Genomic DNA, 57,033 nt, shown 5'->3' on the forward strand with positions numbered 1-57,033 from the left:
CGAGGTCGGGACGATCAAGCCGCTCGAAGGGCTGCGGACGTACGTCAGCGTGGACGGCGGCATGTCGGACAACATCCGTACCGCGCTCTACGACGCCGAGTACTCGGTCGCGCTGGTCTCGCGTACCAGCGAGGCGGCTCCGATGCTGGTCAGGGTGGTCGGCAAGCACTGCGAGTCCGGTGACATCGTCGTCCGGGACGCCTTCCTGCCCGCCGACCTCGCGGCCGGTGACCTGATCGCGGTGCCCGCCACCGGGGCGTACTGCCGGTCGATGGCGAGCAACTACAACCACGCGCTGCGCCCGCCGGTGGTCGCGGTGGACGCCGACGGCGCCCGGGTGATCGTGCGGCGCGAGACGGAGGAGGATCTCCTGCGGCTCGATATCGGATGACGAAATCCTTGTCTCAGATTCTGGAACGCCCGTAGATTCACGCGGGAAGTCCCGGAGACTGGTACAGACCGAGGTGGCGATCGAGGTACCGGCCGAGGTGTCCACCACGGTGTCGACCGAGGTGCCGATCACGTACCGCGATCCACGTACCGCGATCAACGTTCCACGTACCAACCGAATCCCTGCGGGTACTCGCGAAGAGTCGGGAAACCGCCCGCCAGGAACGAAGAATGCAGAGCGGAGTCGGATGATGCGTACGCGCCCGCTGAAGGTGGCGTTGCTGGGCTGTGGTGTGGTGGGCTCCGAGGTGGCGCGCATCATGACGACGGACGCCGCCGACCTCGCCGCGCGGATCGGCGCGCCGGTCGAGCTGGCGGGCATTGCCGTCCGCCGCTCCGGGCGGGCCAGGCCCGGCGTGCCCGAGCACCTGCTCACCACGGACGCCCAGGCGCTGGTCGGCCGGGGTGACATCGACGTGGTGATCGAGGTGGTCGGCGGGATCGAGCCGTCCAAACAGCTCATCCTCTCGGCGTTCAAGCAGGGTGCCTCGGTGGTCAGCGCCAACAAGGCGCTGCTCGCCAGGGACGGCGCCGAGCTGCACCAGGCGGCCGTCGACGCCGGGGTGGACCTGTACTACGAGGCGGCCGTCGCGGGTGCCATCCCGCTGATCCGCCCGCTGCGCGAGTCGCTCGCCGGTGACAAGGTCAACCGGGTGCTCGGCATCGTCAACGGCACCACCAACTTCATCCTCGACAAGATGGACACCACCGGCGCCGGGTACTCCGAGGCGCTGGAGGAGGCCACCGCGCTCGGCTACGCCGAGGCCGACCCGACGGCCGACGTCGAGGGCTTCGACGCCGCCGCGAAGGCCGCGATCCTGGCCGGCATCGCCTTCCACACCAAGGTCACCGCCGCCGACGTCTACCGCGAGGGCCTCACCGAGGTCACGGCCGCCGACATCGCCTCCGCGAAGGCGATGGGCTGCGTGGTCAAGCTGCTGGCGATCTGCGAGCGCGCGGCCGACGGCGAGTCCGTGACCGCCCGCGTGCACCCCGCGATGCTGCCGCTGAGCCACCCGCTGGCCTCCGTCCGGGAGGCGTACAACGCGGTGTTCGTGGAGGCGGAGGCGGCCGGCCGGCTGATGTTCTACGGCCCGGGCGCCGGTGGCGCGCCGACCGCCTCCGCCGTGCTGGGCGACCTGGTCGCGGTCTGCCGCAACAAGGTGAACGGCACCACCGGACCGCGCGACTCGGTCTACACCCAGCTGCCCGCGAAGCCGATGGACCAGGTCATCACCCGGTACCACGTCAGCCTGGACGTCGACGACCGCGCGGGCGTGCTCGCCCAGGTGGCGTCCGTCTTCGCCGAGCACGGCGTCTCCATCGACACCGTGCGCCAGCAGGGCCGCGACGGCGACGCCTCGCTCGTCGTGGTCACCCACCGCGCCACCGACGCCGCGCTGTCGGCGACGGTGGAGAAGATCCGCGCGCTGGACAGCGTGCGTGACGTGGCCAGCATCATGCGGGTTGAAGGGGAGTAGGAGCACCATGAACGCCGTCATCGACAGAGCGCACACCCACCAGTGGCGCGGCCTCATCGAGGAGTACCGCGACCGGCTGCCGGTCAGCGACTCCACCCCCGTGGTCACCCTGCTGGAGGGTGGCACGCCCCTCGTCCCCGCGCAGGTGCTCTCCGAGCGCACCGGCTGCGAGGTCTACCTCAAGGTCGAGGGCGCCAACCCGACCGGGTCCTTCAAGGACCGGGGCATGACGATGGCGATCTCGAAGGCCAAGGAGGACGGCGCGCAGGCCGTCATCTGCGCCTCGACGGGCAACACCTCGGCCTCGGCCGCCGCGTACGCGGTGCGGGCCGGCATGGTCTGTGCCGTCCTCGTCCCGCAGGGCAAGATCGCGCTCGGCAAGATGGGCCAGGCCCTGGTGCACGGCGCGAAGATCCTTCAGGTGGACGGGAACTTCGACGACTGCCTCACTCTTGCGCGTGAACTGTCCGAGAAGTACCCGGTGGCGCTGGTCAACTCGGTGAACCCGGTCCGGATCGAGGGCCAGAAGACGGCCGCCTTCGAGATCGTGGACATGCTGGGCGATGCCCCGGACATCCACGTCCTGCCGGTCGGCAACGCGGGCAACATCACCGCGTACTGGAAGGGCTACCGCGAGTACGCCGCCGACGGCCTGGCCACCCACAAGCCGCGCATGTGGGGCTTCCAGGCGTCCGGTTCGGCGCCGATCGTGGACGGGCACCCGGTGCTCAAGCCGCAGACCATCGCGACCGCGATCCGGATCGGCAACCCGGCCTCCTGGGACTTCGCGATCGCCGCGCGGGACGAGTCGGGCGGCCTCATCGACAAGGTGACGGACCGTCAGATCCTGTCCGCCTACCGCCTGTTGGCCGCCCAGGAGGGCGTCTTCGTGGAGCCCGCCTCGGCCGCGAGCGTGGCGGGTCTGCTGCAGGCCGCCGAGCGGGGCCTGGTGGACCCGGGGCAGCGGATCGTCTGCACCGTGACCGGAAACGGTCTGAAGGACCCGGACTGGGCGGTGGCCGGCGCCCCGCAGCCGCACGTCGTCCCGATCGACGCCGAGGCGGCCGCGCAGCGGCTCGGACTGCTCGACTGACGTTCCGCCGAAGCCCCGCCGAGGCTCCGGCGAAGTTCCGGCGAAGTCCGCGAGTGACGGTACGGGTCCGCGAGTGGCTGCGCGGTGACCGTACGGGACTGACAGTACGTCAACAGTTGGGCCGACTCTTTCGGGGGTCGGCCCACTGCGGGTTTCGGATGACACCTTTGTGTCATTTACCCGGCACTGAACAGCGCTGATTTCACACACTTTCCGGCCAGAAAGGGCAACACGGCCGATCGAAAGGGGGCGAGGTGTACCGCTGTGGAACCTCTCTTCGATAGTCTGGCCCCGACGGGCCGCGCCGTGACCGATGAGCGCCCGCCTCGCCGGGGCTTGTCGTGAAGACCCCGCCCACGCACCATCGCAGGCCCTCGTACCGGGCCGCCCCGAGCAATCAACCCCCAGGAGAGTCCCCCCACATGGCTGGTCCTGCGTTCCGTGCCGCCGCCGTCCGGGTCCGGGTCCCCGCGACCAGCGCCAACCTCGGCCCTGGCTTCGACGCCTTCGGACTCGCCCTGGGTCTCTACGACGACGTGGTGGTCCGGGTCGCCGAGTCCGGCCTCTCGGTCGACATCGCAGGTCAGGGCGCGGACACGCTGCCCAGGGATGAGCGCCACCTGCTGGTCCGCTCGATGCGGGCCGCCTTCGACCGGCTCGGCGGCCAGCCGCGCGGTCTCGAAATCGTCTGCGCCAACCGGATACCGCACGGCCGTGGCCTGGGTTCCTCCTCCGCCGCGATCTGCGCGGGCCTCGTCGCGGCCCGTGCCGTCACCATCGGCGGCCCCGCCGCCCTCGACGACGAGGCGCTGCTGGCCCTCGCCTCCGAGCTGGAGGGCCACCCGGACAACGTCGCCGCCTGTCTGCGCGGCGGGTTCACCATCGCCTGGACGGACGAGGACGCCGCCCGGGCGGTCACACTGGAGCCGTCCGAGCAGGTCGTTCCGGTTGTTTTCATCCCGGCCACCGAGGTGCTCACCGAGGCCGCCCGGGGTCTGCTGCCCAAGACCGTGCCGCTCGCCGACGCCGCCGTCAACGCCGGGCGCTCGGCCCTGCTGGTCGAGGCCCTCACCCGGCGGCCCGAGCTGCTGCTCGCCGCCACCGAGGACCGCCTGCACCAGGACTACCGCGCCTCCGCGATGCCCGACAGCGCCGCGCTGGTGGGGGCGCTGCGCGCGGAGGGCATCCCGGCGGTCATCTCCGGCGCCGGGCCGACCGTGCTGGCGTTCTCCGATGCCGAAAACGCCGACAAGTTGCTTCAGTTCGCGGGGGCGTCGTTCGACGCGCACCGGCTGCAGCTGGACCGGACCGGAGCAACCGTTCTCCCGCTCAACGCATGACGCATGACGCATAGCGCACACCGTGGTGAGCAGGGGGAATGCGGCCCGCGATTTGGGCCGGGCCGGAACGATTGACAGGAACAGGGCTGGGGAATGTGTCAGGGGGTCGGTAGTGTTAACCTCATTGCTGCACCAGATGCCCTCCGGGGCCCGGTGCGACGCGTCCCGATCCCGACCTCCCGCCCGTACGGCAAGCCCGCCCGGAGCGAGATGTGGAAGTACGGGACGACGATTCTCCGGGAGCCCTCCACAGCGCGTACGCAGCCTGCCTGCGCGATTGCGGCCGCATCCCGAAGCCGTGACGGCACCTGACTCCCTCCCGCCGCCTCCAGCCTGAGGCACAGCCGGGCGGAGCGCGGGGTACCGCCACGCGACGGGGGCCCGGGTATCGCAGGCAGCAGGGTTGGCACGAGACCGGCCCACCGCGCCGTTTCGCACCACAGTGCACCGCACATCGCAGCTTCCCCCCGACTGGCTCCGCCATTCGAGGGGTCCACAGCCTCGGACCGACGCAGACGAGCGTTGGTCAGGACAGCACAACCGGTCGCCGAGCCAGACAGGCCGACGTCCGCTCCAGGGAAGGACCCTTAGTGAGCGACACCACCGATCTGATGGGCGCGCGCCCGGACGCTGAAGCGTCGGACGCAGCCGCCGCCCCCGCGGCCCCGGCCAAGCGCCGTCGCGCCGCTGCCGCGGGCCTCGACGGCCTGGTCCTGGCCGAGCTTCAGAAGCTCGCCTCGACCCTCGGCATCAGCGGTACCGGACGGCTGCGCAAGAGCCAGCTGATCGATGCCATCAAGGACAAGAGCGGCGGAGACCCGCTGCTCGCCGGCGCCGCGGCCTCGGCCGCGCCCGCCAAGCGCGCCGCCAAGGCCGCCGCCGCTGCTCCGGCACCGGCAGCCGAGGCCGCGCCCGCCGCCGCCCCGGCCGCCGCCGCGACGGAGAAGCCGGCCCGCCGTTCGCGCGCCGCCGCCGTGGCCGCCGAGCCGGCCGCGCAGATCGACATCCCGGTGCAGGCCGCCGCCGAGGCCGCTCCGGCCCAGGCCGGGCGGGCCCGCCGCCGCGCCACCTCGGCGGGTGGCACCCCCACCGCCGACGCCGTGGCCGAGCAGAACACCGCCGTGCTCGCGGAGGCCAAGTCCGAGACGCAGACCCGGACCGCCGACTCCCGCAGCACGGAGACGCGCGGCACCGAGACGCGTGGCACCGAGACCCGCGCCTTCGAGGGTGACGCCCGGACCGAGACCCGCCGTGACCGCCGGGACCGCCGCGACCGTCGTGAGGGCCCGGAGGCCGGCGACGGTCAGCCGGCCCAGGACGGTGACTCCCGCGAGTCGCGCCGGGACCGCCGCAACCGCCGCGACCGGACGGACCGTCCGGAGCGTACGGAGCGCAGCGAGCGGCAGGGTGGCCAGCAGGGTCAGCAGACCCAGCCGGTCGCGCAGGAGAGTCGCCAGGACAGCAGGCAGGACAACAGCCAGCAGAACCGCCAGCCGGTCTCCCAGCAGCAGCAGGGTGGCGGCGGCTACGACGACGACGAGTTCGGCGACGGTCGTCGCGGCCGTCGTGGCCGTTACCGTGACCGCCGGGGCCGTGGCACCCGCGGTGACCGCTTCGAGGGCAACGTGCCCGAGGTGCAGGTCAACGACGACGACGTGCTGATCCCCGTCGCGGGCATCCTGGACATCCTCGACAACTACGCGTTCGTCCGGACCTCCGGCTACCTGCCCGGTTCGAACGACGTCTACGTCTCGCTCGCCCAGGTCCGCAAGAACGGCCTGCGCAAGGGTGACGCCATCACCGGTGCCGTCCGCCAGCCCAAGGACGGCGAGCGCCGCGAGAAGTTCAACGCCATGGTGCGGCTGGACTCCGTCAACGGCATGGACCCGGAGAGCGGCCGTAACCGCCCCGAGTTCGGCAAGCTCACCCCGCTCTACCCGCAGGAGCGCCTGCGGCTGGAGACCGACCCGGGCATCCTGACCACCCGCATCATCGACCTCGTGTCGCCGATCGGTAAGGGCCAGCGTGGTCTGATCGTCGCCCCGCCGAAGACCGGCAAGACGATGATCATGCAGGCGATCGCCAACGCGATCACCCACAACAACCCCGAGTGCCACCTGATGGTCGTCCTGGTCGACGAGCGTCCGGAAGAGGTCACCGACATGCAGCGGTCGGTGAAGGGCGAGGTCATCTCCTCGACCTTCGACCGCCCGGCCGAGGACCACACCGTGGTCGCCGAGCTGGCCATCGAGCGTGCCAAGCGCCTGGTGGAGCTGGGCCACGACGTGGTGATCCTGCTCGACTCGATCACCCGCCTGGGCCGTGCCTACAACCTGGCGGCGCCGGCCTCCGGCCGCATCCTGTCCGGTGGTGTCGACTCGACCGCGCTCTACCCGCCGAAGAAGTTCTTCGGTGCCGCGCGCAACATCGAGAACGGCGGCTCGCTGACCATCCTCGCCACCGCGCTGGTGGAGACCGGCTCCCGGGCCGACGAGGTCGTCTTCGAGGAGTTCAAGGGCACCGGCAACATGGAGCTCAAGCTCGACCGCAAGCTCTCGGACAAGCGCATCTTCCCGGCCGTCGACGTCGACGCGTCCTCCACCCGTAAGGAGGAGATCCTGCTGGGCAAGGAGGAGTTGGCCGTCGCCTGGAAGCTCCGCCGGGTGCTGCACGCGCTCGACTCGCAGCAGGCGCTCGAGCTGCTGCTGGACAAGATGAAGCAGACCAAGAGCAACGCCGAGTTCCTGATGCAGATCGCCAAGACCACGCCGGGCTCCGGCGACTGACGAAGCATCCAGTGACGAAGCCCCGGACTGCACTGCGGTCCGGGGCTTCTCGCTGTTCCGACGCCGTTCCTCATGGCGGTTCCTCATGGCGTTTCAAGGTGGTCATAAGAATCGGACTTATGCGTTTCTGCTTCGCTATCCTCAATAAGACGGTCATTCCGACCAAAACCGGCAGACGTGACATAAGTCGCAGGGTGTGAGGGCGAGACGACATGGCCGATCACAAGAAGGTCCGGAGCCGGCGGGGCCGGCTGGTACGCGCTGTCGTGTTCACCCTCGCCGGGCTGCTGGTGGTGGGCGCGGGGGCGGCCGGGTACGCGTACTGGAGGCTCAACCGCAACATCAAGAGCGTCGACATCAACGCGCAGCTCGGTTCGAGCCGTCCGCCGGCCTCCACCGACGGGTCGTTCAACGTCCTGGTGCTGGGGTCCGACTCGCGCAGCGGTGCCAATGGCAACCTCGCGGGCGGCGCCACCGACGGCACCGCGCGCTCGGACACCGCGATGGTGGTGCACGTCAACCAGGCGCACACGCACGCGGACGTGGTGAGCATCCCGCGCGACACCCTGGTCCCGCGCCCCGACTGCGTCGGCACCGACGGCAAGCCCGTGGCGGGGGCGAAGAGCGCGATGTTCAACGCCGCGTTCGAGGTCGGCGGCCCGGCCTGCGCGGTGAAGACCGCCGAGGCGCTCACCGGGCTGCGGATGGACCACTTCGTGGAGATCGACTTCTCGGGCTTCGCCGGGTTCATCGACGCGATCGGCGGGGTCACCGTGACCACCACCGTGAACATCGACGACCAGGACAGCGGTCTTCACCTGCAGGCCGGCACCCACCACCTGAACGGCACCGACGCGCTCGCCTTCGTCCGGACCAGGCACGGGGTCGGCGACGGCAGCGACCTCGGCCGGATCGAGCTGCAGAAGCAGATGGTGAAGTCGATCATGTCCCAGGTCGGTGGCAGCGGGCTGACCTCCGATCCGACCAGACTCTTCTCGGTCGCCGACAAGCTCACCAAGAGCATCACCACCGACTCGCAGCTGGGCTCGGTCTCCGCACTGATGGGCCTCTCGGGCACTCTCAAGGGCATCGGCCCGGACGAGCTGACGATGGTCACGCTCCCGGTGGGGACGGCCCCTACGGACCCGAACCGGGTGGTCCAGCTCCAGCCCCAGGCGGCCCAGCTCTGGACGGCGCTGAAGGGGGACAAGCCGGTGCCGCAGGCGATCGTCAGCTCCCAGCCCGACAACCCGGCGGATTCGAAGGCAACTGGGTAACCACTGGGGGCGCGGGGCCCTGCTTGCTGAACTGCGTGCGCGAAAACCGGAAGGCGACTTCCTGTGCCCTCCTGCCTCGCTCAGTGCCTCGAAGGTCGGCCCCGGAATATCCGGCGAACCCACCCGGTTTGGGAAGATGCGGCCAGTCCTGGCAGACTGGTACGTCGGTCCCGGTTCACGTGCGCCTTCCTGGCGCCGACCCGGTACCCTCCCGATCACTAGGAGCATCCCTTGAAGCCCAACGTTCACCCCGAGTACGTGGTCACCCAGGTGACCTGCACCTGCGGCGCCGAGTTCACCACCCGCTCGACCGAGACCAGTGGCGTCATGCGCGCCGAGGTCTGCTCGCAGTGCCACCCCTTCTACACCGGCAAGCAGAAGATCCTCGACACCGGTGGCCGCGTCGCCCGCTTCGAGCAGCGCTTCGGCAAGAACCTCAGCGCGAAGCAGGCCTAGCGCTCGTACGGCGCCGGTCTCTGGCGTTCCCGTTTCACGACGGGGGCGTCCGGGCCGGCGCCGTTCGCGTCTCCCCGCAGCACGCTCCTCGCAGCACACTCGCCGCAGCACGCTCCTCGCAGTGCGGTCCGCACCCCTCACAACTCACTTCGTACGGAAGTAGGCCCATCCCATGTTCGAGGCAGTCGAAGAGCTCCTCACCGAGCACGCCGACCTCGAGACGAGGCTGGCCGACCCGTCGGTCCACGCGGACCAGAACAACGCGCGCAAGCTCGCCAAGCGCTACGCCGAGCTGAGCCCGATCACCTCCACGTTCCGCGCCTGGAAGCAGGCCGTCGAGGACATCGAGGCCGCCCGTGAGTTCGCCGCCGAGGACCCTGACTTCATCGCCGAGGTGAAGGCGGGCGAGGCCCGCCGCGACGAGCTGACGGAGGAGCTGCGCCTGCTGCTCGTCCCGCGTGACCCCAACGACGACAAGGACGTCATCCTGGAGGTCAAGGCGGGTGAGGGCGGCGAGGAGTCCGCGCTGTTCGCCGGTGACCTGCTGCGGATGTACCTGCGCTTCGCCGAGCGGGTGGGCTGGAAGACCGAGATCATCGACGCCAACGAGTCGGATCTCGGCGGCTACAAGGACGTCTCGGTCGCCGTGAAGACCAAGGGCACCCCCGAGCCCGGCCAGGGCGTCTGGGCCCGCCTGAAGTACGAGGGCGGCGTGCACCGCGTGCAGCGCGTGCCGGCCACCGAGTCGCAGGGCCGGATCCACACTTCGGCGGCCGGCGTGCTGGTCACCCCCGAGGCGGAGGACGTCGAGGTCGAGATCATCGCGAACGAGCTGCGGATCGACGTCTACCGCTCCTCGGGCCCCGGCGGGCAGTCCGTCAACACGACCGACTCGGCGGTCCGGATCACCCACCTGCCGACCGGTATCGTGGCGTCCTGCCAGAACGAGAAGAGCCAGCTCCAGAACAAGGAGCAGGCGATGCGCATTCTGCGTTCGCGGTTGCTGGCCGCCGCGCAGGAGGCTGCCGATCTGGAAGCCTCGGACGCGCGTCGCAGCCAGGTCCGTACCGTGGACCGCTCGGAGCGGATCCGGACGTACAACTACCCGGAGAACCGCATCTCGGACCACCGCACGGGCTTCAAGTCGTACAACCTGGACCAGGTGTTGGACGGCGAGCTCAACGCGCTGATCCAGTCTTGTGTGGATACCGATGCGGCGGCCAAGCTGGCCGCTGCTCAGGAGAACTGACCCGAGCGACAAGGGGACTTCTCGATGAACCTGCTGCTCGCCGAGGTGGCCCAGGCCACCCAGCGGTTGGCCGCGGCCGGCGTGCCGTCGCCGCGCTTCGACGCGGAGGAGCTCGCCGCACACATCCACAACGTCAAGCGCAGCCAGCTGCACACCGTGAAGGACGCCGACTTCGACGCCCGGTACTGGGAGGCGATCTCGCGCCGTGAGGCGCGCGAGCCGCTCCAGCACATCACCGGGCGGGCGTTCTTCCGGTACCTGGAGCTGGAGGTCGGCCCGGGCGTGTTCGTGCCCCGGCCGGAGACCGAGTCGGTCGTCGAATGGGCGATAGACGCCGTCCGGGACATGGACGTCGCCGAGCCGCTGGTGGTCGACCTCTGTACCGGTTCCGGCGCGATCGCGCTGGCACTGGCCCAGGAGCTGCCGCGCAGCGAGGTGCACGCGTTCGAGCTGGACGAGGGCGCGATGAAGTACACCCGTCGCAACATCGCCAACAGCGGCGACCGGGCCCGGGTCACCCTGCACGCCGGGGACGCCACCCGCGCGTTCGAGGACGACCGCTCCTGGGACGGCCGCTTCGACCTGGTGATCTCCAACCCGCCGTACATCCCGCTCACCGAGTGGGAGTACGTCGCGCCCGAGGCCCGCGACCACGACCCGCAGATGTCGTTGTTCTCCGGCGAGGACGGTCTCGACACCATCCGCGGCATCGAGCGGGTCGCCGCCCGCCTGCTGCGCCCGGGGGGTGCGGTCGTGATCGAGCACGCCGACACCCAGGGCGGCCAGGTGCCGTGGATCTTCAACGAGGAGGGCGGCTGGACGGACGCCGCCGACCACCGCGACCTGAACAACCGGCCGCGCTTCACAACGGCCCGTAAGGCGTCGTTGTGAACATCGAGCGCAGTACGACGGCCCGTAAGGCGTCGTTGTGAGCGTTGTTGTGACTGTCATGAGCCATCTCGGAAGGGGACCGCACCGATGAGCCGCCGCTACGACTGTGCAGACGCAGGGGACCGCGCCACGGGGCTGCGTGAGGCCGCTTCGGCGATCCGCCGGGGTGAACTGGTGGTGCTGCCCACCGACACCCTGTACGGGATCGGCGCGGACGCCTTCAACGCCGAGGGCGTAGCCGGGCTGCTGGCCGCCAAGGGCCGGGGCCGGAACATGCCCTCGCCGGTGCTGGTCGGCTCGCCGACCACGCTGCACGGGCTGGTCACCGACTTCTCCGAGCTGGCCTGGGAGCTGGTCGACGCGTTCTGGCCGGGCGGGCTGACGTTGGTCGCCAAGCACCAGCCCTCGCTGCGCTGGGACCTCGGCGAGACCCGGGGCACGGTCGCCGTCCGGATGCCGCTGCACCCCGTCGCCATCGAGCTGCTCAACACCACCGGTCCGCTGGCGGTCTCCAGCGCCAACAAGACCGGCGGGCCGTCGCCGGCCACCTGTGACGACGCGTTCGCCCAGCTCGGCGAGTCGGTCTCGGTCTACCTCGACGGCGGGGTGGCCAACTTCTCCCAGGCCTCGACCATCGTCGACGTCACGGGCAAGGTCCCGGTCCTGCTGCGGGCCGGCGCGGTCAGCGTCGAGCAGCTGAGGGAGGTCGTACCGGACCTGGAGGCCGGCAGTTGAGAGCGGTCTCGCTGCACGGTCCGGGCTCTGGCCCGGGCACCGGCATACCCAGCTACATCACGGTCTCGCCCCGGCCGCTCGATACCTTCCGGATCCTCTTCGTCTGCACCGGCAACGTCTGCCGGGGCCCGATCGCCGAACGGCTGACCAGGCACGAGCTGCACGCCCGCCTCAGCGGCGCGGCGGCGGGCCGGATCGTGGTCGAGAGCGCCGGTACCTGGGGGCACGAGGGCGCGCCGATGGAGGCGCACGCCGCGACCGTGCTCGGTGAGTACGGCGTGGACAGCGGCGACTTCGCCGGGCGCGAGCTGCTGGACGAACACGTGGTCGACGCCGACCTGGTGCTCACCGCGACGCTCGACCACCGGGCCCAGGTCATCTCGATGGGACACGCGGCGGGCCTGCGGACCTTCACGCTCAAGGAGTTCACCCGGCTCGTCCGCCGGATCGACCCGAGCACCCTGCCGGACCCGCGCGACGGCGTGCACGTCACCGAACGCGCCCGCGCCCTCGTCCGCGCGGCCGCCGCCCGGCGCGGCTGGCTGCTCGCGGCGACCCCCGAGTCGGACGAGGTCGACGACCCGTACGGCGCGCCGATCGGGATGTTCCGCAACTGCGGCGAGGAGATCTTCGACGCGCTGGACCCGGTGGTGACGGCCCTGACCGGCGTGACGCGCGAGTTCGGCTGACCGTACCGACCGGGTTGTCGTGGGGCCCTTCCACGCTCCGGCGCTGCCGCTCTGACGGCGTACGGGGGCGGTGTGCTGACGGGCCGGGGGATCCGGGCGGTCATACGCTGGAATCACCCTGCCCGCCGCTGCCCGGGAGCCCCGCCATGACTGTCACCAACGCCTCGCAAGCCGCACAGGCCGTCGGCTGGGAGGCCCCCGAGGCGCTGCTGCGGGCCGATCCGGAGCTGGCCGACCTGCTCACCGGGGAGGCCGCGCGCCGGGGCGAGAGTCTGCAGCTGCTGGCTGGGGAGAACGTCACCAGCGCGGCGGTGCTCGCCGCGCTCGGCGGCCCGCTGATCGACAAGTACGCCGAGGGTTACCCGGGGCGCCGGCACCACACGGGCTGCTCGCTGGCGGACGCGGCCGAGCTGCTCGCGGTCGACCGGGCCGAGCGGCTGTTCGCCGCCGACCACGCCAACGTCCAGCCCCGGTCGGCGACTTCGGCGATGCTGGCGGCGTACGCGGCGCTGCTCAAGCCGGGTGACGTGGTGCTCGCGATGTCGCTGGAGCACGGCGGCCACCTCAGCTGCGGGTCGCGGGCCAACTTCTCCGGCCGTTGGTTCGACTTCATCGGGTACGGCGTGCACGAGCAGGACAACCTGATCGACCTGGACCAGGTGCGCGAGCTCGCCAAGCTGCACCGGCCGAAGGCGATCATCGCGGGCGGGATCTCCTACCCCCGGCACATCGACTGGGCCGGCTTCCGGAAGATCGCCGACGAGGTGGACGCCTACCTGATCGCCTCGGCCGCACAGGTGACCGGCCTGGTGGCGGCCGGAGCGGCGCCCTCGCCGGTGCCGTACGCGGACGTGACGGTGGCCGCCACCCACAAGTTGCTGCGCGGGCCGCGCGGCGGGCTGCTGCTCTGCACGGCGGAGCTGGCGGACCGGGTGGACCGGGCGGTGTTCCCGTTCACCCAGGGTGGCGCGGCGATGAACGAGGTGGCGGGCAAGGCGGTTGCCCTCGCGCAGGCGGGTACGCCGGAGTTCGGCGCGTACATCCGGCGTGCGGTCGACGGCGCACGCTCGCTGGCCGCCGCGATGGAGCGCGGCGGAGCCCGCCCGCTGACCGGCGGGACGGACACCCATCTGGTCACGGTGGACGTCAGCCCGCTCGGGGTCACCGGCGTCGAGGCCGAGCGCCGCTGCGCGGCGGCCGGACTGATGCTCGGCAAATGCGCACTCCCGTACGATCCGGCGCCCGCCGCCGAGACCTCCGGCATCCGGCTCGGCACCGGCGCGGTGGCGGCGCAGGGGATGGGGGAGAGCGAACTCACGGAGGTCGGCGAACTGGTCACCTCCCTGCTCAGCGGGGGTGCCGAGAGCCAGGTCGGGGCCCGGATCGGGGCCCGGGTGCGCGAGCTGGCCCGGGCTTTCGCCGGGGGCTGACCGCACCCGGTCGGACCCCGACGGGACCCCGGTCGGACCTCGGCGGGCCACCGGTCGGCCCGTAGGGAGAACCGCGGTGCACATCCCGCGCGTCCAACTCAATAAGGTGTGCACCGTGGCGACGCACCTCGAACCCCGGACAATCACGGGAGTACCTTCGGTACTCACCCGTCGGACCGTGACGCAGGAGGCCAGTGGTGCGTGAGTATCTGCTGGTCCTCGTCGTCACGGCGGCTGTGACCTACCTGCTTACCGGCCCCGTCCGGAAGTTCGCCATCCTGGCGGGCGCGATGCCCCCGGTGCGAGCCCGCGACGTGCACCGTGAGCCGACGCCCCGGCTGGGCGGCATCGCGATGTTCGGCGGTCTCTGCGCCGGCCTGCTGGTGGCCTCCCAACTCACCAACCTCGGACGTCTGTTCATCCAGAGTGCGGACGTCAAGGCGCTGCTCTCGGGTGCCGGGATCATGTTCGTGCTCGGGGTGCTGGACGACAAGTGGGGCGTGGACGCCCTGGTGAAGCTCGGCGGCCAGATGATCGCCGCCGGTGTGATGGTCTGGCAGGGCGTCACGGTGATCTCGATCCCCGTCCCCGGCTTCGGCCCGGTCGCCGTCACCCCGACCCAGGGCATGATCATCTCGGTCACGCTGGTGGTCGTGATGGTCAACGCGGTGAACTTCATCGACGGCCTGGACGGCCTGGCGGCCGGCATGGTCTGCATCGCCGCGATGGCGTTCTTCCTTTATTCGTACCGCCTCTGGTTCCGCTACGGGATCAACGACGCCGCGCCCGCCGTGCTGTTCAGCGCGGTGCTGATCGGGATGTGCCTGGGCTTCCTGCCGCACAACCTGCACCCGGCCCGGATCTTCATGGGCGACTCCGGCTCGATGATGCTCGGCCTGATGCTCGCGGTGGCGGCGATCTCCATCACCGGCCGCGTCGACCCCGACCTGATCACGGCCGAGACGGGCTCGAAGACCGCCACCGTGCACGCCCTGGTGCCGATCTACATCCCGCTGCTGCTCCCGCTGACGGTGATCGCACTACCGCTGGCCGACCTGTTGCTGGCCGTGGTGCGCCGGACCTGGGCCGGGAAGTCGCCCTTCGCCGCCGACAAGCAGCACCTGCACCACCGGCTGCTGGAGGTCGGGCACTCGCACAGCCGCGCGGTGCTGATCATGTACTTCTGGGCCGCCCTGATCGCCTTCGGCACCGTCGCGGTCTCGATCACCAACACCGCCCGCTACGTGGTGCTGACCTTCGCCGGGCTCTGCATGGTCGGCATCGTGGTCCTGCTGATGCCGCGCTTCCGTCCGCACGCGCCGCGCGCCGTCCAGGCGTTCGTCCCGCCGCGCTACCGCAAGGCGACGCCCGGCACCCCGCAGTCGCGGCAGGAGCCGGCCATGGCGGAGCTCTCCGCCGAGGACCAGGAGCTGCTCGGACGGCTCGGCACGGGGGCCACTGCGGTCGGCAGCCGACGCGACGGAAACGGCTGACGATCCGTCAACTGGCCTACGCCAGAGGCGAGACGGTTGGGCCATCAGTGTGATGGGCACCACACCTGCATGGTAAAGCTCTAATCAAATAGTTTGTGATACCGTTCACGAGTACCGAGAACACGCCGAAAGACCTGACAGGTGAAGGAACTCCGTCCCTGATCGGTCCCTCGACGGGCTCGCCGTCGAACGGCCGGCCTGCGGCCGTTGTTCTCGGTGCGGTGCACCTGCCGCACCCCCTTTGCCGTCCCCCGTCTCTCGACATGCCGCCGGAGCTGCCGACATGCCGTCCCACGACGCCCGGATCCCCCTCCGTGGCGCCGCAATCCCCACTGCGGTCGCCGGAGTTGTCGCCGTTGCGCTCTCCACTGCACTGGTGGGGAGCAAGGGTCTGATCGGCGCACTGTTCGCAACCCTGCTGGTGCTCGGCTTCTTCGCGTTCGGCCAGGTCGCTCTCGACCGGCTGACCAGGAACAACCCGCAGATGATGATGACGGCCGGACTGCTGGTGTACACCACGCAGATCCTGCTGGTCGGCGTCGTGCTCGCGGTCTTCAAACACACCACGCTCTTCGACACCAAGGTCTTCGGCTTCACGCTGCTCGGCTGCGCCCTGATCTGGACCGGATTCCAGGTACGCTCCGCCATGAAGGCGAAGATCTACTACGTGCAGACGGACTCCTCCGACGACAAGGACTCCAAGCCGGGGCGTCAACCGTGACGCCTCCTGGCTGTCCCCCGCGCGAGGGGGGCGGTGTTTATGCCGTCCTGACGGACTGCTATCGTCCGTCGCAACAACGAAGTACGGGAAGAGGCCAGGTCTCGCCGAGCGGTGCACACATACCGCCCGGACAGATCGCCCCCCGGACTCGTGCAGTCTTCGAAGATCCCGCGGCAGCAAGTGACGCCGCGCAGGGTCAGCGAGATCCCCAACTAGTTCCAGTGCCGCACCGTGGCCGCAGGCCACGCCGACACACCGAGGTTGCCGTAACCATGCGTCATGACGAAGGAGTCTGTGGTGGGTGCTGACGTAACGCGCGTCGCCGAGGCCGGGTGCCACCTGAACTCCGGCTGCGGCTTCCCGGCCCCCGGCCTGAACGAGTTCGATTTCAAGCCGATGTTCACGGTCGGCGGTGTCGACTTCACCAAGCCGATGCTGCTGTCGGTGATCTGCGCGCTGCTCGTGGTCGGGTTCTTCTGGGCGGCGTTCGCCAAGCCGAAGCTGCTCCCGGGCAAGCTCCAGCTGGTCGGCGAGATCGGCTACGACTTCGTCAAGCGAAGCATCGTGCTGGAGACCATCGGCAAAAAGGGCGAGAAGTACGTCCCGATGCTGGTCTCGATGTTCTTCTTCGTGTGGATCATGAACATCATGTCCATCATCCCGTTCGCCCAGTTCCCGGTGATGTCGCGGATCGCGTTCCCGGTGGGCCTTGCGGCGATCGTGTGGATCACCTACATGACGCTGACGTTCAAGAAGCACGGCTTCGTGGGCGGGCTGAAGAACCTCTGCTGGCCGTCGGGCATCCCCGGCTGGGTCATGTTCATCCTGGTGCCGATCGAGTTCTTCTCGAACATCTTCGTGCGCCCGTTCACGCTCGCGGTCCGAGCCTTCGCGAACATGTTCGCCGGCCACCTGCTGATCGTGGTCTTCTCCGTGGCTTCCTGGTACCTGCTCAGCCCGAGCATCGGCGCGCTGTACGGCTCGGTCTCTTTCGTGGTGGCCGTCGCTCTGACCGCGTTCGAGCTGCTGGTCCAGTTCCTGCAGGCGTACATCTTCGTGATGCTCGCCAGCAGCTACATCGCCGGTGCCCTCGAAGAGGCGCACTGAGCCCCGTAGCCTCCCGGCTGCGCACCCCCTGAACTCCCGGTGGCCAACCACCACCGGTTCTACACCCCGCAAAGGACAGCTGATATGAGCATCCTCGCCGCTGGCGTCACCGGTTCCGTCGCTTCCATCGGTTACGGCCTCGCCGCGATCGGCCCCGGCATCGGTGTTGGTCTGATCTTCGGTAACGGTGTCCAGGCCATGGCCCGTCAGCCCGAGGCTGCCGGCCTGATCCGCTCCAACATGTTCATCGGCTTCGCGCTGACCGAGGCGCTCGCGCTGATCGGCATCGTCATGCCGTTTGTGTACGGCAAGTAAGTCCGGCACACCGGTAGCCCTTTTCGACGAAAGGTTCAGATATGAACCCCGTGGTCGCCCTTGCGGCAGAAGCGCAGATGAACCCGCTTCTCCCCGCATGGCCCGAGGTCATCATCGGCCTGCTCTGCTTCTTCATCGTCTTCGGCATCCTCGGCAAGAAGCTCCTGCCCAGCATCGAGAAGGTGCTGTCGGAGCGCCGGGACGCCATCGAAGGCGGCATGGAGCGGGCCGAGACCGCTCAGGCCGAGGCCCAGGCCCTGCTTGAGCAGTACCGTGCCGAGCTCGCCGAGGCGCGTCACGAGGCCGCTCGGATCACCGAGCACGCTCGTGAGCAGGGCGCTGCCCTGATCGGTGAGATGCGCGAGGAGGGCCAGCGTCAGCGCGAGGCCATCGTCACCGCAGGTCACGCCCAGATCGAGGCCGACAAGAAGCAGGCGACTGCCGCCCTGCGCCAGGATGTCGGGTCGCTCGCTTCGCAGCTGGCCTCCCGCATCGTGGGTGAGTCCCTTGAGGACCACGCCCGGCAGAGCGGTGTGATCGACCGCTTCCTGGACGACCTGGAGGCCAAGGCCGCCGTTGCCCAGGGTGCGTCGAAGTGATCGGCGCCAGCCGTGAGGCACTGGCCGCCGGCCGGGAGAACCTCGACAGCCTGACCGACAACACCTCGGTGGACTCGGCCAAGCTCGCCCAGGAGCTCACTGCCGTGACCGACCTGCTGGACCGCGAGGTCTCGCTGCGCCGCGTGCTGACCGACCCCTCGCGGTCCGGTCAGGACAAGGCCCAGCTGGCCGCCTCGCTGCTGGCCGGCCAGGTCTCCGGTGAGACGGTCGACCTGGTCTCCGGTCTGGTGCGTTCCCGCTGGTCGGGCGCCCGTGACCTGGTGGACTCGGTCGAGGAGCTCGCCGCGTACGCCGAGATCATCGCCGCCGACAAGGCCGGTGTTCTGGACGACGTCGAGGACGAGCTGTTCCGCTTCGGCCGGATCGTCAGCGGCTCGCACGAGCTGCGCGCCGCGCTGACCGAGCCCAAGGCGGGTGCGGCCGGCAAGGCCGCGCTGGTCGCCAAGCTGCTCGGCGGCCGCGCGGGCGACGGCACCGTGCGCCTGGTCAGCTCGCTGGTCACCAAGCCGCGTGGTCGTAGCCTGGAACAGGGCCTGGAGTCCTACTCCAAGCTCGCCGCCGCCCGGCGGGACCGCGTGGTGGCCCTGGTCACCACCGCTGTGCCGCTGTCGGACAGCCAGAAGGAGCGCCTCACCGGTGCTCTGGGCCGGCTCTACGGCCGCCACGTGCACCTGAACATCGACATCGACCCCGAGGTCGTTGGCGGTCTCCGGGTGCAGATCGGTGACGAGATCATCGACGGCACCGTGTCGAGCCGCCTGGAAGGCGCTCGCCAGGCCCTCGAAGGCTGAACATCTCGGAAACATCCGACCCTCGGTCGGGCGCCGGTTCCTCTCGGAGCCGGTAAATCGTACGGCCGGTTCGGCAACGACCCGGCCGAGAGTCGAATACTTGCGGCCCTCAATGGCGGGCCGAGGATCGCAAACTAGGAGAGCAGGGAAGCCTGATGGCGGAGCTTACGATCCGTCCGGAGGAGATCCGGGACGCGCTGGCCGACTTTGTCCAGTCGTACCAGCCGGACGCCGCCTCGCGTGAAGAGGTCGGCACGGTCACTGAGGCGATGGACGGTATCGCCAAGGTCGAGGGCCTGCCCTCGGTCATGGCCAACGAGCTGCTGAGGTTCGAGGACGGCACCCTCGGCCTCGCGCTGAACCTCGACACCCGCGAGATCGGTGTCGTCATCCTCGGTGAGTTCTCCGGGATCGAAGAGGGCCAGACGGTGCACCGCACCGGCGAGGTCCTCTCCGTCCCGGTCGGCGAGGGCTACCTCGGCCGTGTCGTGGACCCGCTGGGCAACCCGATCGACGGTCTGGGCGACATCGCCTCGCACGCCCGTCGCGCGCTGGAGCTGCAGGCCCCGGGCGTCATGGTCCGCAAGTCGGTCCACGAGCCCATGCAGACCGGTATCAAGGCCATCGACGCGATGACCCCGATCGGCCGTGGCCAGCGTCAGCTGATCATCGGCGACCGCCAGACCGGCAAGACCGCGGTGGCTGTCGACACGATCATCAACCAGCGTGACAACTGGCGCTCCGGCGACCCGAAGAAGCAGGTTCGCTGCATCTACGTCGCCATCGGCCAGAAGGGCTCCACCATCGCCTCGGTGCGTGGCGCCCTGGAGGAGGCCGGCGCGCTGGAGTACACCACGATCGTGGCTGCTCCCGCCTCGGACCCCGCAGGCTTCAAGTACCTCGCCCCGTACACCGGTTCGGCCATCGGCCAGGAGTGGATGTACGACGGCAAGCACGTCCTCATCATCTTCGACGACCTGTCGAAGCAGGCCGAGGCGTACCGTTCCGTCTCGCTGCTGCTGCGCCGTCCGCCGGGCCGCGAGGCCTACCCGGGTGACGTCTTCTACCTGCACTCCCGCCTGCTGGAGCGCTGCGCGAAGCTCTCCGACGAGCTGGGCGCGGGCTCGATGACCGGTCTGCCGATCATCGAGACCAAGGCGAACGACGTCTCGGCGTACATCCCGACCAACGTCATCTCGATCACCGACGGCCAGTGCTTCCTGGAGTCCGACCTGTTCAACGCCGGCATCCGCCCGGCCGTGAACGTCGGTATCTCGGTCTCCCGCGTCGGTGGCTCGGCCCAGATCAAGGCGATGAAGTCCGTTGCCGGCCGTCTGCGTCTGGACCTCGCCCAGTACCGCGAGCTGGAGGCGTTCGCCGCCTTCGGTTCCGACCTGGACGCGGCCTCGAAGGCCCAGCTGGAGCGCGGTGCGCGCATGGTCGAGCTGCTGAAGCAGGGCCAGTACCAGCCGTTCCCCGTCGAGGAGCAGGTCGTCTCCATCTGGGCCGGCACCACCGGCAAGCTGGACGACGTCCCGGTCGCGGACATCCGTCGCTTCGAGCGCGAGTTCCTCGACAACCTGCGCATCGAGCACAAGAACCTGCTGGCCGCGATCGTGGAGACCTCGAAGCTCGAGGACGGCACGATCGACGCGCTGACCGAGGCGATCAAGGCCTTCAAGCTGGGCTTCACCACCGCCGACGGCAAGCTGCTCGGCGAGCAGGCCTGAGTCCGGTAGCGAGGGAAAGGACGTAACGACCCATGGGAGCACAGCTTCGGGTCTACAAGCGCCGGATCCGCTCTGTCACCGCGACGAAGAAGATCACCAAGGCGATGGAGATGATCTCCGCGTCGCGCATCGTCAAGGCGCAGCGCGCGGTGGCAGCCTCCACTCCGTACGCCGACGAGCTCACCCGCGCGGTGACGGCGGTGGCCACCCGGTCCAACGCCAAGCACCCGCTCACCACCGAGAACCCGCAGGCCAAGACGGCTGCGGTCCTGCTGATCACGGCGGACCGCGGCCTGGCCGGCGGCTACTCGACCAACGCCATCAAGCAGGCGACCGTGCTCTCCGCACGGCTGCGTGCCGAGGGCAAGGACGTGGTGACGTACATCATCGGTCGCAAGGGCGTCCAGTACTACGGCTTCCGCAACCTCACCGTTGCGGAGTCGTGGACGGGCTTCTCCGACAAGCCGACGTACGGTGACGCCAAGCTCGTCGCGAGCACGCTGATCGAGGCGTTCACGACGCAGGCGGTCGACGAGCTGCACCTGGTCTCCACCAAGTTCGAGTCCATGCTGACTCAGACCGCCGTGGAAGCCCGGCTGCTGCCGCTCAAGCTGGACGAGGTCCAGCTCAGCGACGAGTCGCAGGCCAAGCACGAGATCTTCCCGCTGTACGACTTCGAGCCGTCGGCGGAGGGCGTCCTGGACGCGCTCCTGCCCCGGTACGTCGAGAGCCGGATCTACAACGCGCTGCTGCAGTCCGCCGCTTCGGAGCACGCCGCCCGCCGGCGCGCGATGAAGAGCGCGACCGACAACGCGCAGGAACTCATCAAGTCGCTCACGCGGCTTGCCAACTCGGCCCGACAGGCCGAGATCACCCAGGAAATCAGCGAGATCATCGGTGGCGCCAACGCGCTCGCCGACGCTAACGCGGGGAGTGAATAAGACATGACCACCACTGTTGAGACGGCGACGGGCCGCGTCGCGCGGGTCATCGGCCCGGTCGTCGACGTGGAGTTCCCCGTCGACGCGATCCCGCACATGTACAACGCGCTCAAGCTGGAGGTCACCAAGACCGACGGCAGCGAGGGCACCAAGACCATCACCCTCGAGGTTGCCCAGCACCTCGGCGACGGTCTGATCCGCGGTATCTCGATGCAGCAGACCGACGGCGTCGTCCGTGGCACCCCGGTGCGCGACACCGGCAAGGCCATCGAGGTCCCGGTCGGCCAGATCACCAAGGGCAAGGTCTTCAACGCCCTCGGCGAGGTGCTGAACTCCGACCCGGTCGAGTTCGAGAAGCAGGTCGAGGTCCGCTGGCCGATCCACCGCAAGGCTCCTGAGTTCAAGGACCTTGAGTCGAAGACCGAGATGTTCGAGACCGGCATCAAGGTCATCGACCTGCTCACCCCGTACGTGACCGGTGGCAAGATCGGTCTGTTCGGTGGTGCCGGTGTCGGTAAGACCGTCCTCATCCAGGAGATGATCTACCGCGTCGCCGAGAACTTCGGTGGTGTGTCGGTCTTCGCCGGTGTCGGTGAGCGCACCCGTGAGGGTAACGACCTCATCCACGAGATGGTCGACTCGGGCGTTCTGGACAAGACCGCGCTGGTCTTCGGCCAGATGGACGAGCCGCCGGGCACCCGCCTGCGCGTCGCCCTGTCCGCTCTGACGATGGCGGAGTACTTCCGTGACGTCGAGCAGCAGGACGTTCTGCTCTTCATCGACAACATCTTCCGGTTCACCCAGGCCGGTTCCGAGGTGTCGACCCTGCTCGGCCGGATGCCCTCCGCGGTGGGTTACCAGCCGAACCTGGCCGACGAGATGGGCCTCCTCCAGGAGCGCATCACCTCGACCCGCGGTCACTCGATCACCTCGATGCAGGCGATCTACGTCCCCGCGGACGACCTGACCGACCCGGCCCCGGCGACCACCTTCGCCCACCTCGACGCGACGACGGTGCTCTCCCGTCCGATCTCCGAGAAGGGCATCTACCCGGCCGTCGACCCGCTGGACTCCACGTCCCGCATCCTCGACCCCCGGTACATCGCGCAGGACCACTACGACACGGCCATCCGCGTCAAGGGCATCCTGCAGAAGTACAAGGACCTCCAGGACATCATCGCGATCCTCGGTATCGACGAGCTGTCCGAGGACGACAAGGTCACGGTTCACCGTGCCCGTCGGATCGAGCGCTTCCTCTCGCAGAACACCTACGTGGCGAAGCAGTTCACCGGTGTCGAGGGTTCGACCGTGCCGCTGTCGGAGACCATCGAGGCCTTCAACCGCATCGCGGACGGCAAGTACGACTCCGTCCCGGAGCAGGCCTTCTTCATGTGTGGTGGCATCGAGGACCTCGAGAAGAACGCCGCCGACCTGGCGAAGAAGTAGTCCAGCCGGCTGCTAGCCGACTGACCGTGAGGGGCGGTCCCCGACCCTGGGGACCGCCCCTCACGGCTAGACCGGGCTGTGATCCCGGTCATCTCCGGGTCCTTGGTTTCATCCCAGGGGCGCGAGCCCGTTATTCTTACCGCAACTGCCGAGTCATCCGGCGGTTGCAAGAGCCTAGGAGCCCACGTTGGCTGAGCTGCACGTCGAGCTGGTCGCAGCCGACCGCAAGGTGTGGTCCGGTGCGGCCACCATCGTTGTCGCCCGTACGGCCTCCGGGGACACCGGCATCATGCCGGGTCACACCCCGGTGCTGAGCGTGCTGGAGTCCGGCCCGGTCACCATCCGCACCACCGATGGCAAGACCGTTCTCGCGGCCGTGCACGGCGGCTTCATCTCCTTCGCCGACAACAAGCTGTCTCTGCTCGCGGAGATCGCCGAGCTGGCGGACGAGATCGACATCACCCGCGCGGAGCGCGCGCTCGAGCGGGCGCAGGCCGAGCTCGACGCGCACGCCGAGCGCCGCGCCGAGGTCCGCCTCTTCGCGGCACGTGGCCTCAAGGCCGCCTGAGCACAGAACGACCGACGGTCCCGGGGCGCGAGAGCGTGACCCCGGGACTGTCGTATCAGTTGGTAGGACAGCGCGGTCGTTGATACGACCGCTACGGGGAACGCAGGTAGCGAGGAGGTCGGTGAGCATGGTCCTCGCCCTTGTGGTGTGCGCGGCGGTCGTGGCGCTCGGAGTGGCGGGCCTGGTGGCCTTCGCGGTACGCCGGCGCGTGATCCAGCGGGTCGGCGGTACGTTCGACTGCAGCTACCGGCTCAAAATGCCGGCCGACGCCTCCACCGAGCCAGACCTCGACGAGAACGGCAAACCCACCTCAGCCCCGGTCCCCGTGACCGACGGCAAGGGGTGGGTTTTTGGTATCGGCCGCTACAGCGGTGACTCGATCGAGTGGTTCCGGGTCTTCTCCTACGCCCCGCGCCCCCGGAAGGTCCTCCCACGTCGGGAGATCGAGGTACTCGGCCGCCGCTACCCCGAGGGCCAGGAGGAGCTCGCCCTGCTCTCCGGCTCGGTGGTGCTCCGCTGCCTCCACCGAGGCGCCCCCCTGGAGCTGGCCATGAGCGACGACGCCCTCACCGGCTTCCTCGCCTGGCTGGAGGCGGCGCCCCCCGGGCAGAGGGTCAACGTCGCGTAGCGACGGACCCTCGGGTTGACCCTCCCCCGCCCGGAGGGTGGGGGAGGGTCAACGTCCCGTAGCGGCGCCTGATGCTGTGGTTGCCGGGGTCACCGCCCAGGTCGAGGCTGGGTACAGGGGGTCTCGGTCGAGGAGGCCACAGATGCTGACACAGGCCAGAGTGATGACGATGCTCCCGGCCGCCGACCTGGGTCAGGCCAGGGGCTGGTACCAGGAGAAACTGGGTCTGGCCCCGGTCGAGGAGACCGAGGGCGCGTACTTCTACCAGGTCGCCGAGGGCACCCGGTTCGGGCTCTACCCGACGCCCAACACCAACCGTGGCGGCCACACGCAGATGGCCTTCGTGGTCGCGGACGTCGTCGCCGAGGTGGCCGGCCTGCGGGCCCGGGGCGTGGCCTTCGAGGAGTACGACTTCCCCGGCCTCAAGACCGTCGACGGCATCGCCGAGCTGTCCGGTGGCCGCCGCGCCGCGTGGTTCAAGGACTGCGAGGGCAACACGATCGGGATGGTCCAGTTCGCGGGTTAACAGTGCCTAACCGCACCCGCTAGGCTGCCGCACATGGTCAACCTCACGCGCATCTACACCCGTACCGGCGATGACGGCACCACCGCGCTCGGTGACATGAGCCGCACGACCAAGACCGACCCCCGGCTGATGGCCTACGCCGATACCAACGAGGCGAACGCGGCGATCGGCGTGGCGATCGCCGCCGGCGCGCTGCCCGAGGACGTCTCGGCCGTACTGACCCGGGTGCAGAACGACCTGTTCGACGTGGGCGCGGACCTCGCCACCCCCGTGGTGGAGGACCCGAAGTACCCGCCGCTGCGCGTGCTCCAGAGCTACATCGACCGGCTGGAGACCGACTGCGACCACTACCTGGAGCAGTTGGAGAAGCTGCGCAGCTTCATCCTCCCCGGCGGCACCCCGGGCGCCGCGTACCTGCACCTCGCCTGCACGGTGGTCCGCCGGGCCGAACGGTCCACCTGGGCCGCGATCGACGTGCACGGGGACAGCGTCAACCCGCTGACCGCCAAGTACCTGAACCGGCTCTCCGACCTGCTCTTCATCCTGGCCCGGGCGGCGAACAAGGAGCGCGGCGACGTGCTCTGGGTGCCGGGCGAGAACCGCTGAGCGGCTGAGACCGGTCGGTCTGAAGCGGCGCTCCCGCGCTCCCGGCCGGAGAATTGGGGACACCGGGATCTTCCGGTGGATACCCCAGGAGGCGATCCAGATGGAGCTTCAGGACAAGAGGCCGACCGCGCGCGGACTGCTGACGGGACTGCTCGACGTGCCGGGATCGGTGGTGGTGACGCTGCTGGCGGCGTCGGTCGGGCTCATGATGATCGCGGTCCAGCCGGTGCCACTGCTCGCACTCGGCATCTTCAGCGCGGTGTGGGCCGCCACGCTGGTCGCGCTGGCCGGATGGGTCGCAGGTGGCACGGAACGCCGTAGCCACGGCCCGGTCGCGCACTGATACGGGTGCGACCTCGGACCGACCGGCACATGGGGGAGCGTCGCGACGCTCCCCCCCAGCCTCCGGCCGGGGGGACCCCCACGGACGGCTTCTCCTCAGTAGCCGATGCTCCGCATGGACTCCATCGTCGGCACCGCCCAGGCTCGGCCCGACCGCCGCTCCTTCATCCGCTCACCATGTGCCGGTCGGTCTTTAGATGTATGGCCCGTCCTCCGGCGGGTGCACGCGGTGTCGGCCGGCGGGTGATGTGATGGTCCGGTGCCCAAGTTCTGCCTCAGCCCCCGCCAGGAGGACCGGACCATCGCCCTCGCCGGGCTGGTCGGCGGCCTGCTGCTGACCGTCGTCGGCGCGTACGACCGCGCCGCCGCCGTCCCGGCCTGGGTGATGGTGCTGCCATTCGCCGGGATGGCGGGGTTGGAGCTGCTGCGCCGCACCCGGACGGTCTGGACGGTCAGCGTCGGCGGGCTGCTCTTCGCCGCCAACGTCTTCGTGGGATCGAACCTGGCGACCGTGGTGATGTACACCGACCTGCTCTACGCCGGTGTGCTCTACGGCTCCCGTCGGATGTCGAAAATCCTGCACCTCACCGGTGGCGCCTCCACGCTGGTGCTCAGCACCCTGACGCTGCTGTACGCCACGGTCGCCCAGGCGCTGCTGGTGGCGGGGTTCGCCGCGCTGGTCTTCCTCGCGCCGGTCTGGACGGCCGACCTGCTGCGCGAGCACCGGGAACGGGCCGACACCGAGCGGCTGCGCGCCGAACAGACCGCGCTGCTGGCCGAGCTGGACCGCCGGGAGGCGGTGGTCGCCGAGCGCGCCAGGATGGCCCGGGAGCTGCACGACGTGGTCGCCAACCACCTCTCCGCCATCGCCATCCACGCCACCGGCGCCCAGTCGCTGGCCCGGCGTCAGCGGCGCGACACCGACGACCCGCTGCTCGCGGCGATGGCGGTGATCCGGGAGAACAGCGTGCAGGGGCTGGCCGAGATGCGCCGCATGATCGACCTGCTCCGGGCCCGGGACGAGACTTCGTACGAGGCCCCCAAGCTGGACGCGCTCGACACCCTGCTGGCGCAGGCCGGTGCGGCGGGCGAGGCGGCGGGGCTGGCCTTCGAGGCGGCGGAGGACGGCGTGCGCGGTGAGCTGCCCGCCCCCGTCGAGCTGGCGGCCTACCGGATCGTCCAGGAGTCGCTCACCAACGCACTCAAGCACGCCGCGCCCGGTATCGTCCGGCTGGGGCTGACATACCGTCCGGAACGGATCGAGATCGCTGTCGACAGCCCGTACCGCGCATCGGCCGGGGCGGCGCTGCCCGGGGCACGGGCCGGGCTGGTCGGCATGGGGGAGCGGGCCGGGCTGTTGGGCGGGAGCTTCGAGGCCGGGCCCGACGGCGGGTGCTGGCACGTCCGGGCGGTGCTGCCGCGCGAGCCGGGCGGGGCGGAGGTGGTGGGCGTGGCGGGTGTCGCGAAGATGAGGGAGGCGTCATGACGATCAGAGTGCTGGTGGCCGAGGATCAGGGCGCGGTGCGGGCCGCGCTGGTGATGATCCTGCGCTCCGAACCGGGCTTCGAGGTGGTCGGCGAGGCGGGCGACGGGGAGCAGGCCGTCCGGCTGGCGGCCGAGCTGCGGCCCGACGTGGTGCTGATGGACGTTCAGATGCCCCGACTGGACGGAGTTTCGGCGACCCGTCAGGTGGTCGCCGCCGGGTCGGCCCAGGTGCTGGTGCTGACCACCTTCGACCACGACGAGTACGTCTACGGAGCGCTGCGGGCGGGCGCTGCCGGCTTCCTGCTCAAGGACGTCGAGGCAGACACCCTGATCGAGGCCATCCGCACGGTGGCACGCGGCGAGGGCATGCTCGCGCCCTCCGTCACCCGACGGCTGATCAGCACCTTCGCCCGCCCCGACCGCCCGGACCAGCCCCGGGCCCGGGCGGCGGTGGACGGCCTGACACCCCGTGAACGGGAAGTACTGGCCTGCCTCGGCGCGGGCCTCTCCAACAGCCGGATCGCCCAACGCCTGGAGATGGCCGAGGCCACCACCAAGACCCACGTCAGCCGCATCCTGGCCAAACTGGAACTGCGCAGCCGCGTCCAGGCGGCGATCCTCGCCCAGGACCTGGGCCTGGTGGCCCCGGACTGACCAGCAGGCCCGCTTCGCAGGGGCCGGGCATCCCCAGAGGCGCGTCTCAGCGGCCCAGCGCCCTGCGGGCGGCCTGTTCGTCGGCGGGCCAGACCATCAGCCGCAGGCCCTCGCTGGTGGGGGCCAGGGTGTAGTGCAGGCCGGCCGCCGCGAGTCTGGAGGCCAGCTGCTCGGCTTCGGCCGCGTCGGCGGGGGCGGCGACCGGGACGAGCAGTCCGTACTCGTCCGGCCCGCCGATGCGTGGCTCGCGGGCGACCAGCGACTTGCCGCTGCCGTACGCCCAGCGCAGCAGCAGCATCAGCAGGCCCACCACCGCGAAGCCGACCAGCATCAGCACCAGGGCGCGCACGGTTCACCTCCCGGTCGGTCTCCGGTCGGGCGCAGATCACACCGCACAATCACACCACGGAGCGTCCCCGGGTAATAGAGTCCGGCGCGTGAGCGGCGCGGCTTCGGGGGGTGATCCCTGCCCTGAGCCGCCTTCAGGTTTCGCACTGAGCCCCCTCTCGCTCAGGGCGACGACACAGCACCCGGGAGACCCAGCCATGACCAACGCAACCACCCAGCAGATCGCCGTGATCGGTGCCGGCCTGATGGGCGCAGGTATCGCCCAGGTCTCGGCCCAGGCCGGCCACCCGGTGGTGCTGCGGGATGTGACCGACGCCGCGCTCCAGCGTGGTCTGGACGGTATCCGCGCCTCGTACGCGAAGTTCGTGTCCAAGGGCAAGCTGACGGCCGAGGAGGCCGAGGCGGCGCTCGGCCGGATCACCACCACCACCGACCTCGGCGCGGTCGCCGAGGCCGACATCGTGGTCGAGGCGGTGTTCGAGCAGCTGGAGGTGAAGGAGTCCGTCTTCCGCGAGCTCGACAAGCTCGCCAAGGACGGTGCGGTGCTGGCCTCCAACACCTCCGCCATCCCGATCACCCGGATCGCCGCCGTGACGGAGCGGCCGGAGTTCGTGGTCGGCGTGCACTTCTTCTCGCCGGTGCCGATGATGAAGCTCGTCGAGCTGGTGCGCGGCTACAAGACCAGCGACCACGCGCTCGCGGTGGCCCGGCAGTTCGCCGAGGGGGTGGGCAAGGAGGTGGTCGTGGTCAACCGTGACGTGGCCGGATTCGTCACCACCCGCCTGATCACCGCCCTGGTCGTAGAGGCCGCCAAGCTCTACGAGTCGGGCGTCGCCTCCGCCGAGGACATCGACACCGCCTGCCGGCTCGGCTTCGGGCACGCGATGGGCCCGCTGCAGACCGCCGACCTGACCGGCGTCGACATCCTGCTGCACGCCGCGCACAACATCTACTCGGAGACCAAGGACGAGAAGTTCGCCGCCCCCGAGATCATGGCCCGCATGGTCACGGCCGGCGACCTGGGCCGCAAGAGCGGCCGGGGCTTCTACCCGTACGAGAAGTAAGACCGCCCGGCACTTGGGTGCCGCGACGCCGCCCCCCAAGTGCCGGTCGGTCTCAGCTGTTCGACCGCTGCGGGCAGCCTGGTGAGTTTGCTCACGCGGCTGCCCGCAGACGGGTGATTTGGGCGGTAATCGAGCGTGGGTATGGGGCCTGACTGCGTATATTCCCTCGGACGAGTGAAGTTGGGCCGGAACTACCGGGGTAACAGCAACCTGCGCAGCCGGTTCACCGTCAAGACTCAGGGGGAGACGTCGGCGTGGCCCCCGGAGCGCGGCGCCTGACGCCCGCCCGGGACGGAGCCCCGGCGCCCACCCACCGGCAAGCGGAGGAGGAGAGTGTGCGTATCACCGGCGACCACAGCGGCCTGGCCATCCAAGGCCGCCTCGACGTCCGCACCGCCGCCGACGCCCGCACCAGGCTGCACCTGGCGGTCGACGGCGGCCACGGCGACCTGGTGCTCGACCTGTCCGCCCTGGAGTCCTGGGACGCCACCGGCCTCGGCGTGATCATGGGAACCCACCGCCGGGCCGGCCGACTGGGCCGCCGCCTCGTCCTACGCGCCGTACCGGCCCAGCTGCAGCGCCTGCTGGTCGCCACCCGCCTGCACCGCATCCTCGCGGTCGAGGGCACCGTCCCGGACCCATACGGCACCACGCTGCCGATGGTCGCCCCCTCCCTCTGACCGTGCATTGAAGCACGGCCGGCCGCCTACCTGCGGGAATTTCGTGCGGGTCGTGTGCGGGTGCGGTGTTGACGGGCCGGGAACGGGGACCGGTCTGCGATCGACGCACCGAGTGTGCGAGAGTCTGCGCTCAGACACAGGGTCGCAGGACCAGGCCGACAGGTGCGGCCGAGCACGGGCGGAGCGGAACGTGGGACAGCCATCCGGTGACTTCCGGCAGGACGGGCTGCGCCCCCGTGGCGGCGAGATCGTCGCGGGTGAGCTGCTGCTCACCGTCGGCGGCCCGGACGGGTCCGAGGCCCGCCCCTGCCCCGACGAGTGGCGGCCCGAGCCGCGCCGCACCGGCAGCCGCCACACCGGCCGTACGGCGCCCGGGCTCGGCCCCAACCCCGCAGTCGGCCCGCTGGCCCTCGGCAGTGCGCCCGCCGACCTGCCGTTGCTGGACCGCGAGGCCGACATCGCCCAGGTGCTCGGGCTGCTCGCCGAACGCCGGTCCGTCCGGCTCGTCGGACAGGCCGGATCGGGCCGCAGCACCCTGCTCGCCGCCGTCGCCGAGGGCGCCACCGAGTTGGCCCCGGACGGGGTGGTCCGGCTGAGCGGCCACCGCAGGACGGCCCAGGACCTGTTGCAGGACCTCTTCGCGGCCACCCACCACGCGCCCGGCTTCCGCCCGGAGTACCGCGCGCTCCCGGACCTGCTCGCGGGCCTGCACGCCGTGGTGGCGATCGACGACGTCGAGCCGACCGGAGCGGAGCTGGACGAGCTGCTCGCCGCCGCGCCCGACTGCGTCTTCCTGCTCTCCGTCGCGCCCGGCAGCCCGCCGCCGGCGCTCGGTTCGCGGCTGACGGACCATCCGGTCGCCGGTCTCTCCCGCCCGGCCTGCCTCACACTGGCCGGCCGCCTGGCGGGCCGTCAGCTGGATCCCGCCGAGCGCGCCTGGGCGGTGGACCTCTGGTTCGAGTCGGAGGGGCTGCCGCTGCGGTTCGTCCAGGCGGCGGCGCTGCTCCGGCAGCGCGACGTCGCGGTGGACGCCCTGGTCGCCGCGCAGGAGGACCGCAACAGCGTCTTCGGGCTGGTCGAGGAGATCGAGCTGCCGGACGACCCGGCCGTCCTGGAGGCGGAGCTGCGCGGCTCCGTACCGCTGCCGTCGGTGGCGGAGAGCGCCGCACCCGCCGTACAGCTCGCGGAGGGGCTCAGCGAGCCCGCGCAGGCCGTGCTGCGGCTGGCGCTGGCCCTGGGCGGCGAGTGCCCGACGGCGCCGCACCTGCCCGCGCTGATCGACGTGGGCCACGGCGAGAGCGCCCTGCAGGAGCTCTCCGACTGCGGGCTCGCCGTCTCGATCGGTGGTCACCACCGGTTGACGGCGGGCGTACCGGCGCTGCTGGCACCCCACTGGGAGCCCGGTGAGATCGCGTACGGCGCGGCCCAGCACTTCTCCTGGTGGGTCGGGCACGCCTCGGTCAGCCTCGAACAGGTCGCCGCCGAGGCCGAGGTGGTGGTCGGCGCGCTGCTCGCCGACCGTGCTGCGGGTCGTCCGGAGGCGGTGCTCCGGCTGGCCCGGGCGGCGGCCCCCGCGCTGGCGCTGTCGCTGCGCTGGGGGGCCTGGGAGCGGACCCTGCAGCTGGGGCTGGAGGCCGCCCGGTCGCTCGGATCCAGTGTCGACGAGGCCTGGTTCCACCACGAGTCCGGGGTGCTGGCGCTCTGTCTGCGGGACTCCGAGCGGGCCTCCACCGAGCTGGCGGCGGCCGTCGCGCTGCGGGCGGCGCTCGGCGAGCCGCGCGGCAGTGCGGCCGCCCGGCGGATGCTGAACCTGCTGCTGGCCGACGCCAAGGAGCTGCTGCCGGCCCCCGCCGACGTGCCCGCGCCGGGCCGACGGCCCGTCATCCGGGCGATCGCGCAGGTCCCGTTCCGCTTCCGGACGATGCCCGGACTGCCCGGTGGCAGGCGGCGCACGCTGATAGCCGCCTCGGCGGCGGTGCTGGCGCTCGGTGTGCTGGGGACGGCGGTCGGGCTGAGCCTGGCCGGGCCCAAGCCGGCCGGTGCCGGCCCGGTGCAGCCCGGCGGCGCGGCGGACGACAGCTCGATCGGCGGCACGGCCGGCCTCGGCAGCACCTCCGCCAGCCCAGGGGCGAGCCTGAGCTCCGGCCACAGCCCGGCCGCCTCGCCGAGCACCTCGTCCAGCGCAGCCACGAGCGCGAGCGCCGCCCACGCGAGCCACAAGCCCACCCCGAGCAGGTCCGCGACGACGAGTGACACCCCGTCCGACACGCCGACCGAGATACCGCCGCCGTCACCTTCGTCGCCGCCGGTGAGTCCGGACCCGGTGCCGTCGACCAGCAAGTCGGGTTCCACGTCGGCGTCGTCGTCGCCGAGCAGCCCGACGACTACCCCGGGCACTCCGTCACCGTCGTCCAGTTCCGTCAAGCCCCCGGCGGTGTAGCGGGCAGCCTCAGAACAGCTTGAGCTTGTCGTCGTCGATTCCGCGCAGCTCGTCGTAGTCGAGCACCACGCAGCCGATGCCCCGGTCGGTGGCGAGCACCCTGGCCTGGGGCTTGATCTCCTGGGCGGCGAAGACGCCCTTGACCGGGGCGAGCAGCGGGTCGCGGTTGAGCAGCTCCAGGTAGCGGGTGAGCTGCTCGACGCCGTCGATCTCGCCGCGCCGCTTGATCTCGATGGCGACGGTCGCGCCGTCCGAGTCGCGGCAGAGGATGTCGACGGGGCCGATCGCGGTGGGGTACTCGCGTCTGATCAGCGACCAGCCGGCTCCGAGCACCTCCATCCGGTCGGCCAGCAGCTCCTGGAGGTGGGCCTCGACACCGTCCTTCACCAGCCCGGGGTCGACCCCGAGCTCGTGCGAGGAGTCGTGCAGCACCTCCTCGAGCGTGATGATCAGCTTTTCGCCGGCCTTGTTGGTGACCGTCCAGGAGCCGTCGGCCTGCTTGAGCGTGCAGGGCGGGGACATCCAGTTGAGCGGCTTGTAGGCACGGTCGTCCGCATGAATGCTGACGCTCCCGTCGGCCTTCACCAGGATCAGGCGAGTGGCGGACGGGAGATGGGCGGAGAGTCGACCGGCATAGTCGACTGAGCAACGGGCAATTACGAGACGCACGGTCGACCACGCTAACCCACCGGGGCCAGTTGATGCGATTCCGCGACAGCCGGGTGAAGAAACCGGGGACGCGGCGAACCATGGATGGCGGACACCCCGTGCTACCGCCAGTACGGCACCGGCCGGACGGGCCAGGGGTATCCACCCAACGGGGATGGAGATCCGAGATGAACGATCCGACGGGATCCGGCCAATCTGGCGGTTCGACCGGCGATTCCGGGGTAAAGCGGGGGATTCGCCAGCCGTGCTGAGGATCGCCTGTCACGCTGTGGTGAGCGGTCGTCGCTCCACTCGGTGACTACCGCCGTGGCACCGGCACGCCGTGCTGCCGCGAACCCGCCTGCCGTTCGGCAGGCCCCCGCACTTTTCGCGCTTTCCGGGGGTTGTGCCTCGCGGGTCCCGCCCGGGCCCGTCCGCGCACCACCACCCAGCACCACATGAGCACCGCTTGAGCACGGCACGGCACCATCCGAACCAACCGCACGACCACCCCGGCGGGCCGCGCCGTGGTGGACCGCGAGAGGAGAACCCATGTCGCTCGACGTCTCACCGGCCCTGCTGGAGAAGGCCGAGAGAGGAGAGGTCGACGAGAGGGAGTTCGTCGACTGCGTCCGCATCTCCCTGCCGTACGCCTGGGAGCTGGTCAGCTCCCTGGTCGCCCAGCTGAAGGTCGACGGCACCGATTTCGCCGACAACCAGGTACCGCCGCCCAGCGAGCAGGCCCGTGGCCAGCTGCTGCGCGCGATGGCCAGCGACGCGATCCGGGGGGCCCTGCAACGGCACTTCGGCGTCCGCCTGGCGTTCCAGAACTGTCACCGGGTCGCGGTGTTCACGCCGTCCGAGGACACCGTGGAGCACTACAACCGCTTCACCTCCGTCCGGGCCCAGCTGCTGAACCAGTCCGAGACGCTGCGGGACTGCTGACGCAGCCGGTGAGCGTGCGGGCCGTCCCGGGTGTCCCGGGACGGCCCGCACGTCTGTGCCGGAGTGACTCTGTGCCCGCCCGACTCCGTGCTCGATCGACTCTGTGGCTGATCGAGTCGGTGTCAGAGCAGATCCGGGCCGGAGTGGATCCGACCCGGAACGGATCCCGGCCGGGTCAGCCGAGCTGCGGCAGTACCTCGGCGCCGAGCCGGGCGATGTTCCGCAGGGTCGCCGCGCGGTCGCCGGAGCCCTCGCTGAGCAGTGCGAAGCGACGGATGCCGGTGCGCTCGGCGGTGGCCAGCAGCCGGTCCGCGCACTGCCTCGGCGTGCCAACGGCGTGCAGGTCGCAGAGCAGCTCGGTGTACGCGCGCGGGTCGCGCATCCGGCGCTCCCGGCCGTCCACCGTGCGGTGCGCGCCGAGCCCGTACTCGAACCAGCCGGGCATCGCCCGCAGCAGGCTGGCCCGGGCGTCCGAGGTACGGTCGTCCACCTGGGCCACCCCGGCGGCCACATGCTCCCGCTCGACCCGGGCCAGCTGCTCCTCGCCGCGCCCGCAGGCCCGCCAGGCCGTCCGGTACGCGGCCACCATCTGCTCTTTCGTCTCGTCGCTGGTGTCCATGCCCAGCAGCATCGGCAGGCCGCGCTCGGCCGCCAGCCGGATCCCGCCGGGGGAGGTGCAGGCGGAGATCACCGGTGGGCCGTTCCGGTTCGGTCCGACCTCGCCGTCCCGCCGCTGCCGGGGGAAGTGCTGGATGGCCCCCGAGTCGCGCTCCAGCCCGAGCCAGCCCGCCAGATCGCCCCGCTTGGCCGGCTCGCTCGCCCGTGGCACCACCGCCACCTCGGGGAAGTTGAACTGCGGGCCGTCCGCCCCGGCCCGGGAGCCGCGCAGCCAGCGCAGCAGCAGGTCCAGCCGCTCCGGGTAGCCCTCCTCGTAGGCGGCCAGCCCGGTACCGAAGACGCCCAGGTCGATCCACGGCCCGCCACGGCCGACCCCGAGGGTGAACCGCCCGCCCGAGGTCAGGTGGAGCAGCGCGGCCTGCTCGCCCAGCGCGACGGGGTGCGCGGTGGACAGCACGCTGACGGCCGTGCCGACCCCGATCCGCCTGGTGCGCCCGAGCAGCAGGGCCGCCAGCGTCGCCGCGTTGGGGCAGACGCCGTACGGGACGAAGTGATGCTCCGCCAGCCAGACGCTGTCCAGGCCGGCCCGTTCGGCGGCGTCGGCCGAGCTGACGGTGCGTTCTAGGGCCTCTGCGTGGCTCTGTCCGGGGAACTGGGCGGACAGCAGGAACGCGCCGACCAGGATCGAGTCGGTGGCTGCGGGCCGGCCGTCGAAGTGCTCGGGGGCGGTGGTCCGGGTGGTGCCGGGTGCGGTGCTGCGGGCAGCTTCGACCGGGGGGTGGGTGTCGGGTCGCGGGCTGGTCTTGGTCATCGGGTGGCCTCCTCGGGTGCCGCAGGGTCTGCGAGCCCCGCCTTGTCACCTCGTGAGTAACCGATGTCATGTGCCAATGGCACGCCGATCGCCGAAATTCGCTGAAGATCGGGTGGATCTCGGGGGAAATCGCCGGGTGCCGGGCCCGGTCGTGGTAGGGACTGCTACGAGTACGGGCCGACCCGTACTCTGGATAACCAGATCGAGCCCGGCCGAGAGGTAGTCGACGTGTCGCCCCGCCGTAACCAGACCCGGAGCTGGAGCAAGAGTGCCGCCGAGAGTGAGCCGTCGGCAGCGCCGATGGGCGGTTCGCTGCGGCGTACCGAGGACTACCAGGGCGAGGAGTGGGTGGTCCAGACGGTGGCCGGCACCGCAGGCCGCCACTACCGCTGCCCGGGCTGCGACCAGGAGATCCCCCCGGGCGTCGGCCACGTCGTCGCCTGGCCGAGCCACGGCGGCGGCGTGGACGACCGGCGGCACTGGCACCGCGCCTGCTGGGGCGCCCGCGAACGGCGCGGCTCCAACATCCAGCGCGGTCGCGGCGCACCCAGGTACTGAGACACAGGCTCTGAGACCGACCGGCGAGACTCCGGCGACAGCGCGTCCCGGCGGCGCGCGGAACGTCAGGCGTCGCGGTTCTTCAGTACCAGCGCCCCGCCGAGCAGGGCGGCCGCCGTCCAGGCGAGGCAGATCGCGAAGCCCGCCCAGGGGCCGTACGGCTGGTTGGCCTCCTCGTAGACCAGCAGCATCCGGGAGCCCGCGTAGTCGGGGAAGTAGTGCGCCAGGGTCTTGACCTTGGGGACGGCGGAGAGGATCGGCGAGAGCAGGAAGAAGAACGGCACCAGGACGCCCAGCGCGAGGGTCTGGTTGTGCAGCATGGCCGTCACCCCGGCGGCGAACAGGCAGAGCATCGTCAGGTACAGCGCCGCACCGAGGACCGCGCGCAGCACGTGCGGCGAGTCGATGGTGGTGCGGTGGACGCCCAGCAGGGACTGGCCGACGAAGAACGTGACGAAGGCGGTGACCACCGCGACCGCCAGCGACAGCGCTCCGAGCACGACCGACTTCGCGGCCAGCAGGGTGCCGCGCTGCGGAACGGCGGCGAGCGAGACCCGGATCATGCCGGTGCTGTACTCGTTGCCGATCGCCAGCACGCCGAAGACGATGATCGCCAGCTCGCCGAGCCGGATACCGGCGAAGGACGTACCGGTGGCGTCGAACGGGGTGGTGTCGTTGCGGCGGAAGCTCTCGAAGTTGTTGTTGGTGAGCAGTGAGAGCAGTGCGCCGAGGCCGAGCGTGACCAGGAAGGTCAGGACCAGCGTCCAGATGGTCGACCGGACGGTGCGGATCTTCGTCCACTCGGACTGCAGGACGGCGGGGAAGGACGCCATGTCAGTTCTTCTCCTTCTCGGGGTGCCAGGCGGCGCCCCAGGCGCCCGCCGCGTCGCGGCCCTCGCCGTCACCGTCGCCCGCGTGGTACTCGACCGAGTCGGCCGTCATCTGCATGAACGCCTCCTCCAGCGAGGCCTGCTGGGGGCTCAGCTCGTGCAGCGTGATGCCGTGGGCCGCCGCCAGGTCGCCGACGTGGGCGAGGTCGCCGTCCTCGATCTCGTACGAGCCGTCCGGGCGTGCCTCCGCCCGCAGGCCGGTGCCGGACAGTGCGGTGAGCAGCTGCTCGACGTGCGGGGTGCGGACCCGGACGGCGGAGCGGGAGTTCTGCTTGATGAACTCGGCCATCGAGAGGTCGGAGAGCAGCCGGCCCTTGCCGATCACCACCAGGTGGTCGGCGGTCAGCGCCATCTCGCTCATCAGGTGGGAGGAGACGAAGACCGTCCGGCCCTCGGCGGCCAGGCGCTTCATCAGGTTGCGGATCCACAGGATGCCCTCGGGGTCGAGCCCGTTGACCGGCTCGTCGAACATCAGGATCTCGGGGTCGCCGAGCAGCGCGGAGGCGATGCCGAGCCGCTGGCTCATGCCGAGCGAGAAGCCGCGTGAGCGCTTCCTGGCGACGGAGCCGAGGCCGACCAGGCTGAGCACCTCGTCCACTCTCCGCCGGGGGATGCGGTTGCTCTGGGCGAGCCAGAGCAGGTGGTCGTAGGCGGTGCGTCCGGGATGGACGGCCTTGGCCTCCAGCAGGGCGCCGATGTACTTGAGCGGCTCGCTGAGCTGCCCGTACCGCTTGCCGTCGATGGTGACGCGGCCGGCGGTGGGCCGGTCGAGATCGAGGATCATGCGCATGGTGGTGGACTTGCCGGCCCCGTTCGGGCCGAGGAACCCGGTGACCACGCCCTGCGGCACCTGGAAGCTGAGGCCGTCGACGGCCAGCGTCTCGCCGTAACGCTTGGTCAGTTCGTGCAGCTCGATCATAGGTAGTACTCCCTCACTCTCCGTCAGATTAGGGTAAACCGGACATAACGGCGAATGCTGTGAGTGAAGGGGAGGTGGGGGTGACGGGTGGATCGCCGGGCACCGGCGGCGCTGGCGACGGTCGGCCGCCGCGCGGCTCTACGGTTGGGGGTATGACCCTCCCCACCGCGCCGGCCGTCCGTGAGAGCGGCACCGGCTTCCCGCTCGTCCTGCTGCACGCCTTCCCGCTGTCCGCCCGGATGTGGGACCACCAGCGGGAGTTGATCCCCGGCCCGTCCGGCCAGGAGGCCAGGGTGATCACCCCCGACCAGCGCGGCTTCGGATCGGCGGCGCTCGGAACCGCCGAGCCCTCACTCGACCTGGTCGCCGACGACCTGCTCCGGCTGCTGGACGACGAGGGCATCGAGCGGGCGGTGGTCGGCGGTCTGTCGATGGGCGGGTACGTGGCGATGGCCTTCGCCCGCCGCCACCCCGAGCGGCTGGCCGGTCTGCTGCTCGCCGACACCAGGGCCACCGCCGACGACGACCGGGCCCGGACCAACCGCGAGCGGATCGCCCAGGCGGTGCTGGCCCGCGACAGCGTACGGATCCTGGCGGAGGAGAAGCTGGAGGAGACCCTGCTCGGCCCGGCCCCCATGCCCGAACTGACCGCCTACGTCCGGGAGCTGATCGCCGAGGCGCCGCCGCAGGCCGTCGCCTGGGCCCAGCGCGCGATGGCCGCCCGCCCGGACTCGCTCGACGTACTGGCCGGCCTGGACGTCCCCGCCGCGGTGATCGTCGGCGAGATGGACACCATGACCCCGCTCGCCGAGGCCCAGCTGATGGCCGACGCCCTCCCCGACGCCGAACTCACCGTCATCCCCAGCGTGGGGCACCTGAGCTCCCTGGAGGCCCCGGAGACGTTCAACGGGGCGGTCCGGGCGTTGCTCCGCAGGGTTGCGCGGGTGTAGCTGCCTACGGGGGTTCCCGCGCCCCCTGAGGTTTGCCGTACGCGTATGGGTAACCCGCAGGGGCGCGGGGAACTGCGCGACCAGGGCACGAGGTGCGTGCTCGGTTGATCGCGCAGTTCCCCGCGCCCCTGCTGTGGTTGTTCTGAGCTGCCCCGGTGAGGGGTCAGCGGGACTGCTGGGCGGGGACGCCGAGGGCGTCGTCCGTCGGGATGGTGGCGGCGGCCACCGCTGCGCCGGTCAGCGTGGCGAGCATCTCGCGCACGTTGGTCAGCTGGGCGTTGATGGAGTCGCGGCGGTTGGTGAGGGCCGCGAGCTCGCGCTCGGACTCGCTGCGGATCCGGTCGGCCTTGGCGTTCGCGTCGGCGACGATGTCCTCGGACTGGCGCTGGGCCGTCTCGACCGTCTGGCGGGCGCGGCGCTCGGCGTCGGTGCGGAGCTTCTCGGCCTCCAGGCGGAGCTGCTCGGCGCGGTGCTCGATCTCGGCGAGACGCTTCTCGGCCTTGGCCTGACGGGCCGCGAGGTCGCGCTCGGACTGCTCGCGGCGCTTGGCGAGGTTGGTCTCGAACTCCAGCGCGGCCTGGGCGGCCTTGGTGCGGGTCTCCTCGAAGAGGGCGTCCGCCTCCTCGCGCTTGTTCTGGGCGTCCTTGTTGGCCTCGGCGCGCAGCTGGGCGCTGTCGCTCTTCGCCTTGTCGACGATCCGCAGACCCTCGTCCTCAGCCTTGGCCTTGCGGTCCTTGGCGTAGTTCTCCGCCTCGCTGCGGACCTGCTGGGCGGCCGCCTCGGCGAGCTCGCGGTGCTGCTCGGCGGCGCGGTGGGCCTCGTCGCGCAGGTCCTTCGCCTCCTCCTCGGCGAGCCGGAGGATCTTCTCGACCCGGGCACCGAGGCCGGCGTACGAGGGCTCGGCGTCGCTGACCTGCGCCTGCGCGCTCTGGGTCTCCAGGTGGAGCTCCTCGATGCGCTTCTCCAGCGCACCGATCCGGGACAACGCGCTGTCACGGTCGGCCACCAGCTTGGTGATCCGCTCGTCGACCTGGGCACGCTCGTACCCACGGCGCACCAGGTCGAAGCCGTGAGGGGAGTGACTGTCGCTCATGGGGTTCTGGGCTTCCTGTCGTCAAACCGCTGAGGTGGTTGAGGGAATCCTGACACGTTACCGGAGTGTCATCGTCGAAATGTCGATGCTTCGCGGACAATGTCCGCTCAATCGGGTGGTGCGCCACCGGAGCGATTGCCACCCGAACGGGGAGCACCCACTCCGGCACCTGCCTTCGGCGCTCCTTCGCGGCCTCCGGAGCCGCTGCTCCTGCTGTTTCCCCCGTTGGCCGGTGCGGCCGGTGACGGTGCCTCGAAGGCTTCCAGGGCGGACAGCACGTCCTGCACCCTGGAGATCTCCGTGTTGATGTCCTTGCGCCGACGGACCAGCTCGTCCAACTCCCGACGACCCTCGTCGGTCACGCGCTGCGCCTCGCTCTTGGACTCGGCGAGCAACCGCTCGGCCTCCTCCTTGGCCAGCCGCAGCTGCTCGTCCGCGCCCTCGCCGGCCCGGCGAAGGCGCTTCGACGCCTCCTCGGACGCGGCCTCGATCTGCTCCTCGGCCTCGTCCTGGGCGGCCTTGAGCGTGGTCTCCGCCTCGTCCTGCGCGGTCTTGAGCGTGGTCTCCGCCTCGCCGCGCAGCTGCTCGGCCTTGGCGGTCGAGTCCGCGAGCTTCTGCTCCGCGCCCTTGATCAGGGACTCGGCTTTGCGGACCGCCGAGATCCGGACCTTGCTGGCCTCCGCCGACGCCTCTGAGGTGAGCTCGTTGGCCCGCTCCTCCGCCGCCGCGACCAGCGCGGCCGCTCGCTCCTCGGCCTCGGCGACAGCCGCGACGGCCTGCTCCTCGGCCTCGGTGAGCTGCTCCTGAGCCGCCGTCACCAGCGCGTCCACCCGCTCGCCGGCCGACTTCATGGCCTGCGCGTTCTCCTTGCGGGCCCGCTCGTGCAGCGCCTCGATCTCGGCGTCCGTCCGCTCCCGCAGCTCCTCGGCGCGCTCGCGGATCGCGGTGGCGTCCCGGCGGGCCTCGGAGAGCAGCGCGTCCGCGTCGGCGCGGGCCCGCTCGACCTCGGCCTGACCGGCCGCCTCGCCCGCCGCGACCAGCCGCTCGGCCTCCTTGCGGGCGGCCGCGACCATCGCGTCGGCCTGCTCCTCGGCGGCGGCGGTGGTGGCGAGCGCCGTCGTCTGGGCGTCCTCGCCCAGCGACTCGGCGTCCGCGAACGCCTTCTCCAGCACCGACTTGGCCTGCTCGCGGGTGGCCTTGTCGAACTGCTCGGCCGCCTCGCGGGTCTCGGTGTCGTAGGTGTCGGCCCGGGTGCGGCTGTCGGCCTCGTAGCTCTCGGCCAGCTGCCGGGTGGCGAGCGCGTACTCCTCGGCCTCGGCCCGCAGCGCCGCCGCGAACTCCTCGGCCTCCGCGATGGTGGCCGCCGCCCGCTCGTTCGCCTCGTGGACGGTCTGGCGCGCCTGGTCGTGCGCCTCGGCGCGCAGCTCCTCGGCGGCCTCCCGGGCCCCCCGCAGCTCGGCCTCGGCCTCGGCGCGCACCTGCTCGTCGTACGCCTGCGCCTCGGCGTGCTGCTGCGCGATCTCGGCGGCGGCGGCCTCGCGGTCGGCGGTCAGCTCGGCGGCCGTCCGCTCCCGCAGCGTCGCCACCTCCGACTCGGCCCACACACGCAGCTCGCCGGTCTCGCGTTCGGCGGTGCTCCGCAGCTCACTGTCGTACGCCTGCGCCCGCTCGCGCAGCTCGGCGGTCTCGCGGTCGGCCTCGGCGCGCAGCTCGGCGGTCTCGCGGTCGGCGAGGGCGCGCAGGTCGGTGGTGTCCTGCTCGGCCTTCGCCCGCAGCTCTGCCGTCTCGTGCTCGGCCTCGGCCCGCTGCTCGGCGGTCTCCTGGTCGGCCAACTCGCGCAGCTCTGCCGTCTCGCGGTCGGCGGTGGCCCGGAGGTCGGCGATCTGCTGGGAGGCGGCCTCGTACATCCCGGCCACGGACTGGCGGGTCTCGGCGGCCTCCTCCTCGGCGGCGGCGACCAGCCCGGCGGCCCGCTGCTCGGCGGCGGCGGTCAGCTCGGCGGCCTCGGTGGCGGCCAGCGTGCGCAGCTCCTCGGCCTCCCGCTGGGTCTCGGCGGCCTGCTCCTGGGCCTGGGCCAGTTCCTGCGCGCCCTCGGCCCGCAGTGCGTCGGCGGCGGCCTGGGCCTCGGCCCGGACGGCTTCGGCGTTGCTCCCGGCCTCGGCGCGGAGGGCTTCGGCGGCGGTCTCCGCCTCCGCGCGGAGGGCCTCGGCGGCGGCCTGGGCCTCGGTGAGGCGCTCGGCGGCGTCCGTCCGGGCGGTCTCCAGGGTCTGCCCGGCCTCGGCGCGCAGGCGCTCGGCCTCCGCCTCGGCGCTCTCGCGCAGGGCGGCGGTCTCGGCGGCCGTACGTTCGGTCAGTTCGGCGGCCTGGGCCTCGGCGGTCTCCCGGGCGGCCTGGGCGGCGGCGAGCTGCTCGGCCGTCTCGGTGCGCTCGCGCAGCAGGCCGGCGGCGGCCTCCTCGTGCTCGCGGCGGCTCTCCTCGCGCAGTGCGTCGGCGGCGGCCCGGGCCTCGGCCAGGACGGCTTCGGCGTTGCTTCCGGCCTCCGCGCGCAGGGCCTCGGCGTTGCTTCCGGCCTCCGCGCGGACGGCCTCGGCGGCGGTCTCGGCCTCGGCGAGGCGCTCGGTGGCGCCCTGCCGGGCGGCCTCCAGCGCCTGTTCGGCCTCGACTCGCAGTGCCTCGGCGGCGGCCTGGGCCTCGGTCTGCAGTTGTTCGGCGGCGGCCTGTGCCCCGGCTCGGGTGTGCTGGTCGAACTCGGTTGCCTCGCGCCGGAGTTCGGCGGTCTCGCGCTCGGCGGCGGCGCGGTTCTCGGCGGCGGCGGCCTTGGCCGCGGCCAGGGCCTCCTGGCCCTGCTGGGTGGCGACGGCGGTGAGCTTCTCGGCCTCGGTACGGGCCCGGGTGAGGGTCTGCTCGGCGCGGCCCTGGACCTCGACGGCCTGGGCCTTGGCCTGCTGACGCACCCGCTCGACCTCGGTGGCCGCACCCGCGCGCAGCTCGTCCGCGTCGGCCTTGGCCTTGGTGAGCAGCTCCTCGGCGTCCCGCGCGGACTCCTCGATCTGCACCACGGCTTGCCGGCGGGCCTCGCTGCGGACCTTCTCGGCCTCGGCGGCGGCCTGGGCCCGCAGTTCCTCGGCCTCGGCGCGCAGCTGGGCGGCCTCGTCGTGCATCCGCTCCATCTGCTCGCGGATGCCCGCCGCGTCGTCCAGCGCCGCGTTCTGCGCCTGCTCGACGGAGGCCTGCGCCTGCTCGCGCAGCCGTTCGACCTCGACGGTCGCCTGGGTGCGGATCCGTTCCGCCTCGGCGGCTGCGGCGGCGACGGCCGCGGCGGCGTCCTGATCGGCGCGGGTGAGCACTTCCTCGGCCTGCTTGGCGGCCTTGGCGAGGTGCACGGTGGCTTCCTTGGCGCCGTCCGTGCGGCCCTGTTCCTGGGCCTCGGCGCGCAGGGCGTGGGCGGCGGCCTCGGCCTGCGCGCGCAGCTCCGCGATCTCCCGGTCGGCCTCCGCGCGCAGCTCGGCGACGGCGGCGTCGGCCTCCTTGCGGAGCTGGGCCGTGACGCTCTCGGCGGCACCGCGCAGGCGCTCGCTCTCCTCGGCGGCGGCGGCCCGGGCGGCGTCCGCCTCGGCCTTGGCGTTGGCGGCGTCGGCCTTGGCGCTCGCGGCCTCGGCCTTGATCCGGTCGGCCTCCTTGGTCGCGGTGGCGACCATCCGCGCGATCTCGGCGCGGGCGGTCTGCGAGCGCTGGTCGCTGGCCGCCTCGCCGTCCGCGACCAGCCGCTCGACGGCGGCCTCCGCGTCGGCCTGCAGCTGTTCGGCGGCGGCCTCGGCCCGGGCGCGCAGCTCGGCGGCCTCCCGGCGGGCGCGATCGGCCTCGGCCAGGGCCTCGGCGCGCAGACGGTCTATCTCGGCCTGGGCCCGGTCGAGCGCCTCGGCGGCGCGCTCCTGATCCTGGACGGCCTGCTGCTTGAGCCGGTCGATCTCGGCCTGGGCGGCGGCCAGCTGCTGTTCGGCGGCGGCCTGGGCGCCCGCCAGCTGCTGCTGGGCCTCGTTGGCGGCCGTGCCGCGCAGCTCCTCGGCCTGGCCGACAGCCTGCTGGGCCTGCTCGGAGGCGGCCCGGAGCAGGCGCTCGGCGTCGTTCTGGGCGCGCTGCAGGGCGGCCTCGGCGGCGGCGTGCGCCTCGCCGCGCGCGGCGTCCACGTCGGCGGCGGTCTGGGCCCGGGCCTGGTCCGCGAGAGCGGCGGCCTCGGCGCGGGCGGCGGCGATCAGCCGGTCGGCCTCGGCACGGGACTCCTGCAGCAGGCGCTGGGCCTCCTGCTCGGTGCCGACCCGGGTCTGCTCGGCCCAGGAGACGTTCTCGTTGACGTGCCGTTCGGCGCTGCGGCGCAGCTCGGCCAGCTCGTCGTCCAGCTGGCGGCGGCGGGCGGTGAGCTCGGCCTCCAGCCGCGCGGTGCGGTCGGCGGCCTCGGCCATCAGGCGCTGGGTGGCCGCCTGCGACTCGCGGAGCTGGCGTTCGGCGTCCGCGCGCAGCTGCTGGGCCTGCATCTCGGCGTTGCGGAGCAGCTGCTCGGCCTGGCCGGAGACGGAGTCGAAAGCGCGCGGCTGGGCGAGCTGCCGACGGGACTCGTGCAGCTTGGCCCGGAGCACCTCCACCTGGTAGGCGAGGTCCTCGGCATGCTGGATGGACTTGTCCCGCTCCTTGCGAGCCCGATCCATCTCGGCCTCGAACTTGGAGAGGTGGTCTTCACCCTCGTAGCCGTCGTTGCCCCGCACTCCGCGGTCCCATCCATCTCCTGGTCGCGTCCTCGACCGGGCCGCCCCGGAACCCCCTACTGCTCTGGGCCGGACCGGCTGGTCCTTGCATCCGCAGCGGGTGCCACGGTCGGAGCCTGGGCCGGTGGCGCGCGGTGCTGCCGCGCTCCGCCGTCCGGGTGGACTCCTGGGCGAACTCTTGCCTCGTGGAGAATGGTGACAGATCCGAACTGCGGCTGCTCAGCCGTGCCCGCTCAGTGGACTCCCCTTGGTGCGTTTCAGGCGGAGCCGTGGCGCACCTGGGCATTGTAGTGTGCGGCGCGCCCGGGGGAACGGGCGACTGGGGGTTTTCGGACGTTACTGGCGAGTTGTACGGCTTCTCAGGGGCGCGGGGGCTGTGCGCTGCGGAAGAGTGCGGGCCGGTGCCTTCCGGTTTCGCGCACGCAGTTGAGCCCCGCGCCCCTGGTTGTGGTTGACCCTCAGTGTTCGGTGGTGGTCGCCGAGGTGACGAGCTCGGTGAGGACGCCGCCGCAGTCCTTCGGGTGCAGGAAGGTGATCCGCGAGCCCATCGAGCCGATCCGGGGCTCGTCGTAGAGGACCCGGACGCCCTTGGACTTGATGTCGGCGGCGTCGCCGTCGACATCGGCGGTGCCGAAGGCGATGTGGTGGACGCCCTCGCCGTTCTTCGCGAGCCACTTGGCAACGGTCGAGTCCTCGCGGGTGGGCTCCAGCAGCTGGAGGTACGAGGCGCCGCCGTCACCGGTGTCGTTGATCTTCAGCATCGCCTCGCGCACGCCCTGCTCCTCGTTGACCTCGCTGTGGAAGACCTCGAAGCCGTAGGTGGCGCGGTAGAACTCGACCGTCTTGTCGAGGTCGAAGCAGGCAATGCCGATGTGGTCGATGCGGGTCAGCACGGCGGGACCTCCAGTGAAGTTAAGGGTGGCAACAGTGGAGCGCATCCGGATCGGGCCGCGCCAGCACGCGGAGTGCGAGCCTGCTCACAATTCTCGCCGCTGCGAGCAGCCGGAATTCACCCAGCGCGCGCTGACACGGTGTTGACTGGACGGTGCCAGTGCTGCTGATCACACCTTGGCTCCGGTGACGCAGGGGTTACGGGTCAGTACATTGAGCCGCATCCCCACACTTCCTGGCCTTGACGCGCGAAGGGGCTCGTCTCATGACTACTTCAGTGATCGTCGCTGGTGCCCGAACCCCGATGGGCCGGCTGCTCGGCTCGCTCAAGGGCTTCTCCGGAGCCGACCTCGGCGGATTCGCCATCAAGGCCGCCATGGAGCGGGCCGGTGTCACCGGCGACCAGATCGACTACGTGATCATGGGTCAGGTGCTGCAGGCCGGCGCCGGCCAGATCCCGGCCCGCCAGGCCGCCGTCAAGGCCGGCATCCCGATGAGCGTCCCCGCGCTGACCATCAACAAGGTCTGCCTCTCGGGCCTGGACGCCATCGCGCTCGCCGACCAGCTGATCCGGGCCGGTGAGTTCGAGATCGTGGTCGCCGGTGGCCAGGAGTCGATGACCAACGCCCCGCACCTGCTGCCGAAGTCCCGCGAGGGCTTCAAGTACGGCGCGATCGAGATGCTCGACGCGATGGCGTACGACGGTCTCACCGACGCGTACGAGAACATCCCGATGGGCGAGTCCACCGAGAAGCACAACACCCGCCTGGGCATCCAGCGCGACGTGCAGGACGCCATCGCCGCCGCCTCGCACCAGCGGGCCGCCAAGGCGCAGCAGAACGGCGTCTTCGACGCCGAGATCGTGCCGGTCTCGATCCCGCAGCGCAAGGGCGAGCCGGTCGTCTTCAGCCAGGACGAGGGCATCCGCGCCGACACCACGGTCGAGACCCTCGGCAAGCTGCGGCCCGCGTTCACTCGCGACGGCACCATCACCGCCGGTACCTCCTCGCAGATCTCGGACGGCGCCGCCGCCGTGGTCGTGATGAGCAAGGCCAAGGCCGAGGAGCTGGGCCTGAGCTGGATCGCCGAGATCGGCGCCCACGGCAACGTGGCCGGCCCGGACAACTCGCTGCAGTCGCAGCCGTCGAACGCCATCGAGCACGCGCTCTCCAAGGAGGGCATCGGCGTCGAGGACCTCGACCTGATCGAGATCAACGAGGCGTTCGCGGCCGTCGCCCACCAGTCCATGAAGGACCTGGGCGTCAGCGACGAGATCGTCAACGTCAACGGCGGCGCGATCGCGCTCGGCCACCCGATCGGCATGTCCGGCGCCCGCCTGGTGCTGCACCTGGCGCTGGAGCTGCAGCGTCGTGGCGGCGGCGTCGGCGCGGCGGCCCTGTGCGGCGGCGGCGGCCAGGGCGACGCCCTGATCGTCCGCGTGCCCAAGGCCTGACCGTCCGACGTACCTTCCTGACGTAACTTCGAGGCCGTGAACCGTCACCAGCGGTTCACGGCCTTGCTCGGGATCGAGGAGCACTCTGTGATGGTCGATGTGCCGACCCTGGTCGAGCAGGCGCGCGAGGGCAGGCCGCGGGCCGTCGCGCGGCTGATCTCGCTGGTCGAGAACGCCTCTCCGCAGCTGCGCGAGGTGATGGCCGCGCTCGCGCCGTACACCGGGCAGGCCTACACGGTCGGGCTCACCGGCTCGCCCGGGGTCGGGAAGTCGACCTCGACCTCCGCGCTGGTGTCGGCGTACCGGCGGCTCGGCAAGCGGGTCGCGGTGCTCGCCGTCGACCCGTCCTCGCCGTTCTCCGGCGGGGCGCTGCTGGGTGACCGGGTACGGATGCAGGACCACGCGACCGACCCGGACGTGTTCATCCGCTCGATGGCGACCCGGGGGCACCTGGGCGGGCTCTCCTGGGCGGCCCCGCAGGCCCTGCGGGTGCTGGACGCCGCCGGGTGCGAGGTGATCCTGGTGGAGACCGTCGGGGTCGGCCAGTCCGAGGTGGAGGTCGCCGCGCAGGCGGACACCACCGTCGTCCTGCTGGCGCCCGGCATGGGCGACGGCATCCAGGCGGCCAAGGCGGGCATCCTGGAGATCGGCGACCTGTTCGTGGTCAACAAGGCGGACCGGGACGGCGCCGACGCCACCGCCCGCGAGCTGAACCACATGCTCGGCCTCGGCGAGGCCCGCGAGCCCGGCGACTGGCGGCAGCCGATCGTCAAGACCGTCGCGGCCCGTGAGGAGGGCATCGACGAACTGGTCGAGGCCCTGGAGAAGCACCGCGCCTGGCTGGCCGAGACCGGTGAGCTGGCCGTCCGCCGCCGCCGCCGGGCCGCCGCCGAGATCGAGGCCATCGCGCTGGCTGCCCTGCGGTCCCGGATCGGCGACCTGCACGGCGACCGCCACCTCTCCGCCCTGGCGGAGCGCGTCGCGGTGGGCGAGCTCGACCCGTACGGCGCGGCCGACCAGCTGATCGCGGGGCTCACCGGGCTGGTGTAGGGGACTGCCGGTCAGAAACCCGTGGTGTCCAGGGTGAGGTCGAACGGCCCCGGCAGGTGGAGCGACGTGCCGAACGGGTGCGGGCCGTCCACGACCGCGTAGCCGAGGTCGTGCGGTTCGGAGAACAGGGTGCACTCGCGGCGCTGACGGTCTGCCAGCAGGTAGAGCGGCGCGCCGTACTGGGCGTAACGCTTGCGCTTGGTGATCCGGTCGGTGTCGCCGTTGGACTCCGAAATCAACTCGACCACCAGGAGGGTCTGGTCGGGAAGCAGGGCAGCGGCCCCCTCGGCCAGGTCTTCGGGGATGACCGCGAGGTCGGGCAGGTACCAGTTCGGTGAGCCCGGCAGGTCCAGGTTGCCCGAGCCGCTGATGCACCCCAGCTCGTCGACCTTGGCATCGAGCTGGCGGCGGATCCGGGCGGCCACCTTCTCGTGATCCCACATCGGCGACACCAGAACGATCCGCCCCTCGATGACCTGGGCCCACCGGTGGTCGATGAGCTGCACGGCGTACTTCAGCGCCGCCTCGTGATCCACGTCCGCGTATGCGATGGGCTGCGCACTCATTGCTCACCCTCTCGTGTCCGGCCCGGCCTGCGGCCGGCTGGGTCCTACGGTACCGGCCGGCACCGTCTGCCGGTCGGCCCTACGCGCGGCCGCGCAGGTTGCGCAGGTGCTCGGCGACGGGGGCCAGGGCCGCGTAGAGGGTGTCGATCTGCTCAGGGGTGAAGCGGTCGATGAAGTGCGCCCGGACGCTGCGGACATGGTGGGGGGCGACCTTCTGCATGGTCTCCCAGCCGAGTTCGGTCAGGTGGGCGTAGAGGCCGCGCCGGTCGCCGGGACAGTCCTGGCGGAGCACCAGCCCGGCGTTCTCCATCCGGGTGATCTGGTGTGAGAGCCGGCTCTTGGACTGCAGGGTCGCGGTGGCGAGGTCGGTCATCCGCATCCGGCGGTCGGGGGCCTCGGAGAGCACGACGAGGATCTCGTAGTCGTTGCTCGCCAGGTTGTGCGGCTGCAGTTCACGGCCCAGCTGGTAGTCCAGGAGTTTGCTGATCTCCAGATGGGCACGCCAGAACTGCTGCTCCTTGGCGGTGAGCCAGGGGGCCTCCTCCGCTGCCACGGGGGGAGGGGAGGAGGCCGCTGCGGGGTCGGTGGTGTGCGTGTCCATACCGACAAGTATAGCCGCGATTGTTAAATGTTGTACAATATGACTTTGTCCTGGAAGGCCAGCGGGGACAGGACGTCAGGCGCTCTTCACGGCCGCGCGCGGTGTGCCGGCTGCCTGCTCGACCTCCAGCAGTGAGGCCGAGTGCCGCTCGGCCTCGAAAGCCACCACGCCGCCGCGCAGCCCGAACAGTCGCTTGGAGACCAGGATCCAGACCACTGCAGCGACGTTCAGCAGCAGCGTACAGACCTTCACCGCGCTGACGTGGTGGGTGAGTTCGTACCCCTCGAGCGGGAGGAAGGCGGCGGTCGCCACCACCGTGAGGTACTCCGCCCAGCGTCGGCCCAGCCAGAGCCCGACCGCCTCGACCAGCTCGATCAGCGCGTACGCCAGCAGGGCGCCCGCCACGATCAGCAGGGTGCTGTGCTTGTAGTCGAAGCTCTTGCGGATGGTGTCGGCGATGGGGGAGTGCTCGAGGTCGTAGTGGAAGTGGTCGGTGACGGGCTTGAGGACGGTCAGGTTCTGGTCGAAGAACTCCCGGACCGCGTCCTGGCTGTTGGAGAACTTCCAGACCGCCCAGGCGATCAGGATGATCAGCACACCACGGAAGAGCCGCTCGATCGCGAGGAAGCGGAGGATGAACAGGTCCCGCAGCGCCTTGCCGCGCGGCACCAGCGGCGCCTGCCCGGCGGGGCCGGAACCGTGCGGTGCGCCGAGTGCGAAGTCCCCGCAGCGCAGGCAGCGCCAGACCTCGCCGAGCTCGGTGTGGGCCTCCAGTCGGGCGCGCAGCGCGGGTTCGGTGGGCGCGTACGTGACGTGGCCGCGCTTCGAGCAGGTCCGGCGATTCCAGTCGATCTTGAACATAGGTGACTCCCCCGTGAGCAGGACTTCGGCGCGGGTCTGTCGGTCAGAACCGTGCGGCAGAAGAATATGGGCACCCCGGCCGGAGGGCGTACGTCAGGTCGGTGATAATGGACGAACGCTTGTGCGCCGGTTCACAAGCCTGCCGACCCGTCTATGAGGTAATCCCTGTGAAGAGCAGCGCCGTCCACCGCCTGCGCCTTGTGTCCGCACCCGAGGGCCTGTCGTTCCTCCTGCTGATCACGTGCTCGGTCCTCAAGCGCACGACCAGCTTCGACGCTGTTTATCCGATGGGCTGGATCCACGGCGTCCTGTTCATCCTGTACGTGGTCTTCCTCTACGTCGCCTGGCAGGAGCGCCGCTGGGACAACAAGCGCGCGGCGCTGCTGTTCCTCCTCGCGTGCCTGCCGACCGGCGGGTTCTTCGCCGAGCGGATGCTCGCCAAGGAGGAGCGCGGCGAGTACCCGGCGAAGGCCGAGCCGGCCGCCGCCTGATCCGGACGCGCAGAGCGCGGATGCCGGGCCTCCCCTTCGGAGCGCCCGGCATCCGCGCGTAGCGGGTGGCAGGCGTCCACCATCGTGGACGCCTGCTTCCCGCTCGCGGGCCCGCCGGTACGGTGGGGGCGTGTCCAAGCCCCTCGCTCTCGACTTCGACCCGATCGCCCGCGCCGACGAACTCTGGACCCGCCGGTGGGGCGGCGTCCCCGCCATGTCGGCGATCACCTCGGTGATGCGAGCCCACCAGATCCTGCTGTCCCGGGTGGACGCGGTGGTCAAGCCGTACGGGTTGACCTTCGCCCGCTACGAGGCGCTGGTGCTGCTCACCTTCAGCCGGAGCGGGGAGCTGCCGCTCTCGAAGATCGGCGAGCGGCTGATGGTCCACCCGACCAGCGTCACCAACACCGTCGACCGCCTGGAGCGGGCCGGCCTGGTCTCCCGGCGGCCCAACCCGCTGGACGGCCGGGGCGTGCTCGCCAGCATCACCGCACGCGGGCGCGAGGTGGTCGAGCAGGCGACCCGGGAGCTGATGGCGATGGACTTCGGCCTGGAGGGCTACACCGAGGCGCAGTGCCACGAGGTCTTCGAGCTGCTCCGCCCGCTGCGGGTGGACGCCGGGGACTTCACGCCCCCGCAGGTGTAGGGGCGCGGCAAAAGCACCCGAAGCGGACGGTTACCCTCGATGGCATGAAGCAGAGTGTGCTGACCCGCTACCGGGCCATGGCGTATGTCACGGGTGTCCTCCTGATCCTGCTGACCCTGGGCGTGATCGCCAAGTACGTGCTGGGTATCTCGGGTGCGGCCGGCTTCACCACCGCCGTCGGCATCGCGCACGGCTGGCTGTACGTGATCTACCTGGTCTTCGCCTTCGACCTCGGTACCAAGGCGAAGTGGCCGATGGGCAAGCTGGCCTGGGTGCTGCTGGCCGGGACGGTCCCGACCGCCGTCTTCTTCGTCGAGCGCAAGGTCACCCGCGAGGTCTCCGGGCTGGTTGTCGCCCCTGAGCCCGTCAACGCCTGAGCACAGAGTCTTCCGGCGCCCTCTCCCGTTCGCGGGGAGGGCGCTTTTCTGTGCCCTTTCGGCACGGTGCCCTTTCCGCAGGGTGCTCTTTCCACTACCCAGCTGCCATCGACAGATACTAGGACGTCCGAGTAAATTGGTAGGACGTCCTACTAGCTGTGCCGTCCCGATGTCGTGGCGGCCGTACGGAGTGGAGTACGGAGTCGATGGACGCCGACGAGATCGAGGCCGGCCGGCAGCGCTGGCAGCAGCGGTACGACAAGGCCCGCAAGCGTGACGCGGACTTCAGCACCCTGAGCGGCGACGAGGTCGACCCGGTCTACGGCCCGCCGCCCGGGCAGCCGGTCGAGGGCTTCGAGCGGATCGGCTGGCCGGGCGAGTACCCGTACACCCGTGGCCTGCACGCCACCGGCTACCGGGGCCGGACCTGGACCATCCGCCAGTTCGCCGGCTTCGGCAACGCCGAGCAGACCAACGAGCGGTACCGGATGATCCTGGACTCCGGCGGCGGCGGCCTCTCGGTCGCCTTCGACATGCCGACGCTGATGGGCTACGACTCCGACGACCCCAAGTCGCTCGGTGAGGTCGGTCACTGCGGCGTCGCCATCGACTCGGCCGCCGACATGGAGGTGCTGTTCAACGACATCCCGCTCGGCGGTGTCACCACCTCGATGACGATCAGCGGCCCGGCCGTCCCGATCTTCTGCATGTACATCGTCGCGGCGGAGCGCCAGGGCGTCGATCCGGCGGTGCTCAACGGCACGCTGCAGACCGACATCTTCAAGGAGTACATCGCGCAGAAGGAGTGGCTCTTCGCACCCGAGCCGCACCTGCGCCTGATCGGCGACCTGATGGCGTACTGCGCCGAGGGCATCCCGGCGTACAAGCCGCTCTCGGTCTCCGGCTACCACATCCGTGAGGCCGGCGCGACGGCCGCGCAGGAGCTGGCGTACACCCTGGCGGACGGCTTCGCCTACGTCGAGCTGGGCCTCTCGCGCGGTCTGGACGTGGACGTCTTCGCACCCGGTCTCTCGTTCTTCTTCGACGCGCACCTGGACTTCTTCGAGGAGATCGCCAAGTTCCGCGCCGCCCGCCGGATCTGGGCCCGCTGGATGAAGGAGCGCTACGGCGCGAAGACCGACAAGGCGCAGTGGCTGCGCTTCCACACCCAGACGGCCGGCGTCTCGCTGACCGCGCAGCAGCCGTACAACAACGTCGTGCGTACTGCGGTGGAGGCCCTGTCGGCCGTCCTCGGCGGCACCAACTCGCTGCACACCAACGCCCTGGACGAGACGCTCGCGCTCCCGTCCGAGCAGGCCGCCGAGATCGCACTGCGTACGCAGCAGGTGCTGATGGAGGAGACCGGCGTCGCGAACGTCGCCGACCCGCTGGGCGGTTCCTGGTACGTCGAGGCGCTGACCGACCGGATCGAGGCGCAGGCCGAGGCGATCTTCCAGCGCATTCTCGACAAGGGCCGCGAGGACCACCCGATCGGGCCGATGACGGCGGGCATCCTGCGCGGTATCGAGGAGGGCTACTTCACCGGCGAGATCGCCGAGGCGGCCTTCCAGTACCAGCAGTCGCTGGAGAAGGGCGACAAGCGGGTCGTCGGCGTCAACTGCCACCCCCGCAGTGTCACCCCCGAGTTGGAGATCCTCCGGGTCAGCCACGAGGTCGAGCGCGAGCAGGTCCGCGTGCTGGCCGCCCGCAAGGCCGCCCGCGACGAGAATGCCGTCCGGGCCGGTCTGGACGCGATGCTGGCTGCCGCCCGCTCCGGGGAGAACATGATCCCGCCGATGCTGGACGCCATCCGCGCGGAGGTCACCCTCGGCGAGATCTGCAACACGCTGCGGGCGGAGTGGGGCATCTACCGGGAGATTCCGTCTTTCTGAGGTTCCCTCCGGGGGTGCAGGGGTTCACGCCTTGGTTCCAAGGCGTGAACCCCTGTGGTTTGTTCTGAGAGGTCAGGTGAAGCGGAGGCGGAACAGCGCCCCGCCGCCGGGGGCCGCCTCCGCCGTGAGTTCGGCATGGTGGGCGCGGGCGATCTGGCGGGCCATGGCGAGGCCGAGGCCCGAGCCCGGTAGGGCCCGGGCGGCGGAGGCCCGGTAGAAGCGGTCGAAGACGTACGGGAGGTCCTCGGGGGCGATGCCGGGGCCGTGGTCGCGGACGGTCAGTTCGGGGCCGTCGTGCAGGGTGATCTCGACCGGGCCGCCGGGCGGGCTGAACTTCGCCGCGTTGTCCAGCAGGTTGGCGAACAGCCGGGAGAGCCGGGCCGGTACGCCCCGGACGGTCGGGTCGCCCGTCATGACGCTGAGGAACTCGATCTCCGGCCAGTGGCCCCGGGCGGTGTCCACCGAGTGCTCCAGCAGCCCGCCCAGCCGGACCGACTCGACCAGCGCCTGCGGTTCCTCGTCCCGGGCCAGTTCGATCAGGTCGTTGACCAGTCCCGTCACCTCGCGCAGCTGGCGCTGCAACCCGGCGGTCGCCCTGGATCGCTGACTGTCCGTCAGGCGATCGGACTTGGCCAGCAGTTCGGCATTGGTGCGAAGTGCCGTGAGTGGTGTGCGCAGTTCGTGCGAGGCGTCCGCGACCAGGCGGCGCTGGGCCGTGACGGACTCTTCCAGGGCGCCGAGCATGGTGTTGAACGTCCTTGCCAGCCGCGTCACTTCGTCCTCGCCGCGCCCGGCCGGCAGGTCGATCCGTACGCCGGCGTCCCGGGTCGCCGCGATCCGTTCGGCGGTCGCCGTCAGTCGGGCGACGGGGGCCAGTCCGGTGCGGGCCACCGCGTAGCCGAGCCCGCCCGCGAGCAGGATGCCCGCGCCCGCCACCACCGCCATCAGCTCCCCGGCCTGGGTGATCCCCTTCTGGACGGCGTCCGAGCGCAGGGCGACCTGCACTGCCTGGCCCGTCCCGAACGGCGTGGTGAGCATCCGGGCCGGGTGTCCGCTGACGGTGATGCCGTCGAAGTACGCCCCGCGCTGCCCGGCGGCGACCTGGCGGGTCGCCGGGGTGACCGGCAGGAGGTACGGCCTCGGCGGGTCGGCGGCCGGGCTGGCGGGCACGATCTGGGTGCACGCGGGCGCCGCCAGGTACCCGCACTCGCCGTAGACCACCTGCGGGCCCTGACCCCGGTACTGCTGCTGGACGAGGGTCGCGTGCTGGGTCAGCGTCAGGTCGAGCTGATGCACCAACTCGTAGCGGATGATGGTGAATCCGGCCGCGCACACGCCCAGCGTGACCAGTGCCGCCGCCGCCGAGGTGACCAGTGCCAGCCGGGTGCGCAGCGGGCGCCGGGAGCGCCAGCGGGCGTGCGCCCTCACTCCTCGTCCAGTCGGTAGCCGACCCCGTGCACGGTGTGCACCAGCCGTGGCGCGCCGCCGGCTTCGAGCTTGCGGCGGAGGTAGCCGACGTACACCGCAAGGGAGTTGGAGTCGGGCCCGAAGTCGGATCCCCAGACCCGCTCCATGATCAACTCGCGTGGCAGTACCTGGCCCGGGTTCTGCAGGAGCAGCTCAAGCAGGGCGAACTCGGTGCGGGAGAACTCCAGTGCCCGCCCGGCCCGGTTGCCCGTCCGGCTGACCGGGTCGACCGTCAAGTCGGCGAAGCTGTAGGCGTGTTCGGGCTCGGCGGGGGCCGCTCGGCGCAGCAGTGCACGCAGTCGGGCGGTCAACTCGTCCAGCGCGAACGGCTTCACCAGGTAGTCGTCGGCGCCCGCGTCCAGTCCGTCCACCCGGTCGCTGACCGAGTCGCGGGCGGTCAGCACCAGGATCGGCACCCGGTCGCCGAGCGCCCGCACCCGGCGGCAGACCGCCAGACCGTCCAGTACGGGCATCATCACGTCCAGGACGACGGCGTCGGGCTGCCAGGCCGACAACTCCGACAGCCCGGCCAGCCCGTCGGGCGCACCGCGCACGGCGTACCCCTCGACGGCGAGGCCGTCCTCGACGGCGGCCCGTACCTCCGGGTCGTCGTCCACCACCAGGACCTTCAGTGCTCTTGCCGGGCTGCTCATGGGGACAACCCTCTCAAACCGGGCTATTAGAACTCTCTTACCTCCGCTCGACAGGCTCCGGTGTCATGACAGAACACAGCGATTCCGGACCGTCCAGGCTGTCCGTGGTGATCGGGGCGGGTGGTACGGGCGGGCACATCTACCCGGGCCTCGCGCTGGCCGAGGCGCTGCGCCGGGCCGACCCGGCGGCGGTGATCTCCTTCGTCGGGACCGAACGCGGCCTGGAGACCCGGCTGATCCCGCAGGCCGGTTACCGCCTGCACACCGTCGACATGATCCCGTTCGACGCCTCGCTCGGGCTGCGCCGGTACCTGCTGCCCGCCGATCTGCTGCGCTCGGGCGCCCAGTGCCGGGAGATTCTGCGCGAGCAGGGCGCGCAGGTCGCGGTCGGGATGGGCGGTTATCCGAGCGCGCCGGTGATCGTCGGGGCGCGGCTGGCCGGGCTGCCCAGTGTGGTGCACGAGTCCAATGCCGTGCCGGGGCGGGCCAACCGCTTCGCCGCCCGGCTCACCCCGCACCTGGCGCTCGCCTTCGACCGGACCAGGGAGCACCTCCCGGCGGGAGCGGGTGCGTCGGCCGAGACGGTCGGGATGCCGATGGTCGGCGCGGTCGCCGGGCTTGACCGGGCGGCGCTCCGGCCCGCCGCGCGGATCCGGCTCGGCGTCGCGCCCGGCGAGCGGCTGGTGCTCTTCAACGGCGGCAGCCTGGGCGCGGCCCGGCTGACCGAGGCGGCGGTGGGACTCGCCGAGCGCTGGCGGGGGCGCCGGGACGTCCGGCTGCTGATCAAGACCGGGCCGGCCGCCCTGGACGAGGTCCGGGCCCGGCTGGCGGGCTCGCCGATCGCCTCGGCCGTCCCGTACCTGGACCGGATGGACCTCGCGTACGCCGCCGCCGACCTGGTGGTCTGCCGGGCCGGTTCGGCGACGGTCGCCGAGCTGGCGAGCGTCGGCCTGCCGTCCGTCCTGGTGCCGTACCCGCACGCCCCGCACGACCACCAGACGCACAACGCGCGCGTTCTCTCGGACGCCGGTGCCGGGCTGCTGCTGCCCGACGGCGAGTGCACGGCCGACCGGCTCGCGAGCCTCGTCGAACCGCTGCTGGCCGACCCGCTGCGGCTGGCCACGATGGGCCGCGCGGCCGACCCGGGCACCCACGCGCGGGCGGCGGACCTGCTGGCGGCCAAGGTGCTGAGCGTCATCGGGCGGACCGCCCGACCCGTTGTCGAAATCGAATCAAGGAGGGTCGCATGAGCGACTGGAACGGCAAGCGAGTACTGGTCACCGGCGCCGAGGGCTTCATCGGCAGCACACTGGTGGACCTGCTGGTCGAGCGCGGTGCGGACGTCCGAGCGCTGGTGCACTACAAGCCGTACGCCGAACGCGGTTACCTGGCCCGCTACTTGGCGGGCGGAGAGGTCGAGATGCTGGCCGGCGACGTCCGCGATGCGGGCCGGGTGCTGGACGCCGTGCAGGGCTGCGACACCGTCTTCCACCTCGCGGCACTGATCGGCA

55 protein-coding genes (2 of these 55 cut by a window edge) are annotated in these 57,033 nt (G+C 71.1%); 42 read left to right on the top strand and 13 right to left on the bottom strand.

All coding sequences use genetic code 11. The annotated features are described in order from the left end of the window. The 28 genes from lysA to P3T29_RS06410 form a co-directional block, all read left to right on the top strand. Nucleotides 1-391, top strand: the final stretch of a protein-coding gene (gene lysA, locus P3T29_RS06275) for a diaminopimelate decarboxylase (protein ID WP_280715272.1). Its footprint begins 1,019 nt before the window's first position; 391 of the gene's 1,410 nt are visible here — the last part of the coding sequence; its start codon lies beyond the left edge, outside the window; the stop codon is at nt 389-391. A gap of 247 nt (nt 392-638) precedes the next feature. Continuing rightward, nucleotides 639-1,931, top strand: a complete 1,293-nt coding sequence (locus P3T29_RS06280; RefSeq protein ID WP_280715273.1) for a homoserine dehydrogenase — start codon at nt 639-641, stop codon at nt 1,929-1,931. 7 nt (nt 1,932-1,938) lie between these two features. Beyond that, the gene (thrC, locus tag P3T29_RS06285; protein ID WP_280715274.1) at nt 1,939-3,024 is read left to right on the top strand and encodes a threonine synthase; all 1,086 of its coding nucleotides are present in this window, start codon (nt 1,939-1,941) and stop codon (nt 3,022-3,024) included. Nucleotides 3,025-3,446: 422 nt separating this feature from the next. Continuing rightward, nucleotides 3,447-4,364 carry a homoserine kinase gene (gene thrB / locus P3T29_RS06290; RefSeq protein ID WP_280715275.1) on the top strand — a complete coding sequence of 306 codons (918 nt, stop codon included), beginning with the start codon at nt 3,447-3,449 and terminating at the stop codon, nt 4,362-4,364. A gap of 590 nt (nt 4,365-4,954) precedes the next feature. Continuing rightward, on the top strand, nt 4,955-7,150 hold the full coding sequence (gene rho / locus P3T29_RS06295; RefSeq protein ID WP_280715276.1) for a transcription termination factor Rho: 2,196 nt from the start codon (nt 4,955-4,957) through the stop codon (nt 7,148-7,150). A gap of 212 nt (nt 7,151-7,362) precedes the next feature. Then, entirely contained in the window at nt 7,363-8,427 is a 1,065-nt protein-coding gene (locus tag P3T29_RS06300; RefSeq protein WP_280715277.1) for an LCP family protein, read from the top strand. A 231-nt stretch (nt 8,428-8,658) separates the two neighbouring features. Next, nucleotides 8,659-8,883, top strand: coding sequence for a 50S ribosomal protein L31 (gene rpmE / locus P3T29_RS06305; protein ID WP_280715278.1), 225 nt, complete (start codon nt 8,659-8,661; stop codon nt 8,881-8,883). A gap of 172 nt (nt 8,884-9,055) precedes the next feature. Next, entirely contained in the window at nt 9,056-10,132 is a 1,077-nt protein-coding gene (gene prfA, locus P3T29_RS06310; RefSeq protein WP_280715279.1) for a peptide chain release factor 1, read from the top strand. Between the two features lie 24 nt (nt 10,133-10,156). Beyond that, a complete protein-coding gene (prmC, locus tag P3T29_RS06315; RefSeq protein ID WP_280715280.1) occupies nt 10,157-11,023 on the top strand; it encodes a peptide chain release factor N(5)-glutamine methyltransferase in 867 nt (288 codons plus the stop codon). 87 nt (nt 11,024-11,110) lie between these two features. After that, the gene (locus tag P3T29_RS06320; RefSeq protein ID WP_280715281.1) at nt 11,111-11,758 is read left to right on the top strand and encodes an L-threonylcarbamoyladenylate synthase; all 648 of its coding nucleotides are present in this window, start codon (nt 11,111-11,113) and stop codon (nt 11,756-11,758) included. Nucleotides 11,759-11,802: 44 nt separating this feature from the next. Next, nucleotides 11,803-12,447, top strand: a complete 645-nt coding sequence (locus P3T29_RS06325) for a protein-tyrosine-phosphatase (RefSeq protein ID WP_280715373.1) — start codon at nt 11,803-11,805, stop codon at nt 12,445-12,447. A gap of 146 nt (nt 12,448-12,593) precedes the next feature. Further along, a complete protein-coding gene (locus P3T29_RS06330; RefSeq protein ID WP_280715282.1) occupies nt 12,594-13,877 on the top strand; it encodes a serine hydroxymethyltransferase in 1,284 nt (427 codons plus the stop codon). A 197-nt stretch (nt 13,878-14,074) separates the two neighbouring features. Continuing rightward, complete coding sequence (locus P3T29_RS06335) at nt 14,075-15,370, top strand: MraY family glycosyltransferase (RefSeq protein WP_280715283.1); 1,296 nt, start codon at nt 14,075-14,077, stop codon at nt 15,368-15,370. 283 nt (nt 15,371-15,653) lie between these two features. Then, a complete protein-coding gene (locus tag P3T29_RS06340) occupies nt 15,654-16,091 on the top strand; it encodes a hypothetical protein (protein WP_280715284.1) in 438 nt (145 codons plus the stop codon). Between the two features lie 279 nt (nt 16,092-16,370). Next, nucleotides 16,371-17,198, top strand: a complete 828-nt coding sequence (gene atpB / locus P3T29_RS06345) for a F0F1 ATP synthase subunit A (protein ID WP_280715285.1) — start codon at nt 16,371-16,373, stop codon at nt 17,196-17,198. Nucleotides 17,199-17,282: 84 nt separating this feature from the next. Then, nucleotides 17,283-17,513 carry an ATP synthase F0 subunit C gene (atpE, locus tag P3T29_RS06350; protein ID WP_280715286.1) on the top strand — a complete coding sequence of 77 codons (231 nt, stop codon included), beginning with the start codon at nt 17,283-17,285 and terminating at the stop codon, nt 17,511-17,513. Nucleotides 17,514-17,554: 41 nt separating this feature from the next. Further along, entirely contained in the window at nt 17,555-18,112 is a 558-nt protein-coding gene (locus P3T29_RS06355) for a F0F1 ATP synthase subunit B (protein WP_280715287.1), read from the top strand. Further along, a complete protein-coding gene (locus tag P3T29_RS06360; protein ID WP_280715288.1) occupies nt 18,109-18,924 on the top strand; it encodes a F0F1 ATP synthase subunit delta in 816 nt (271 codons plus the stop codon). Before P3T29_RS06355 ends, P3T29_RS06360 begins: the two co-directional genes overlap by 4 nt. 155 nt (nt 18,925-19,079) lie before the next feature. Further along, complete coding sequence (atpA, locus tag P3T29_RS06365; RefSeq protein WP_280715289.1) at nt 19,080-20,654, top strand: F0F1 ATP synthase subunit alpha; 1,575 nt, start codon at nt 19,080-19,082, stop codon at nt 20,652-20,654. Between the two features lie 32 nt (nt 20,655-20,686). Next, nucleotides 20,687-21,595: a F0F1 ATP synthase subunit gamma gene (locus tag P3T29_RS06370; RefSeq protein WP_280715290.1), complete on the top strand. Its 909-nt coding sequence runs from the start codon at nt 20,687-20,689 to the stop codon at nt 21,593-21,595. A gap of 3 nt (nt 21,596-21,598) precedes the next feature. Further along, nucleotides 21,599-23,041, top strand: coding sequence for a F0F1 ATP synthase subunit beta (gene atpD / locus P3T29_RS06375; protein WP_280715291.1), 1,443 nt, complete (start codon nt 21,599-21,601; stop codon nt 23,039-23,041). Between the two features lie 187 nt (nt 23,042-23,228). Beyond that, nucleotides 23,229-23,609 (top strand): F0F1 ATP synthase subunit epsilon, encoded by a 381-nt coding sequence (locus tag P3T29_RS06380; RefSeq protein ID WP_280715292.1) that lies wholly within the window; start codon nt 23,229-23,231, stop codon nt 23,607-23,609. A gap of 127 nt (nt 23,610-23,736) precedes the next feature. After that, a complete protein-coding gene (locus tag P3T29_RS06385; protein WP_280715293.1) occupies nt 23,737-24,237 on the top strand; it encodes a DUF2550 domain-containing protein in 501 nt (166 codons plus the stop codon). Nucleotides 24,238-24,379: 142 nt separating this feature from the next. Further along, on the top strand, nt 24,380-24,763 hold the full coding sequence (locus P3T29_RS06390) for a VOC family protein (protein WP_280715294.1): 384 nt from the start codon (nt 24,380-24,382) through the stop codon (nt 24,761-24,763). Nucleotides 24,764-24,796: 33 nt separating this feature from the next. Next, nucleotides 24,797-25,369, top strand: coding sequence for a cob(I)yrinic acid a,c-diamide adenosyltransferase (locus P3T29_RS06395; RefSeq protein WP_280715295.1), 573 nt, complete (start codon nt 24,797-24,799; stop codon nt 25,367-25,369). Nucleotides 25,370-25,469: 100 nt separating this feature from the next. Further along, nucleotides 25,470-25,712, top strand: a complete 243-nt coding sequence (locus P3T29_RS06400; RefSeq protein ID WP_280715296.1) for a hypothetical protein — start codon at nt 25,470-25,472, stop codon at nt 25,710-25,712. A gap of 258 nt (nt 25,713-25,970) precedes the next feature. Further along, on the top strand, nt 25,971-27,197 hold the full coding sequence (locus tag P3T29_RS06405) for a histidine kinase (protein WP_280715297.1): 1,227 nt from the start codon (nt 25,971-25,973) through the stop codon (nt 27,195-27,197). After that, nucleotides 27,194-27,850 carry a response regulator transcription factor gene (locus tag P3T29_RS06410; RefSeq protein ID WP_280715298.1) on the top strand — a complete coding sequence of 219 codons (657 nt, stop codon included), beginning with the start codon at nt 27,194-27,196 and terminating at the stop codon, nt 27,848-27,850. The genes P3T29_RS06405 and P3T29_RS06410 overlap by 4 nt, the downstream gene beginning before the upstream one ends. A 46-nt stretch (nt 27,851-27,896) precedes the next feature. Here P3T29_RS06410 and P3T29_RS06415 read toward each other — a convergent pair whose 3' ends face one another. Beyond that, the gene (locus P3T29_RS06415; protein ID WP_280715299.1) at nt 27,897-28,199 is read right to left on the bottom strand and encodes a hypothetical protein; all 303 of its coding nucleotides are present in this window, start codon (nt 28,197-28,199) and stop codon (nt 27,897-27,899) included. 196 nt (nt 28,200-28,395) lie between these two features. On the opposite strand from P3T29_RS06415, the gene P3T29_RS06420 reads away from it, so the two are divergent. The 3 genes from P3T29_RS06420 to P3T29_RS06430 all read left to right on the top strand — a co-directional run bounded on the left by P3T29_RS06420 (nt 28,396) and on the right by P3T29_RS06430 (nt 32,382). Next, nucleotides 28,396-29,262: a 3-hydroxyacyl-CoA dehydrogenase family protein gene (locus P3T29_RS06420; protein ID WP_280715300.1), complete on the top strand. Its 867-nt coding sequence runs from the start codon at nt 28,396-28,398 to the stop codon at nt 29,260-29,262. A 335-nt stretch (nt 29,263-29,597) separates the two neighbouring features. Beyond that, entirely contained in the window at nt 29,598-29,942 is a 345-nt protein-coding gene (locus tag P3T29_RS06425; RefSeq protein ID WP_280715301.1) for an STAS domain-containing protein, read from the top strand. A gap of 190 nt (nt 29,943-30,132) precedes the next feature. Next, nucleotides 30,133-32,382, top strand: coding sequence for an ATP-binding protein (locus tag P3T29_RS06430; RefSeq protein WP_280715302.1), 2,250 nt, complete (start codon nt 30,133-30,135; stop codon nt 32,380-32,382). Between the two features lie 9 nt (nt 32,383-32,391). Here the strand turns inward: P3T29_RS06430 and nucS are convergent, their stop codons facing one another. Further along, the gene (nucS, locus tag P3T29_RS06435) at nt 32,392-33,051 is read right to left on the bottom strand and encodes an endonuclease NucS (RefSeq protein ID WP_280715303.1); all 660 of its coding nucleotides are present in this window, start codon (nt 33,049-33,051) and stop codon (nt 32,392-32,394) included. A 531-nt stretch (nt 33,052-33,582) separates the two neighbouring features. Here nucS and P3T29_RS06440 point away from each other — a divergent pair. Further along, complete coding sequence (locus P3T29_RS06440) at nt 33,583-33,975, top strand: SCO5389 family protein (RefSeq protein ID WP_280715304.1); 393 nt, start codon at nt 33,583-33,585, stop codon at nt 33,973-33,975. Between the two features lie 175 nt (nt 33,976-34,150). Here P3T29_RS06440 and P3T29_RS06445 read toward each other — a convergent pair whose 3' ends face one another. Next, the gene (locus tag P3T29_RS06445; protein WP_280715374.1) at nt 34,151-35,278 is read right to left on the bottom strand and encodes an LLM class flavin-dependent oxidoreductase; all 1,128 of its coding nucleotides are present in this window, start codon (nt 35,276-35,278) and stop codon (nt 34,151-34,153) included. 354 nt (nt 35,279-35,632) lie between these two features. Here P3T29_RS06445 and P3T29_RS06450 point away from each other — a divergent pair, with 354 nt between their 5' ends. Then, nucleotides 35,633-35,962, top strand: coding sequence for an ATP/GTP-binding protein (locus P3T29_RS06450; protein WP_280715305.1), 330 nt, complete (start codon nt 35,633-35,635; stop codon nt 35,960-35,962). Between the two features lie 65 nt (nt 35,963-36,027). Here the strand turns inward: P3T29_RS06450 and P3T29_RS06455 are convergent, their stop codons facing one another. Both P3T29_RS06455 and P3T29_RS06460 read right to left on the bottom strand, forming a co-directional pair. Next, nucleotides 36,028-36,795: an ABC transporter permease subunit gene (locus tag P3T29_RS06455; RefSeq protein WP_280715306.1), complete on the bottom strand. Its 768-nt coding sequence runs from the start codon at nt 36,793-36,795 to the stop codon at nt 36,028-36,030. Between the two features lies 1 nt (nt 36,796). Continuing rightward, nucleotides 36,797-37,771, bottom strand: coding sequence for an ABC transporter ATP-binding protein (locus tag P3T29_RS06460; RefSeq protein ID WP_280715307.1), 975 nt, complete (start codon nt 37,769-37,771; stop codon nt 36,797-36,799). A gap of 152 nt (nt 37,772-37,923) precedes the next feature. On the opposite strand from P3T29_RS06460, the gene P3T29_RS06465 reads away from it, so the two are divergent. After that, complete coding sequence (locus P3T29_RS06465; protein ID WP_280715308.1) at nt 37,924-38,721, top strand: alpha/beta hydrolase; 798 nt, start codon at nt 37,924-37,926, stop codon at nt 38,719-38,721. A 163-nt stretch (nt 38,722-38,884) separates the two neighbouring features. Here P3T29_RS06465 and P3T29_RS06470 read toward each other — a convergent pair whose 3' ends face one another. From P3T29_RS06470 to mce, 3 genes are all read right to left on the bottom strand, one after another. Continuing rightward, nucleotides 38,885-39,814, bottom strand: coding sequence for a cellulose-binding protein (locus P3T29_RS06470; protein WP_280715309.1), 930 nt, complete (start codon nt 39,812-39,814; stop codon nt 38,885-38,887). Between the two features lie 107 nt (nt 39,815-39,921). Further along, complete coding sequence (locus P3T29_RS06475) at nt 39,922-44,574, bottom strand: hypothetical protein (protein WP_280715310.1); 4,653 nt, start codon at nt 44,572-44,574, stop codon at nt 39,922-39,924. A gap of 458 nt (nt 44,575-45,032) precedes the next feature. Then, complete coding sequence (mce, locus tag P3T29_RS06480) at nt 45,033-45,467, bottom strand: methylmalonyl-CoA epimerase (protein ID WP_280715311.1); 435 nt, start codon at nt 45,465-45,467, stop codon at nt 45,033-45,035. A 263-nt stretch (nt 45,468-45,730) separates the two neighbouring features. Between mce and P3T29_RS06485 the strand changes: the two genes are divergently transcribed. Together P3T29_RS06485 and meaB are read left to right on the top strand one after the other, a co-directional pair. Beyond that, nucleotides 45,731-46,918, top strand: coding sequence for an acetyl-CoA C-acetyltransferase (locus P3T29_RS06485; protein ID WP_280715312.1), 1,188 nt, complete (start codon nt 45,731-45,733; stop codon nt 46,916-46,918). Nucleotides 46,919-47,008: 90 nt separating this feature from the next. Beyond that, nucleotides 47,009-47,968, top strand: a complete 960-nt coding sequence (gene meaB / locus P3T29_RS06490) for a methylmalonyl Co-A mutase-associated GTPase MeaB (protein ID WP_280715375.1) — start codon at nt 47,009-47,011, stop codon at nt 47,966-47,968. 11 nt (nt 47,969-47,979) lie between these two features. On the opposite strand, the gene P3T29_RS06495 is transcribed toward meaB, so the two are convergent. The 3 genes from P3T29_RS06495 to P3T29_RS06505 form a co-directional block, all read right to left on the bottom strand. Further along, the gene (locus P3T29_RS06495; protein WP_280715313.1) at nt 47,980-48,534 is read right to left on the bottom strand and encodes a Uma2 family endonuclease; all 555 of its coding nucleotides are present in this window, start codon (nt 48,532-48,534) and stop codon (nt 47,980-47,982) included. A gap of 79 nt (nt 48,535-48,613) precedes the next feature. Further along, entirely contained in the window at nt 48,614-49,135 is a 522-nt protein-coding gene (locus P3T29_RS06500; RefSeq protein WP_280715314.1) for a MarR family transcriptional regulator, read from the bottom strand. Nucleotides 49,136-49,210: 75 nt separating this feature from the next. After that, on the bottom strand, nt 49,211-49,996 hold the full coding sequence (locus P3T29_RS06505; RefSeq protein ID WP_280715315.1) for a DUF2127 domain-containing protein: 786 nt from the start codon (nt 49,994-49,996) through the stop codon (nt 49,211-49,213). Nucleotides 49,997-50,157: 161 nt separating this feature from the next. On the opposite strand from P3T29_RS06505, the gene P3T29_RS06510 reads away from it, so the two are divergent. The 4 genes from P3T29_RS06510 (at nt 50,158) to P3T29_RS06525 (ending at nt 53,402) form a co-directional block, all read left to right on the top strand. Continuing rightward, nucleotides 50,158-50,487: a DUF3817 domain-containing protein gene (locus P3T29_RS06510; RefSeq protein WP_280715376.1), complete on the top strand. Its 330-nt coding sequence runs from the start codon at nt 50,158-50,160 to the stop codon at nt 50,485-50,487. Nucleotides 50,488-50,617: 130 nt separating this feature from the next. Next, a complete protein-coding gene (locus P3T29_RS06515) occupies nt 50,618-51,133 on the top strand; it encodes a MarR family transcriptional regulator (RefSeq protein ID WP_280715316.1) in 516 nt (171 codons plus the stop codon). A gap of 44 nt (nt 51,134-51,177) precedes the next feature. Further along, on the top strand, nt 51,178-51,510 hold the full coding sequence (locus tag P3T29_RS06520) for a DUF3817 domain-containing protein (RefSeq protein WP_280715317.1): 333 nt from the start codon (nt 51,178-51,180) through the stop codon (nt 51,508-51,510). Nucleotides 51,511-51,716: 206 nt separating this feature from the next. Continuing rightward, on the top strand, nt 51,717-53,402 hold the full coding sequence (locus P3T29_RS06525) for a methylmalonyl-CoA mutase family protein (protein WP_280715318.1): 1,686 nt from the start codon (nt 51,717-51,719) through the stop codon (nt 53,400-53,402). A 72-nt stretch (nt 53,403-53,474) separates the two neighbouring features. Here the strand turns inward: P3T29_RS06525 and P3T29_RS06530 are convergent, their stop codons facing one another. Together P3T29_RS06530 and P3T29_RS06535 are read right to left on the bottom strand one after the other, a co-directional pair. Next, complete coding sequence (locus P3T29_RS06530) at nt 53,475-54,830, bottom strand: HAMP domain-containing sensor histidine kinase (RefSeq protein WP_280715319.1); 1,356 nt, start codon at nt 54,828-54,830, stop codon at nt 53,475-53,477. Then, nucleotides 54,827-55,522: a response regulator transcription factor gene (locus P3T29_RS06535; protein ID WP_280715320.1), complete on the bottom strand. Its 696-nt coding sequence runs from the start codon at nt 55,520-55,522 to the stop codon at nt 54,827-54,829. The genes P3T29_RS06530 and P3T29_RS06535 overlap by 4 nt, the downstream gene beginning before the upstream one ends. Nucleotides 55,523-55,587: 65 nt before the next feature. Between P3T29_RS06535 and P3T29_RS06540 the strand changes: the two genes are divergently transcribed. Both P3T29_RS06540 and P3T29_RS06545 read left to right on the top strand, forming a co-directional pair. Further along, complete coding sequence (locus P3T29_RS06540) at nt 55,588-56,772, top strand: UDP-N-acetylglucosamine--N-acetylmuramyl-(pentapeptide) pyrophosphoryl-undecaprenol N-acetylglucosamine transferase (RefSeq protein WP_280715321.1); 1,185 nt, start codon at nt 55,588-55,590, stop codon at nt 56,770-56,772. Continuing rightward, nucleotides 56,769-57,033: the start of an SDR family NAD(P)-dependent oxidoreductase gene (locus P3T29_RS06545; protein ID WP_280715322.1), read on the top strand. It continues 722 nt past the right edge of the window; the window shows 265 of its 987 coding nt (coding positions 1-265); it begins with the start codon at nt 56,769-56,771; the stop codon falls past the right edge of the window. Before P3T29_RS06540 ends, P3T29_RS06545 begins: the two co-directional genes overlap by 4 nt.

It is taken from the genome of Kitasatospora sp. MAP5-34 (genome assembly GCF_029894335.1).
GTDB lineage: Bacteria > Actinomycetota > Actinomycetes > Streptomycetales > Streptomycetaceae > Kitasatospora.

Coding starts and splice junctions, on each gene's coding strand:
- P3T29_RS06330 (WP_280715282.1), top strand. CDS start 12,594: ATGACTGTCACCAACGCCTCGCAAGCCGCACAGGCCGTCGGCTGGGAG.
- P3T29_RS06525 (WP_280715318.1), top strand. CDS start 51,717: ATGGACGCCGACGAGATCGAGGCCGGCCGGCAGCGCTGGCAGCAGCGG.
- P3T29_RS06400 (WP_280715296.1), top strand. CDS start 25,470: ATGGAGCTTCAGGACAAGAGGCCGACCGCGCGCGGACTGCTGACGGGA.
- P3T29_RS06540 (WP_280715321.1), top strand. CDS start 55,588: ATGACAGAACACAGCGATTCCGGACCGTCCAGGCTGTCCGTGGTGATC.
- P3T29_RS06520 (WP_280715317.1), top strand. CDS start 51,178: ATGAAGCAGAGTGTGCTGACCCGCTACCGGGCCATGGCGTATGTCACG.
- P3T29_RS06495 (WP_280715313.1), bottom strand. CDS start 48,534: ATGAGTGCGCAGCCCATCGCATACGCGGACGTGGATCACGAGGCGGCG.
- P3T29_RS06385 (WP_280715293.1), top strand. CDS start 23,737: ATGGTCCTCGCCCTTGTGGTGTGCGCGGCGGTCGTGGCGCTCGGAGTG.
- P3T29_RS06370 (WP_280715290.1), top strand. CDS start 20,687: ATGGGAGCACAGCTTCGGGTCTACAAGCGCCGGATCCGCTCTGTCACC.
- thrB (WP_280715275.1), top strand. CDS start 3,447: ATGGCTGGTCCTGCGTTCCGTGCCGCCGCCGTCCGGGTCCGGGTCCCC.
- P3T29_RS06460 (WP_280715307.1), bottom strand. CDS start 37,771: ATGATCGAGCTGCACGAACTGACCAAGCGTTACGGCGAGACGCTGGCC.
- P3T29_RS06340 (WP_280715284.1), top strand. CDS start 15,654: ATGCCGTCCCACGACGCCCGGATCCCCCTCCGTGGCGCCGCAATCCCC.
- P3T29_RS06535 (WP_280715320.1), bottom strand. CDS start 55,522: ATGAGCAGCCCGGCAAGAGCACTGAAGGTCCTGGTGGTGGACGACGAC.
- P3T29_RS06390 (WP_280715294.1), top strand. CDS start 24,380: ATGCTGACACAGGCCAGAGTGATGACGATGCTCCCGGCCGCCGACCTG.
- P3T29_RS06485 (WP_280715312.1), top strand. CDS start 45,731: ATGACTACTTCAGTGATCGTCGCTGGTGCCCGAACCCCGATGGGCCGG.
- prfA (WP_280715279.1), top strand. CDS start 9,056: ATGTTCGAGGCAGTCGAAGAGCTCCTCACCGAGCACGCCGACCTCGAG.
- P3T29_RS06470 (WP_280715309.1), bottom strand. CDS start 39,814: ATGAGCGACAGTCACTCCCCTCACGGCTTCGACCTGGTGCGCCGTGGG.
- P3T29_RS06500 (WP_280715314.1), bottom strand. CDS start 49,135: ATGGACACGCACACCACCGACCCCGCAGCGGCCTCCTCCCCTCCCCCC.
- P3T29_RS06280 (WP_280715273.1), top strand. CDS start 639: ATGATGCGTACGCGCCCGCTGAAGGTGGCGTTGCTGGGCTGTGGTGTG.
- P3T29_RS06320 (WP_280715281.1), top strand. CDS start 11,111: ATGAGCCGCCGCTACGACTGTGCAGACGCAGGGGACCGCGCCACGGGG.
- atpA (WP_280715289.1), top strand. CDS start 19,080: ATGGCGGAGCTTACGATCCGTCCGGAGGAGATCCGGGACGCGCTGGCC.
- P3T29_RS06440 (WP_280715304.1), top strand. CDS start 33,583: ATGTCGCTCGACGTCTCACCGGCCCTGCTGGAGAAGGCCGAGAGAGGA.
- thrC (WP_280715274.1), top strand. CDS start 1,939: ATGAACGCCGTCATCGACAGAGCGCACACCCACCAGTGGCGCGGCCTC.
- P3T29_RS06355 (WP_280715287.1), top strand. CDS start 17,555: ATGAACCCCGTGGTCGCCCTTGCGGCAGAAGCGCAGATGAACCCGCTT.
- P3T29_RS06300 (WP_280715277.1), top strand. CDS start 7,363: ATGGCCGATCACAAGAAGGTCCGGAGCCGGCGGGGCCGGCTGGTACGC.
- P3T29_RS06505 (WP_280715315.1), bottom strand. CDS start 49,996: ATGTTCAAGATCGACTGGAATCGCCGGACCTGCTCGAAGCGCGGCCAC.
- prmC (WP_280715280.1), top strand. CDS start 10,157: ATGAACCTGCTGCTCGCCGAGGTGGCCCAGGCCACCCAGCGGTTGGCC.
- P3T29_RS06465 (WP_280715308.1), top strand. CDS start 37,924: ATGACCCTCCCCACCGCGCCGGCCGTCCGTGAGAGCGGCACCGGCTTC.
- P3T29_RS06395 (WP_280715295.1), top strand. CDS start 24,797: ATGGTCAACCTCACGCGCATCTACACCCGTACCGGCGATGACGGCACC.
- P3T29_RS06455 (WP_280715306.1), bottom strand. CDS start 36,795: ATGGCGTCCTTCCCCGCCGTCCTGCAGTCCGAGTGGACGAAGATCCGC.
- atpD (WP_280715291.1), top strand. CDS start 21,599: ATGACCACCACTGTTGAGACGGCGACGGGCCGCGTCGCGCGGGTCATC.
- atpB (WP_280715285.1), top strand. CDS start 16,371: ATGACGAAGGAGTCTGTGGTGGGTGCTGACGTAACGCGCGTCGCCGAG.
- P3T29_RS06420 (WP_280715300.1), top strand. CDS start 28,396: ATGACCAACGCAACCACCCAGCAGATCGCCGTGATCGGTGCCGGCCTG.
- atpE (WP_280715286.1), top strand. CDS start 17,283: ATGAGCATCCTCGCCGCTGGCGTCACCGGTTCCGTCGCTTCCATCGGT.
- P3T29_RS06410 (WP_280715298.1), top strand. CDS start 27,194: ATGACGATCAGAGTGCTGGTGGCCGAGGATCAGGGCGCGGTGCGGGCC.
- meaB (WP_280715375.1), top strand. CDS start 47,009: ATGGTCGATGTGCCGACCCTGGTCGAGCAGGCGCGCGAGGGCAGGCCG.